Below are 56,084 nucleotides of genomic sequence, written 5' to 3'. Positions count from 1 at the left end.
TTCAGAGAAGCTTTACGGCAGCGTGATGTGGTTCGCGAAATTTCACCTGACACGGGGATAAGTCGTCGCGCGACGCTCATGCGACCGGCCGCGCGGCGACCGATTTCCGGCCCGCGAGATATCCCCACTTGAAATTGAAATTCGCCGGAATGGAATCCGGCCCCGGCGCGCAAGCGCCGACATATTATGAGAGCCGCTCCGAACGCGCTTTCACGTCGTCGCTCAGATGCCGCACGATCTCGGTCGCCTTGCGAATGTCCGCATCGCCGAGAGGGGCGCCCAGGGTCGATGCAATAGAAAGCAGCCGGGCATCGAGTTCGCGATAGAGCGCATCGCCCTTGCGCGTCAGCCGCACAAGCTTCGAGCGCCGATGCTTCGGATTGTCGATAAATTCGACCAGCCCCTCGGCCGCAAGCTCGTCGGCCAGCCGCTGCATGCGTTGACGGCTGGTGGGCCGCATCTGGGCGATCTGCGGCACGGTCAGCGGACCGAGCAGCACAAGGCTGCGCATGAAGCCGAAGGCGCCGCCGCCCCAACTCGTGATGAGCCCCGTCTTCTGGCCGAGCGCCCTTATTCTGAAGAAACACTGAGCGACTTCGAGCATCAGCTCGGCCACCACCTCGCCCTTGGCTTCGGCAGCAGTGTGCGCTGCCGTCCTTCTTCCTGTCTCTGTCCTTCGTCGTGCCGATGCCATTGCGTCCATTCCTCGCATTTCCGCCAATCTCCTCAATTGACAACCAGATTGTCAATCGTCAAGATGACACCTTGGTTGTCAATCAGAGGCACACAGCTTCGCCGCCTCCCGCATCTTGGGGAAAGACATGGCAATGGATCCGGACCCGGCCGCGCAACAGCCAACCGACAGTGAAACCGCCGGCGCCGTCGCGCGCCCGCCTCTTGTCTTTGCCGCCGCTCTTCTGCTCGGCTTCGCTGTCGATCACCTGCTGCCCCTGACCTTTCCGATTGCGGGGACCGGCCTCGCCCACGATATCAGCGCCGTCATCGCCGGCGCCCTGATCCTCTGCGGCGCTGCGGTTTTTGCCGCCAGCATCCGCAATTTCTCCGGTGCGGCAACGCCGGTCCAGGGAACCAGGCCCACCACCGCACTGGTGACGACCGGCATTCACGGGCTGAGCCGCAATCCGATCTATCTCGGCATGTTCATGACCTATTGCGGCATCGGCCTGGCCGTGCGCAGCCCGTGGATATTGATCCTCGTGCCGCCGCTTGCCGTCCTGATCCGCTACGGCGTCGTCGCCCGCGAGGAAGCGTATCTGGAGCGGCGCTTTGGCGACGCCTATCGCGACTACAAGGCCCGCGTGCGCCGCTGGCTGTAACCATCGGCGCCGGCGCGCCGTCGTCTCATCCGGCTGCGAGCATGGCAAGAAATGTCGATACGGATCATCCTTCGCCGCACGCTCGCCCTGCTGACTTTTCTCATCCTGTTGAGTTTCGTCGTTCCGCTTCAGCGGTGGTCGACCGGCGAGCAGGCCGCGCTACCCCTGCCGGTCGTCAGCGGCGGACCGCTTGTCGAGATGCCGCGCCGGGTCTGGGTGGATACGGACGCGGCCTGCGGCCATGCCTTCGACGCCGATGCCGACGATTGTTTCGCGCTTCTCATCCTGCTGCGCGCTCCCGAAATCGAGGTCGTCGGAATTTCAGCAGTGGACGGGAACGCGCCGGCTGTCGCGGTGGAACGAATTACGCGCGTTCTCGTCGCCGAGCTGGCACTTGCGCCGGCACCGCCGGTCTATCGCGGTCCCGCCGCGCACATGGCGCTCCAGGCGGCGCTGGCGGAAGGCCCACTTGCGATCGTAGCGCTGGGTCCGTTGACCAACATCGCAGAGGGCTTGCGCGGCCGCCCAGACCTCATACGCAATGTGGGACGGCTTGTCGCCGTGATGGGCCGCCGGCCGGGCCATCTCTTCCACCCGACCGAGGGGCGCGGCACCGGGATTCTGTTCGGGCACGGACCGGTGTTCCGGGATTTCAACTTCGACAAGGATCGCGCCGCCGCGCGCGAAATCGTGGCGATGAAGCTCCCTGTCACACTCATTCCCTACGAAGCGGCGCGGCATGTGCGCCTTGCGGCCGCCGATCTGGCGGCGCTTGAAGAAGCGGGAGGCGCCGCAGCATGGGTCGCGCAGCGTGCGCGCGGCTGGCTGAGCTATTGGGCCAATATTGTGGGCCTCGACGGCTTCTACCCTTTCGACGCACTGGCCGCCGTCTACGCGATCGAGCCGGAGCTGTTCGACTGCGCGGACGCAGGCGTCTGGATCGCCAAAGACGCGAGGCGCGGCCGCGGCCGGTTCGGTCCCGAGAGCCTCCTTGCCGGGCTCGAGAGCGAGCGCGCCGAAAAGCCGCTGGCGAGCGGATCGGCCTACTACTGCTCCCGCATGTCACCCGTGATGCATGGCTGGCTCATGGCACGATTCATCGGCGGCTAGCGTGCCCGGAATGGATTCACGGGGAAGGCCGCCAACAGAAGCGGGTCGCGCGGTTCACCTCAGGCCGGCAACTTCCGCACCAGCATCACGCCGTCGCCGATGGTGAGGAGCGTGGCGTCGACGCGGGCATCGCCCGCGATCTTTAGGTTGAGCGCCTTCAGGGCCTCGGTGTCGGCATCGCCTTTTTTCGCCTCGGCGACGGCGCCCGACCAGAGCATATTGTCGAGGGCGATGAGGCCGCCGGGGCGCAGCAGTTCGAGACAGGCTTCGTAATAGGCGTCGTAGCCTGTCTTGTCGGCGTCGATGAAGGCAAAGTCGAACGTGCCCGCCCCGCCCTTGTCGAGCAGATCGTTCAGCGTGTCGATGGCGGGCGCGAGGCGGAGCTCGATGCGGGAGGCGAGCCCGGCCTCCTCCCAGTAACGCTTCGCGACGGAGGTCCACTCCTCGCTGACATCGCAGCAGATGAGCTTGCCGTCCTCCGGCAAGGCGGCCGCGATGGAGATGGCACTGTAACCCGTGAAGGTGCCGATCTCGATGGCGCGCTCCGCGCCGATGGCGGAAACGAGGAGCGAAAGAAACGCGCCCTGGTCGGCACCGATCTGCATGCCGGCCATGGGAAGCCGGGCCGTTTCCGCGCGAAGCCGGGCCTGCGCCTCGCTCTCATGCGCGAGTGAAGCGACATATCTCTCGACATTCTCCGGCAGCAGCGAACGGGACATGGCGGCCCTCCAGATCTAGCCGGCGATTTCGAGCATCAGCCGGTCGAAGAACGACTTGCCGCTCATGACATCCCAGTGTTCGGCAATCTGCCCATTCTCGACGCGGAAACGATCCATGGCAACGATCGTGAGACTGAAAAGGCGTGAGCGAACCTTCTGCTCCACATGGATCACAACCATATCGCCCTCGGCGACCACGCTCAGAATATCGACATCGATCCTGAAGCGCGCATGTATGGCGCTGAAATACTGCTTGAAGCCGTCGCGCCCGCCGGGAACGTTCGGATTGTGCTGAATATAACCGGGCGCGAGAAGCCTGTCGGCAAGGGCGATATCGCCCTCGCCGATCACTCGTTCGTATAGTTCGACGACGAGCGCCTTGTTGGCGTCGGTATTCATGTGCGCGTCATCCCGCAAAGACCGGCGCGTATTTGTCCGCCCACGGACGAGCCTGTTCGAGCTCGAAGGCAAGTTCGAGGAGCACCTTTTCCTGACCCGGGGACGCCGCGAATTGCGCGCCGATGGGCAAGCCCGCTGCATTCCACGACAGCGGCACGGACATGGCGGGCGTGCCGACCACATTGTGAAGCGGCGTGTAGGTCACATAGTTGAAGACACGTTCATAAAGCGTGTCGAAAGGCACGGTGGGCGCCTGCTCGCCCGTCTTCGGCGGCGCGGCGGCGAGCACCGGCGTCAGCCAGACGTCGTAATCCTTCATAAAGGTCGTGGTCTCGGCCGTGACCTTCGCGAAATGCGCCAGCGACTTTTCCAGCGTGTCCGCGGGCTTGGCATTGAAGAGAGCGGCAAGACCGAGCGTCCAGGGTTCAAGCACGGCTTGCGGATCGAGGCCCATCTGCTTCGTCAAAGCGACGAGTTCCGCCGGGCCCGACGCCCAGGCGGCGAGAAAGGCATTCTCGAAGGCCTCGCCGGCAATCGGGTTCTTCACCGGGACGATCTCGTGGCCGAGACCGGCGCAGAGCTTCGCCACATCCTCGATGGCAGCCTTCACATCCGGCGCGGGCTCCCTGCCCTTGTAGTCCATAGTGCCGAAGGCGATCCGGAGACGCTTCCTGCCCGGCCCCTCGACGCGGCCGATGGGGGGCAGCACGGCGGCGGCGCCCGTGCGCTCCGTGGCGGCGAGAAGCGTGGCGCTGTCGCGCACGCTGCGGCTCACGCAATGCTGAAATCCGATATCGCCCGGCAGTTGCCGCTCGCCAAGTTCGATGCGGCCGCGGCTCGGCTTCAACCCGAAGACACCGCAGCACGACGCCGGAATGCGGATCGAACCGCCGCCATCCGTTGCGTGCGCGACCGGTACCATGCCCGAGGCGACCGCCGCCGCCGCGCCGCCGGACGAGCCGCCCGGCGAATGCGCGAGGTTCCACGGATTGTTGCAAGCGCCGAGCAGCAGAGATTCCGTCGTGCCGAGCAGGCCGAATTCCGGCGTGTTGCTCTTGCCGACCATGATGAAGCCGGCATTCTCCTTGGCCGCGATGATCGGGTCCGTCTCGGCCGAGATGTTCTCGGCGAGGAAGCGCGAGCCGGAGGTGGCGCGTGTGCCCTTCAGATTGTCGAGATCCTTCACGAGGTTCGGAACGCCAGTGAAGGGGCCTTGCGGCAGCTTGCCCTTCGCGGCCTCGCGCGCCCTGTCGTAGAAGGTGGCGACGACGGCGTTGACCTGTGGGTTGACCTGCTCGATGCGCGAAATGCCGGCCTCGACGAGTTCGAGCGCCGTCAGCTCGCCCTTGCGCACCAGTTCGGCCTGCGCCGTTGCATCGAGTTTCGCGAGTTCCGGCATGACCGAAGCCGGCTTTTTCGCGGAAAGATTGGTGTCCATGGCCCGTTCCCCCTGTTTTTTGTTTGCTGCGGGAAAGGCTAACCTAACGGCGAGCGAAGCGGGAAGCGATTCAGCGCCCTCAAGGCCGTTTCGAGCGAGAAAAGCACCCTACTTGAGGGGCGGGCCCCCCGGTGCTAAACCCTGCCCATTCCTTCACGCCTGCCCCGCCAACCCTTTGAGAGGCGCCGATGATCCCCCGCTATTCGCGGCCCGAAATGGTCGCCATCTGGGAACCCGACACGAAGTTCCGCATCTGGTTCGAGATCGAGGCGCATGCCTGCACGGCGCTGGCGGAACTGGGCGTGATCCCGAAGGAAGCAGCAGGGAATATCCGGGCGCGCGGTGACAAGGCGGTGTTCGATGTCGCGAAGATCGACGCGATCGAACGCGAGGTGAAGCACGATGTCATCGCCTTCCTGACGCATCTGGCCGAATTCATCGGCGAGGATGCCCGCTTCGTCCATCAGGGCATGACCTCGTCAGACGTGCTCGACACCTGTTTCAACGTGCAGCTGGTGCGCGCCACCGACATTCTGCTTGCCGACATGGACGCGCTGCTCGCCGCGCTGAAGCGCCGCGCCTTCGAACACAAGGATACGGTCTGCATCGGCCGCAGCCACGGCATCCATGCCGAGCCGGTGACTTTCGGTTTGAAGATGGCGCAGGCCTATGCCGAGTTCGAGCGCTGCCGCGAGCGGCTTGTGGCGGCGCGCAAGGAAGTGGCGACCTGCGCGATTTCAGGCGCGGTGGGCACCTTCGCCAATATCGACCCGCGCGTCGAGGAACATGTCGCGAAGGCCTTGGGGCTCGAGCCCGAGCCCGTGTCGACGCAGGTGATCCCGCGCGACCGGCATGCGATGTATTTCGCGACACTCGGCGTCGTCGCCTCGTCGATCGAGCGGCTCGCCACCGAAATCCGCCATCTGCAGCGCACCGAAGTTCTGGAAGCCGAGGAGTTCTTCTCCGAAGGCCAGAAGGGCTCGTCGGCGATGCCGCACAAGCGCAACCCGGTGCTGACCGAAAACCTGACGGGGCTCGCCCGCCTCGTGCGCGGCATGGCGCTGCCGGCGATGGAAAACGTGGCGCTCTGGCACGAACGCGACATCTCGCACTCGTCCGTCGAACGCATGATCGGCCCGGACGCAACCGTGACGCTCGACTTCGCGCTGGCGCGCCTCACCGGCGTCATCGACAAGCTGCTGGTCTATCCCGAGCAGATGCAGAAGAACCTCGACAGGCTCGGCGGCCTCATCCATTCGCAGCGCGTGCTGCTGGCGCTGACGCAGAAGGGCGCGAGCCGCGAGGACGCCTACCGTCTCGTGCAGCGAAACGCCATGCCGGTCTGGCGCGGCGAAGGCAATTTCCTCGAACTGCTGAAGGCGGACAAGGACGTGTCGGCGAAACTCTCAGCCACCGAACTCGAAGCCCTGTTCGACCTCGGCTACCACACCAAGCACGTGGACACGATCTTCGCGCGGGTATTCGGCAAGGAAGCGATGGCCAAACAGGGCAAGGCGGCGGAGTAAAAGCCTCTGGCGCCCCTAAAAAGGTCGAGATCAACCTAGGTTCAGAACGGAATATCGTCGTCCTCACGTTCTGTGAAGACCATACGAATGTCCACATCTGCGCTGGACTGGTACTGCTGCACCAGCCCACGAATTGCTCGCCGAGCAATCCAAGCCACTGAAACCTCTAGTCTTTCAGCCATTTTTTCCAGCGCTTCGATATCCTCTGTGTCGAGGGTCACAGTGATGCGCTGATTTTTTCTTTCGACCATTGGATCATCAATCTGCGTCGAGATGCTCTGAACACCAAACAGATGCATAGTGCTGCCTTGTGCATCTAATAGATGCATGATACATAATAAAACTTCCAAAGCAAGCATATAGCCGCAGGTTGCATAATGGACGAACCCGAGGGCTTTTCGTTTGAAACAGGTTGGCGTGGCTTTAAGGGCTCCGCGAGAGGACGCACTGCCATCTTCTGCTTGGCTGGATTGGCTGCCTTGGCGATTGTTGCCACCACCGTAGTAATGGTGAGCCTTTCCCGTGGTAGTTGGATTCAACACACTGTTGCGATGGTTTCCGACCGCATGAACTAAGTAGAAGTCCACTTCTAAATCGAACGTTGTTGATCTGTTCGTTGGAACTCCCCCCTTTCACTTCTCCGTCACAAATCCGCCTATACTGCCCGGCAAACGACATTCGTTACCGAGGGGCTCCCATGCTTCGTACTGCTTTCGACGGCGCGCGCCGCCGCCGCATCTATCTGTTTCGCCATGGCGACGTCTCCTATGTGGACGACCAGGGCCACCGGGTCGCCGATCCTGCGGTGGTACCACTGACGGACTGGGGCCGCGAACAAGCGAGCCTGACCGGCAAGGCGCTTCAGAAAATTCCGTTCGACCGGGCGGTGACGTCGAGCTTTCCGCGCTCGGTCGAGACGGCGCGGCTGATCCTCGAAGGGCGCGGGCTCGAGATCGAGCCGCTCGAGCATTTTGTCGAACTGCGCGGCGATCCCGCATTCCGCAATGCCATCACGGACCTCAACGACATCGCCTATTCCTTCCGCAACGCGCATCAACCGGGCGCCCGCTACAATGGCGGCGACAGCTTCGAGGAGGTGAACACGCGCGTCATCTCCGCGCTCGAAACGCTGATCGCCGAACCGGAATGGGAGACGCTCGCCCTGGTCGCGCATGGCGGCATCAACCGCCTGGTGATCGGCTGGGCGCTCGGCTCCGGGCTCTCAACCTTCTCGGCCATCGACCAGAACACGGCCTGCGTCAACGTGATCGATTTCGACGAACACCCGGAAACGAGACAGATCGTCCGCAAGACGCTGCGTGCGCTCAACGTCACGGTCTATGACGTCGTGAAGGAAGGCAACCACCTCTTCTCGCTCGAGCAGATCGCGGCACGGCTGAAGGTGCGCGAAGTCGCCTGAGCCGGACGCCGCGGGGGAAATGATGACAGCACGGAAAATCCGTCTCGGCATGGTCGGCGGCGGCATGGGCTCGATGATCGGCGACATGCACCGGCTCGCCTCGGCCCATGCGGGCTTCGAGCTTGTGGCGGGTGCGCTTTCATCGACAAAGGCGCGCGCCGACGAGAGCGCGGCGAAAGCCGGCATCGCGCCTGAGCGAAGCTACGCGACCTTCGCGGAAATGGCGGAGCGGGAAGCCGCGCGCGCCGACGGCATCGAAGCCGTCGCCATCCTGACCCCGAACCATCTCCATGCGCCGGCCGCCCGCGCCTTCATGGAAAAGGGCGTGCATGTCGTCTGCGAGAAGCCGATGACGGCGACGCGCGCCGAAGCGGAGGAACTGGTGGCGCTGGCCGCGGCGCGCGACATCGCCTTCATCGTCACGCACAGCTATACCGGCTTTCCGATGGTGCGCCGCGCGAGGGAGATCGTCGCGGCGGGTACCATCGGCGCCATCCGCTCAATCCGCACGACCTATCTGCAGGGCTGGATGGGCCCGCTGGAAGCGGCGGGCGCGACGCCGCCATCGAACTGGCATTTCGATCCGGCGCGCAGCGGCATCGCCGGCACGCTGGCCGATGTCGGCAGCCATGCCTATTTCATGGGCGCCTATGTCACCGGGCTCGAACTGGCCGAGGTCGCGGCGGAGCTGACAAGCTTCGGCACTTTCTCCGGCCTCGACAACGACGCGACAGTGTTGCTGCGCTATGCGGGCGGCGCGCGAGGCGCGCTCGCCTGCTCGCAGATCGCGGCCGGACACGACAATGGCTTCGGCTTCGACATCGCGGGCGAGAAAGGTGCGCTTCGCTGGACGGTGGAGCGGCCGCAGGAATTGCAGCTCGCACTTGTCGGACAACGGCCCGAGACCCTGACGCCCCACGAGAAGGACATGGCGGCGATGGCGCATTGGACGGCGCAAGGCTTCGGCGGCTTCGAAAGCTATTTCGCCGCCTTCTCGCGCCTCTATGCCGACATGGCGGAGCTGATCGCCGCAAAAGGCGAGCGCCGCGCGCCGGCCGAATGGGCGCTGCTCGCACCATCCGTGAAGGACGGCTGCGAGGTGATGCGCTTCATCGACGCCGCCGTGCGCTCTTCCGCCGCCAACGCGGCATGGACGAAGCCCGCCTGAAATCAGCGCCCCTTCACGAACTTGTCGCTTTCCTCCTGCGCCGAACGGAAATTGGTCGAGAGCTGGCTCTGGTCGGCATCGGCATAGGCGCTCACCTTGTGAAGCGCATTGGCCGTCGCGTTGACCGCTTCCTTGACCATGCGGACGGCGGGCGCCGGCATCGACGCGGCGGCAGACGCAAGCGCCATCGCCTTCTCGACCACATGCCCGTCCTCGGCAACTTCCTCGACGAGCCCCCAGTCGAGCGCGTGATCCGCACTCATGCGCTCGCAAAGAATGCAGATGCGCTTTGCCCGCGCCGGCCCGACCAGCGTAATGAGGCGCGGCAGCGCGCCCCATTGCAGATTGATGCCGATCTTCACCTCCGGCACGTAAAGAAAGGCACCCTTCCCCATCACGCGCCAGTCGAGCGCCAGCGGCAGCGCGACGCCGGCGCCCACCGCCATGCCTTCGATGGCGGCGACGGTGATCTGCGGCATGTCCTCCCAGGCCTGGCAGAGCTTCACGCCGCGATAATAGGTCTGGCGCAATTCGAGATCGCTGCCGGCGGTGACGGCGCGGCTCGCCCGCTCCTTGAGGTCGATGCCGCCGGAGAAAGCCTCCCGCGTGCCCGTGAGCACCACGGCCTGGGTTTCAAGGTCGTCCTGGAAACGGCGGGCGACATCGGTGAGTTCGAGAATGGTTTCCTGATTGAAGGCGTTGCGCGCGCCCTTGCGGTCGAAGCGCACCAGCGCGACCGCGCCCTTTTTCTCGATGGTGACGTTGTTATAGGCGGTCATGGTCCGCGTCTCCCCTGTTTTGCTTGTTGCTTCTCGATTGTGGGGGGAGACGGCCGCCAAACTCAAGCGGTCCGGCCAACGCCCGCCCAGCGGAAGGCGCGGCGAAGCTCGGCCGCCGCATTGCCTTCGTAGCAGCGGCCATGCGCGAGGACGATACGCGCGGGCGCCCAGCCGATCATCTTTTCAACGGCACGTTTCACCTCCGTCTCATGGCCGCGGAAGGTGGCACGCAAATCCCTGGGCATGGACCCATGGGGATGCGCGACGCCGCCAAGCCGGAGCAGAAGGCGGCCGAAGCGCCCCTGCACCTTGTCCATTTCGAAATTCTCGATGAGATCGGTGAGGATGAGCGTGCGCGAGGCGCGGTGGAAGAAGACGGCTTCGGTAAGATAGCGGCCGGGCACGAGCACTTGAGCTATTTCACCCGCCCATTCGGGCTCCGCCTCATCCGTCAGTCTACGGTCGAATGAAATGCCGTGCGGGCCGGCTTTCTCGTCGACGCGCGGCGCGGCAAGCGACAGCGCACCGGGATAAGCCTTCTGCCAGTCGCCCACCCACCAATAGTGAATCTTGTTGGGCGCGACGAGAAAGCGGACAGGCCCGAGCGCGGCAAGCTCCGTCTTGAGCGCATCGGACAAGGCAACCGGCGAATGCAGCCACAATCCGCCATCGGCGAGCCGAACCACCGTCATGCGCGTCGGGAACGGCAGCGCTGTCCAGAGCCACTTCATGCCGATGACCGGACCGTCGACGATCCAGATGTTCTCGGCGAGCGGCTTTAGTATGCCGATCGGCTCATAGGGGTCGACATGGAACATGCCCCCACTATTTCGCGGTCGGCGGTGCATAGGCAACCCTGAAATGCCCGGATTGTCGTGTCGGACGGTGGCCCTTGCGCTAAGCTGCATGAATGCGACAGCCGCAGATTGACCGCTTGCATATGGCGACGCTGACCGCCCCGCCGGGACATCCGGCGTCGGGTTCGGACATCGAGGTTTTCGCCTATCTCGTGCGACATGGCGGAACGACGATACTGGTCGATACCGGCATGGGTGCGGACAATGCCTTTCTCGACGATCTTTATCGCGCGAACCGGATCGGTCTCGATGCCGCTCTCGCCGGGGCAGGAGCCTCACGCGCGGATATCGGTATCGTCGTGAACTCGCATTTGCATTTCGATCACTGCGGCAACAACCGCTTGTTCCCCGGCATCCCCCTCTATATGCAATCCCGCGAGCGCAAGGCGGCACGGATGCCGCGCTACACGGTCGAAAGCTGGATTGCACCGGAAGGTGCCCTCATCCATGAGGTCGACGGCGACTGCGAAATTGCGCCCGGTATCACGCTTCTCTTCACACCGGGTCATACGCCGGGCCATCAGTCGTTCGCCGTCGAAACGCCGTCCGGTCCCACAATCGTCGGCGCGCAAGTCGCCTATACCGCCGCCGAATTCGAAGCGGGCGGCGATCCGGCGGAGGCGCATGACGGCATGGCCGACAATTATTACGCGTCGATCCGTCGTCTCAAATCGCTCCGGCCCATGCGTGTTTTCTTCTCGCACGATCGGAACGAATGGCGATCTTCTGCCTGACCCTACTCCGGCAGCGCGAAGGCGACGACGGTATCGCCGAGCTTCGTCGTCGCACGCGCGTGCCCGCCCGCCGCGATGACGACATATTGGCGGCCTTCCCATTCATAGGTCATGGGGGTCGCCTGCCCGCCGGCGGGGAGACGGCCCTTCCAGAGCTCCTCGCCGCTTGCCGCATCGAAGGCGCGCAGGTAATTGTCCATCGCCGCACCGATGAAGACGACGCCGCCCGCCGTGACGATGGGTCCGCCGAAATTGGGCGTACCCCATTTGATCGGCAGCGGCACTGGCGCGAGATCGCGCACCGTGCCGAGGACGCTTTCCCATTTGATCGTGCCGTCAGAAAGATCGACCGCCGTCAGCATGCCCCAGGGTGGCGGATTGCAGGGAAGGTCGAGCGGCGACAACAGCAACTCGCGCTTCACCGCCCAGCGCGCCGGCGCCTGCGGCGAGATTTCCTCGTTCGGTTCGGCCGCCTTTGCCGCCGCGTAGTTTTCGGACGGGATCAGTGTGATGAGATGCGCCGCGCGGCTCGTATTGATGTAGAGCGTCTGCGTCGCCGCATCGTAAGCCGCGCCGCCCCAATTGGCGCCGCCGCCCGTGAAGGGAAATTCGATCGTCCCTTGCGGGCTTGGCGGCGTGTAGAGACCTTCGGAACGCGCGGCTTCGATCTTCTCGCGGCAGGCATTGGTGTCGAACCAGGCGACACCCCATGCGTCTTCGGGCTTGAGATGCTGCGGCACCAGCGGCGGCGGCGCGACGGGAAAAGGCTGCGTCGGCGACAGGAACTCGCCCGCTGCGCCACCTTGCGGCACCGCGCGCTCTTCCACCTCGAAGATCGGCTTGCCGGTGTCCCGGTCGAGCACGAAGACGAAGCCCGTCTTCGTCACCTGCACCACGGCATCGAGCGGCTTGCCGCCGCGCGTCAGCGTGACGAGGCTCGGCTGCGCGGGAAGATCGTAGTCCCAGACATCGTGATGTACGGTCTGGAAATACCAGCGGACATCGCCTGTCGCCGCCTCAAGCGCCACGACCGAATTCGCATAACGGTTGTCGCCCGAACGCAAGCCGCCGAAGAAGTCCGGGCTCGGCGAGGAGGTTGGCAGGAAGACGAGCCCGCGCGCCTCGTCCGCCGACATCGGCGCCCAGACATTGGCGTGGCCCGTATGTTCCGCGACGCCGCGCGGCCAGTCTTCCGGGAAATCCTCGGCACCGCGCGTCACCGGATTGAAGTCCCAGAGCGGCTTGCCCGTGCGCGCATCGAAGGCACGGACCGTACCCTTGGGCGCATCGGCGCGGCGGTTGTCGCTGATCGCGGAGCCGATAACGACGACGCCTTTTGCCACGGCGGGCGGCGAGGTGATCTGGAATTCGCCGGGCCATTGAAGATCCATGCCGGGATCGATGCGGACCTCGCCGTCGACGCCGAAGCCAAGACAGGGCTGGCCGGTCGGCGCGTCGAGCGCGATGAGCCGCGAGTCAACTGTGCCCATGAAGAGCCGCGTGGCGCAGAGATCGCCCTCCCCGGCCGCCGCGTCGGTCCAGGGCGTCACGCCCCGGCAGATGAACTGATTGCCAGGCCGGTAGCCGGTCGCGACCTTCGGGTCGTAGCGCCACTTCTCCGCGCCGGTGCCGGGATCGAGCGCGATCACCTCGTTGAAGGGCGAACAAAAGACGAGCGAGCCGGCAACCAGTACCGGCGTCCCCTCAAAGGCCGAATGCTTCATGTCGTCGGCATGGACGGTCATGTCGCCGGTCGAATAGGTCCAGGCGGGCGCGAGATCGCCAACATTGGCCGGCGTGATCCCGGCCGCCGCCGAATGGCGCTGGCCGCCGGCATCGCCGCCATATTGTGGCCAGCCGGCCTCCGCCGATGCCTGCCCCGCTCCGGGCCCCAGAAGCCCCAGCAGAACGATCGCTCGCAGCCACATATCGCGGATCATGCCTGTCTCCCTGACAAATTAATTGACTGAATGATTCATTCATTTATTTTGAGAGTCAAGGCGATTCGACAGGAGAGCAAAATCCGCATGGCGCGAAAGAGATCCAGACAGAACATCGAAGACATTGCCGAAGCCGCCATCGCCTGCTTCATCGAGACCGGCTATCGGCGCACACAGATGTCGGACGTGGCGCGGCGCCTCGGGATCGCGGCTGGGACGCTTTATCTCTATGTGACCAGCAAGGAAGCCCTGCTGCATCTGGCGGCGCTGCAAATCGCAGAGCAGTTGCCGAAGTCCGATGAGGTGCCGGTTTCCTTTTCCAGCATGGCCGAAACGGCGGCGGTGCTTTCAACCGCGATCGGCGAGGGCGCCCACTGGCCTGTGCTGAAGGCCGCGGTGACCGGCGGCGCGAAACCCGATGAAAAGCTGTGCCGGGACATCGGCGACGAGATTTACGATCTGCTCACGCGCGCGCGCCGGCTTGTCTGGCTGCTGGACGGCTGCGCCCGGGACATCCCCGAAATGGAGAAGATTCGTTCAGACGCCATGCGCGGGCGCTATCTCGCCGATCTCCTGACCCTGCTCAGGCGCGGCGCCGACCGGACCGATTGGCCGGATGAGAGGATATTTATCGCTGCCCGCGGTGCGATCGAGCTGATGGCGTGGTCGGCCATGCACCGGCACCGCGACCCCTCGCCCCTGCCGCGACTGCCGGAAGAGGACATCCGCCGGATCGCGGCGGGCGCCTTTGCGGCCGCCCTGTTGTCGACGCAGCAGCCCTGAAATCGGGTACGCGATTATTTACACGATATTATCGCTTTACGGGCGACAGTACCGGAATTGCCATCAATACAGGCGCCCCCGGGCCATGTTTGCCAGTCTTCGAAAGCACAGCGACTCGCGGCATTCGCCGACCGACGACGTCCGCATTGAAACGGATGTGACGCCGATTGCGGCACCGCAGCACCCACAATCGCTGGCATTGCTCGACTTCTGGACGCGCCACCGCCAGGGCAACCGCCTGCTCAGCCGCGCCGCCCTGCCCTGCCGGGAAATGAGCACGCTGCTGCCAAGCGTCTTCGTGCTCGAACCGCTGGGCCCCGATGGCGCGGACTGGCGCCTGCGACTGATCGGCACGCAGCTGACGGGCTGGCTCGGCTTCGACCCGACCGGCAAGGCAATTTCGGAGCTTTATCAGCCCGATTGTGTGGCCGACAATGCGGAGGTCTACCGCCAGGTCACGTCCGAACGCATCGTCCATGCGACGCAAGGGCGGCTCTGCGGCATCAATCGCGATTTTCTGGCCCTCGAAATCCTGCATCTGCCGATGGAAGGCGCAACGCCGCAGGACCTCCTGCTGCTTGGCAGCATTTCGATCTTTCCGGAAGAAAATGAAAGCAAGGACGGGCGTCAGCTCTGAAGCTGGCGAATGGCCTCGTCCATCAGCTCGTCCATCGTGCGGCGAAGCTGATGGTCGGACTGCTCAACCCCGGCCGCGTTGAAATCGGCCCGAATCTTGTCGAATACGTCCTGGTCGCCCGCTGCCTTGAAATCGGAGGCGATCACGTCCTGCGCATAGGCGTCCGCCTCCGCGCCCGACTTGCCAAGCAGGCCGGCGGCCCAGAGCCCCAGAAGCTTGTTGCGGCGCGCATTGGCCTTGAAGCGCAACTCTTCATCGTGAACGAACTTCTTCTCGAAACCGTCTTCGCGCTTGTCGAAGGTGGACATGGGACCGGGTCACTCCGTTCAAAGGTCAAATACCAGCGGCGCCGGGCCGCGGCAGCGTACAAACTGGCCTTAGGCATAGCCGCCCGGCCCCGCCAAATCAACCGCGATCGGGGCCTTGGACGGGCCTTGCGACGAAATAGCTAAGGCGCTGATTTTCCGGGCATTTCACGGCAATGTGCGTTGCGGCAAAACAGCACCATACGCTCATTGTAACGCCCCGGCCCTTGAGTTAACTTGCGCACGCCGAAGGGCCGATTCCATAACCGCCCTTCGCGCTTCCTCCGCTCAGCTTTCCGGGCCAACCGATTGGAATCACGACATGAGCCGGCGCAGACGCGTTTATGAAGGCAAGGCAAAGGTGCTGTATGAAGGCCCGGAACCCGGCACCCTTGTCCAGCATTTCAAGGATGATGCCACCGCTTTCAACAATCAGAAGCGCGCCGTCATCGAGGGCAAGGGCGTCCTCAACAACCGGATTTCTGAATTCATCTTCACGCGCCTGAACGAGATCGGTGTGCCGACGCATTTCATCCGCTCGATCAACATGCGCGAGCAGCTGATCCGCGAAGTCGAGATCATCCCCTGCGAAGTCGTGGTGCGGAACGTCGCCGCCGGATCGCTGTCGAAGCGCCTCGGCATCGAGGAGGGTACGGCCCTGCCGCGTTCGATCATCGAGTTCTATTACAAGAACGACGAACTCGGCGATCCGATGGTGTCGGAAGAGCATATCACCGCTTTCGGCTGGGCGACGCCGCAGGAAATCGACGACATGATGGCGCTGGCGCTCAGGATCAACGATTTCATGACCGGGCTCTTTCTCGGCATCGGAATTCGTCTCGTCGACTTCAAAGTCGAGTTCGGACGCCTATATGAAGGCGACATGGTGCGCGTGGTGCTGGCCGACGAGATCAGCCCGGATTCCTGCCGCCTCTGGGACATCCGCTCCAACGACAAGCTCGACAAGGATCGGTTTCGCCGCGACATGGGCGGCCTGATCGAGGCCTATCAGGAAGTGGCGCGCCGCCTCGGCATTCTTTTCGAAAACGAACCGAAGCGCAGCGGCCCCAAGCTGGTGAAGTGAGGAACGACGACGCATGAAGGCCCGCATCAAAGTCACGCTGAAAAACGGCGTTCTCGATCCGCAGGGAAAGGCAATCGAAGGTGCCCTGGGTACGCTCGGTTTTTCCGGCGTCGAAAGCGTGCGTCAGGGCAAATATATCGAGGTCGAGCTGGCCGAAAAGGATCGCGCCAAGGCCGCTGCAGCCATCGACGAGATGTGCAGGAAGCTGCTCGCCAACACCGTCATCGAAAACTACGCGGTGGAGCTCGACGAGAAGTGAGCATGAAGTCTGCCGTTGTCGTTTTCCCCGGATCGAACCGCGAGCGCGACATGCTCTACGCGCTCGAACTCATCACCGGCACAAGGCCCCATACTGTCTGGCACACCGAACGCGAGCTGCCCGACGTCGACCTCGTCGTGCTTCCGGGCGGATTTTCCTATGGCGATTATCTCAGAACCGGCGCGATCGCGGCGCGCGGCAACATCATGCCGGCCGTCGCGAAAGCCGCCGACCGTGGCGTCCGCGTACTGGGCGTCTGCAACGGCTTCCAGATTCTCTGCGAGGCGGGGCTCCTGCCCGGCGTGTTGATGCGCAATGCCGGCCTCAAATTCGTCTGCCGCCATGTGAAGCTGCAGGTCGTCAATGCCGAGACCGACTTCACCCGCAAATATGAGCGCGGCCAGGTCTGGAACTGTCCGGTCGCGCACGGCGACGGCAATTATTTCACCGATCCCGACACATTGGCGCGCCTTGAAGGCGAAGGTCGCGTGGGTCTCCGTTACGCAGAGGGCACCAACCCCAACGGTTCGCTCAACAATATTGCCGGCATCCTCAACGAACGCGGCAATGTGTTCGGCCTGATGCCGCATCCCGAAAACATGATCGAACCGCTGAACGGCGCGACCGACGGACGGGCACTTTTCGAAAGCGTGCTGGAGGCTGTGGCGTGATCCCGAATGTCATTCCCATCACGCCGGAGCTTATCGCCGAGCACGGCCTCAAGCCCGATGAATACCAACGCATTCTTGATCTGATTGGCCGCGAACCGACACTGACGGAGCTCGGCATCTTCTCGGCGATGTGGAACGAGCACTGCTCGTACAAATCGTCGAAGAAATGGCTGCGCACGCTGCCGACGACGGGACCGCGCGTCATCTGCGGTCCAGGCGAGAACGCCGGCGTCGTCGATATCGGCGACGGACAGGCGATCATCTTCAAGATGGAGAGCCACAACCATCCCTCCTATATCGAGCCACATGAAGGCGCCGCGACGGGCGTCGGCGGCATTCTGCGTGACGTCTTCACCATGGGCGCGCGCCCCGTGGCGGCGCTCAACGCGCTGCGCTTCGGTGCGCCGGACCATGCGCGCACGCGCCATATCGTATCGGGCGTCGTCGCCGGCATCGGCGGCTACGGCAATTCCTTCGGCGTGCCGACCATCGGCGGCGAGGTGAATTTCGATCCAAGCTATAACGGCAACTGCCTTGTGAACGCCTTCGCGGCGGGCCTCGCGGACGCCGACAAGATTTTCTATTCGGAAGCGAAAGGCGTCGGCCTCCCCATTGTCTATCTCGGCTCCAAGACCGGGCGCGACGGCATTCATGGCGCGACGATGGCCTCGGCCGAATTCGGCGAGAACTCCGAAGAGAAACGCCCGACCGTGCAGATCGGCGATCCCTTCTCGGAGAAGCTTCTGCTCGAAGCCTGTCTCGAACTGATGGCGACCGGCGCGGTGATCGCCATTCAGGACATGGGCGCGGCCGGCCTCACCTGCTCAGCGGTCGAAATGGGCGCCAAGGGCGATCTCGGTGTCGAACTCGATCTCGACAAGGTGCCCTGCCGCGAAGAAGGCATGAGCGCCTACGAAATGATGCTGTCGGAAAGCCAGGAGCGCATGCTCATGGTGCTCGACCCCGTACGCGAGAAGGACGCGGAAGCCGTCTTCATCAAGTGGGGTCTCGATTTCGCGATCATCGGCAAGACGACCGACGATTTGCGCTTTCGCGTCAGCCGCCATGGCGAAGTGATGGCCGACCTGCCGATCAAGGAGCTTGGCGACCAGGCGCCGGAATATGACCGGCCATGGGTCGCAAGCCCCAAGCCCGAAATGCTGGCGCCATCCGACGTTGCCGCGCCCAACGATGTCGGCGAAGCGCTGGCACGTCTGATCGGCCTGCCCGACATGTGCTCGCGCCGTTGGGTCTGGGAACAATACGACCACCTGATCCAGGGCAACACGGCCGTCGGCCCCGGCGGCGATGCCGCCGTGATCCGCGTCGAGCGGCAGAAAAAGGGCCTCGCCTTCACGCTCGACGTGACGCCGCGCTATTGCGCCGCCGATCCGCAAGAGGGCGGCAAGCAGGCTGTCGCCGAATGCTGGCGCAACCTCACCGCAGTCGGCGCCGAGCCGCTCGCCATCACCGACAATCTCAATTTCGGCAATCCCGAAAAGCCGGAGATCATGGGTCAGCTCGTCGGCTGCATTCAGGGCATCGGCGAGGCCTGCCGCGCGCTCGACTTCCCGGTCGTCTCCGGCAACGTCTCGCTCTACAACGAGACCAACGGCAAGGGCATCCTGCCGACGCCCGCCATCGGCGGCGTCGGACTGCTGCCGGATGTGACCCAGCGCGCCACCATCCCCTTCAAGGCCGAAAGCGAGGCGATCGTTCTGGTTGGCGAAACGAAGGGCCATCTCGGCCAAAGCATCTATCTGCGCGACATCGCCGGCCGCACCAACGATCGAAGCGCCCCGCCGCCGGTCGATCTTGCCGTCGAACGCCGCAACGGCGATTTCATCCGCACCGAAATCCGCGCCGGAAACCTCACCGCCGTTCACGATGTTTCCGACGGCGGCGTGCTAGTCGCACTCGCCGAAATGGCCATCGCAAGCGGCCTCGGCGCGCGTGTGAGACCCGAAACCGACCTGCCCCTTCACGCCTGGGCCTTCGGCGAAGACCAGGCCCGCTACCTCGCCACGATGTCGGAAAAGGACGTCGAAGGCTTTGTTGCACGCGCTGCAAAGGCCGGGGTACCCGCAGCCCGGATCGGGACGACAGGCGGCAGCGAATTGACACTGGCCGGTGCCACTCCCATATCATTGGTGGAGCTTGGGGTCGCTCATGAGGGTTGGTTGCCTGCCTATATGGCCGAAGGCGCCGAGCTTTGACGGCCTCGAACCCGGAGACGCGCTGACATGGCCATGACCGCCTCGGATATCGAACGCCTGATCAAGGAAGCGCTTCCCGATGCCATTGTCGATATCCGCGATCTGGCGGGCGATGGTGATCATTATGCGGCAAACGTCATCTCGGCCGCCTTCAAGGGCAAGACGCGAGTGCAACAGCACCAGATGGTCTATAGCGCGCTGAAAGGCGGCATGGGCAACGAACTTCACGCATTGGCGCTGCAGACCAGCGCGCCGCAGGACTGAAACAGACGCCGGCGAAACGCGCCGCGAAAGGATCAAGCAGATGAACGACAATCCGGTCTTTGACCGCATCAAATCCGAAGTCGGCAGCAACGATGTGGTGCTGTTCATGAAGGGTACGCCCGTCTTTCCGCAATGCGGCTTCTCGAACGCCGTGGTGCAGGTGCTGACCTATCTCGGTGTTCCCTTCAAGGGCATCGACGTGCTGTCGGACGACGAGATCCGTCAGGGCATCAAGGAATTCTCGGACTGGCCGACCATCCCGCAACTCTATGTGAAGGGCGAATTTGTTGGCGGTTGCGACATCGTCCGCGAAATGTTCGAGCAGGGCGAACTGCGTGAATACCTCGCCGCCAAGGGCGTCGAAACGCAGGCGGCATAAGGCTTCCATCTCCGGACAACAAAAAAGGCCGCTCTTCCGAGCGGCCTTTTCGTTTGCTTGCGCGCAAGAACTAGCTGCGCGAGTAGAATTCGACCACGAGGTTCGGTTCCATACGCGCCGCATAAGGCACATCGGCGAAGGCCGGGATGCGCACGAATTTCGCGGTCATCTTGTCGTGATCGACTTCGAGATAGTCCGGCGTGTCGCGCTCGGCCGACTGCGCGGCTTCGAGCACCAGCGCAAGCTGCCGCGACTTCTCGCGCACCGACACCACATCGCCCTCGCGCACGCGGTAGCTCGGCACGTTGACGCGCTTGCCGTTGACCATCACATGGCCATGGGAAACGAACTGGCGCGAAGCGAACACGGTCGGCACGAACTTGGCGCGATAGACGACGGCGTCGAGACGGCGTTCCAGCAGCCCGATCAGAAGCTCGCCGGTATCGCCACGCAGACGGTCGGCGTCCTTGTAGATGCCGCGGAACTGCTTTTCGGAAATGTTGCCGTAGAAGCCCTTCAGCTTCTGCTTGGCGCGCAGCTGCACGCCGTAGTCCGAGAGCTTGCCCTTGCGGCGCTGGCCGTGCTGACCGGGGCCGTATTCGCGGCGGTTGACCGGGCTCTTCGGACGACCCCAGATGTTTTCGCCCATCCGGCGGTCGATCTTGTATTTGGACTCCTGGCGCTTTGTCATCGCGGTTTCCTTGGGTCAGATATTAAGGAAACGCGCCCTCCTTTGCCCTTTTCGGGCTGACAGGCGGTGGCTACAAGCGTCGCCATCCCCACGGGTGCGTATTCTAATGAAACCGGGCCCCCGCCCAATCCACAAAGAATGCCGGGAGCCCGTTTCGAGGCGGGTTTTAGCGCGCGGGGTCGGGGGTGTCAAACCGGGCTCATGCGCGTCATCCGGCCGCCGGACCATCGCCCGTCGCAACGGCGATCGCAGGCCCGAAATCGCCGGTGAGGGGCCGCCGGAAGCTCAGCACGGCATCCCCGCCCTCCCGGTGCATATCGACCGGGCAGCCATCCGCCAGAAGCCGCGCCGGGCCGTTCAAAGCCAGACCGGGAATGCGCAAGACCTGACCCGCCGGCCGTCCCAGAACGATGATGTTGACGACGCCCGGTCCCCGCGTGAACCGGACCGGCAATCCGTCCGCCGTGACCGCGGAGGCTTCCTCACCGGGCGCGCCGCCGGGCCGCGTGCCGTAGACGGCCGCGCCGTTAAGTCGGAGCCAGTCGCCGAACGCCTTGAGGCGGGCGAGCTGCGGCTCGGGAATCGTTGCGTCGTCGCCGCGCGGGCCGACATTGAGCAACAGGTTGCCACCCTTCGCGACACCGTCGATAAAATCGGCGAGCAGCGTGTCGGCCGCCTGATAGTCCTCTTCCTTGTCGTCTCGGTTGAAGCCGAAGGAATGGCTCATGCCGCGTGTCGCTTCCCACTTCTTGGCTTGCACGGTCGGGAAGCGGCGATATTCGGGCGTGCGGAAGTCGCTGTGCGGGATCTCCTGTGGCAACACGCCCTCGACGGCTTCGGGATGCTTCGCGATGTAGCGCCTGGCGAAGAAGTCGAGCAGGCGCCGCGCCGGCTTCAACCGCAGCAGCTTCGAGGAGAGCTTTGCATGCACCCAGCGGTCGTTGACGACCCCTTCGGGCACGGCGTTGTAGTAGTCGGCAAAGAGCCGCAGCATGTCGTCGAACCCCGTCGGCCAGGAAATATCGTTCCACAACACGCTCGGTTCGTAGCGCTCGATCAGCTCCCGCGCCTGCGCCAGCGCATAGGCCGGATAGTCGCCACCCGGCGTCGAACCGACGAAATCGGCGAAGGTGCGGAGCGGCTCGCGATTGAACGTCCAGTCGACGCCGCCGGAATAATAGACGCCGAAGCGCAAGCCCCGCGCGCGGACGGCGCGGGCGAGTTCGCCCACGATGTCGCGTTCCGTCGTCCAGTTGCGTTCGTGCCGGTTTGCCACGCCGCTCGGCCACAGGCAGAATCCGTCATGATGCTTCGTCACCAGCACGACATATTTCGCGCCCGCATTCGCGAAGGCATCGGCCCAGCTCTCAGGATCCCAGCTTTTCAGCCCTTCAGTGAAGGCTTCCCTGAAATCGCCATAGGACCGCCCACCATAGGTTTCGGCGTGAAAAGCGGCCGATGGCGTTCCCGGCACCTTAATCGCATTCGCATACCACTCGGTATAAGGCGTCATCGCGACGGCGCGGTCATAGTCCTTCTTGAAGGCATCCGAAATGCTGCCCAGGCGCGGCGCGAAGGCCGGAATGGAAAAGAGGCCCCAATGAATGAAGATGCCGAATTTGGCGTCATCGTACCATTGCGGCAGCGGCCGCGAATTCAACGATTTCAGCGTACCCGAATATCGTTCCAATTTTTGCCCTCCCCCCTTGGCCTGGCCCTGATCCGGTCTCGCAGTCCAGCCTGTCAGTCGGGCGGCCCCTCGCCCTTCGGATAGCGCCTCGTGAGCGCGGCGACGACACCCCGGAGCGTCCTCACCTCCTGCTCGGTGAGCCCCGCCCGCTGGAACATGTGGCGCAGGTTCCGGATCATTGAGGGCCGCTTTTCGGGTGGCTTCAGAAAGCCGAAGCGGTCGAGCTCCCCCTCAAGGTGATTGAAGAAGCCGACAAGCTCTCCCTTGTTGGCCGGCCGCGTCTGCTGGTATTCGATCCGCTCCGCCTCCGTCGCGTCCCCCGCCTTGTGCCATTCATAGGACATCAGCAATACGCATTGCGCAAGATTGAGCGAGGCAAAGGCCGGATTGACCGGCACCATCATCAGCGCATCGGCAAGCGCGAGGTCGTCGTTTTCGAGGCCCGTGCGCTCCGGTCCGAACAGGAGACCCGTCCGCCCGCCCTCGCCGATCGCCTCGCGCAGCTTCGCCGCCGCCGTCGCGGGCGTGAAAATCGGCTTCACCATGTCGCGCGCGCGCGCCGTCGTTGCGACGAGATAGTCGAGATCGGCGACCGCTTCGGCGGTTGTGCTGAAGACTTTTGCCCCTTCGACCACAATATCGGCACCCGATGCCGCTGCACAGGCGCGCTCGTTCGGCCAGCCATCGCGCGGCCTGACCAGCCTAAGGTCGGTCAGGCCGAAATTGAGCATGGCGCGCGCCGCCGTGCCGATATTTTCGCCGAGCTGGGGCGCGACCAGAATCACCGCCGGTCCCGGCTCATTCGGGGCCTCGTCTCGCCTGGTCTGGTCGGTTCCGGCCATGGGGATTGAAAGTTTCCGTTAGGGAAGTCGGCGAGCGTCAATAAGCGATTGCCCGCCTTTAATCAATCGGCGCGCAATGTTATAGGGAAGAGGCTCACAAGGCGCGGTTCTCGCGCTTTCCCGCCCCGCCCGTACACGCCTCGAAGGACCCCCCATGCCGAAGATCAAAGTTGCAAACCCCGTGGTCGATCTCGACGGCGATGAGATGACCCGGATCATCTGGCAGATGATCAAGGACAAGCTGATCTTCCCCTATCTCGATCTCGATCTCGACTATTACGATCTCGGCATGGAGCATCGCGATGAGACCGACGACAAGGTAACGGTCGAATCCGCCGAGGCAATCAAGAAGCATGGCGTCGGCGTCAAATGCGCGACCATCACGCCCGACGAGGCCCGCGTTCAGGAATTCAAGCTGAAGAAGATGTGGAAGTCGCCGAACGGCACAATCCGCAACATTCTCGGCGGCACCGTATTTCGCGAACCGATCATCTGCCGCAACATCCCGCGCCTCGTGCCCGGCTGGACCGAGCCGATCGTGATCGGCCGTCACGCCTTCGGCGACCAGTACCGCGCCACCGACATGCTGATCCCCGGCAAGGGCAAGCTGACGATGAAATGGGTGTCCGACGACGGCAAGGAAACGATCGAGGAGGAAGTGTTCAACTTTCCGTCGGGCGGCGTCGCGATGGGTATGTACAATCTCGATGACAGCATTCGCGATTTCGCCCGCGCCTGCCTGAAATTCGGTCTCGATCGCAAATATCCGGTCTATCTCTCGACCAAGAACACCATCCTTAAAACCTATGACGGCCGCTTCAAGAATCTTTTCCAGGAGATTTTCGAAAAGGAATTCAAGGCGGATTTCGACGCCGCGAAAATCACCTATGAACATCGGCTGATCGACGACATGGTCGCCTCGTCGATGAAATGGTCGGGTGGCTATGTCTGGGCCTGCAAGAACTACGATGGCGACGTACAGTCGGATTCGGTCGCGCAGGGCTTCGGCTCGCTGGGTCTGATGACCTCCGTGCTTTTGACGCCGGACGGCAAGATCATGGAAGCGGAAGCCGCCCACGGCACGGTGACGCGCCACTACCGGGCCCATCAGCGCGGCGAGGAAACCTCGACCAATTCGATCGCCTCGATCTTCGCCTGGACGCGCGGCCTCTCGCATCGCGCCAAGCTCGACGGCAACGACGCGCTGGCGAAATTCTCCGCAACTCTCGAAAAAGTCTGCGTATCGACGGTCGAAAGCGGCTACATGACGAAGGATCTGGCGCTGCTGGTCGGCTCCGAACAGTCATGGCTCTCGACTGAGGGCTTCCTCGACAAAGTGTCCGAAAACCTCAGCAAAGCACTGACGAAACAGGGGTTGATCTAGGCGGCGCCGGCAAGTTCGCCGACAGCCGCCCGCACAGCATCAAGCGCGGCTTCGGCCTTGGCGCCGTCCGGGCCACCGGCCTGCGCCATGTCGGGGCGTCCGCCGCCGCCCGCGCCTCCCATCGCCGCGGCAGCTGCCTTGACGAGTTCGACCGCATTAAAGCGCGAGGTGAGGTCTGCGGTGACGCCCGTGGCGACAGCACCCTTGCCATCCTCGCTGACGGTCACGAAGGCGACCACGCCCGAACCGATCTGCTTTTTCGCGTCGTCGACAAGCCCACGCAAATCCTTCGGATTGACGCCGTCCAGTTTGCGCGCCACGAGTTTCACCCCGCCAATTTCCTGCACAGGCGCGTCGAGCGACGGGCCGCCGCTACCGCCGCCCATGGCAAGCTTCTTCTTCACATCGGAAAGCTCGCGCTCGAGCCGCTTGCGCTCCTCCATCAGCGAGACGACGCGTGCCGGCAGATCTTCCGGCGAGATCTTCAATGCGCCGGCAGCTTCCTTCGCGATGCGCTCCTGTTCGATGAGATAGCGGCGCGCGCCCTCACCCGTCAGCGCCTCGATGCGGCGGATGCCCGACGCAACGGCGCCCTCGCTGACGATCTTGAAGATCGCAATGTCGCCGACGCGGCGCACATGCGTGCCGCCGCACAGTTCGACCGAATAGATGCCGTTATCATTGTTCTCGTCGAGACCCATCGCCAGCACGCGAACTTCGGCCCCGTATTTCTCGCCGAACAACGCCAGCGCCCCGGCTTCGATTGCCTGTTCGGGCGTCATCAGCCGTGTCGAAACTTCGGCATTCTGCCGGATGACCCGATTGACGATGGTTTCGACCTCGGCGATTTCGTCCGCCGTCATCGGTTTCGGGTGCGAAAAATCGAAGCGCAGGCGCTCCGGCCCCACCATCGAGCCCTTTTGCGTGACATGCGGCCCGAGCACGCGGCGCAGCGCCTCATGCACGAGATGGGTCGCCGAATGATTGGCGCGCGTCGCGGTTCGAAGCGCGCTATCCACCTTCATCTCGACAATATCGCCGACCTTCAGGGTGCCCCGCGCGAGCGTGCCGATATGCACATGCATGTCGCCGAGCTTTTTCGCCGTGTCCGCGACCGGAAATTCGGCGCCCGCCGGCGTGAAAAGGACACCGCTGTCGCCAACCTGTCCGCCCGACTCGGCATAGAAAGGCGTCTGGTTGGCGATGATTGCTGCCCCGGTTCCCGCCGTGATTTCCTCAACCGGCTGGCCATCGACGATGATCGCCACGATCTTGCCTTCGGCGGTCTCGGTTTCGTAACCGAGAAACTCGGTCGCCCCGTTCTTTTCGCGCAGTTCGAACCAGACGGCTTCCGTTGCTTTCTCGCCGGAACCCGACCAGGCGGCGCGCGCGTCCTGACGCTGCTTCGCCATCGCCGTGTCAAAACCCGTCTGATCGACGCTCATGCCGCGGGAGCGCAGCGCATCCTGCGTCAGATCGAGCGGGAAGCCGTAAGTGTCGTAGAGCTTGAAGGCGACGTCGCCGGGCAACACGCCCTTGCCCTGCTGCTTCTCGATTTCCTCGTCGAGCAGTTTCAGCCCGCGCGTCAACGTTTCGCGGAAGCGCGTTTCCTCAAGCTTCAGCGTCTCGGTGACAAGCGGTTCGGCACGGCGAAGCTCGGGATAGGCATCGCCCATCTGCCTGACCAGCGCCGGCACCAGACGCCACATCAGGGGCTCGGCAACGCCGACAAGCTGCGCATGCCGCATGGCGCGGCGCATGATCCGGCGCAGCACATAGCCACGCCCCTCATTGGACGGCATGACGCCGTCGGCGAGCAGGAACGAGCTCGATCGCAAATGATCCGCGATGACGCGGTGGCTGACCGCATGCGGCCCGTCGGGATCGCTTTTCGACGCTTCCGCCGAGGCGACGATGAGGGCGCGCATCAGGTCGGTCGCATAATTATCATGCGTTCCTTGCAGAACGGCGGCAATCCGCTCGAGCCCCATGCCGGTGTCGATCGAGGGCTTGGGAAGTCCCGTCCGCGAACCATCTTCGTGCTGCTCATATTGCATGAAGACGAGATTCCATATCTCGATAAACCGGTCGCCGTCTTCGTCCGGGCTGCCGGGCGGACCGCCGGGAATTTTGTCTCCGTGATCGTAGAAGATTTCGGAATTGGGGCCGCAGGGACCGGTGTCGCCCATTTGCCAGAAATTCGACTTCGCGCCCAGCCGGACGATCTTGTCGTCGGAAAGCCCCGAGATCTTCTTCCAAAGACCATGCGCTTCGTCGTCATCCTCATAGATCGTGACCATGAGGCGGCTTTCGGGGAGCGCGAATTCCTTCGTGATGAGTTGCCAGGCAAACTCGATCGCCTCGGCCTTGTAGTAATCGCCGAAGGAAAAATTGCCGAGCATCTCGAAGAAGGTGTGATGCCGCACCGTATAGCCGACATTGTCGAGATCGTTGTGCTTGCCGCCGGCCCGCACACATTTCTGGGACGAGGCCGCGCGGACGTAGGGACGCTTTTCTTGGCCCGTGAAGACATTCTTGAACGGCACCATGCCGGCATTGGTGAAGAGCAGCGTCGGATCGTTGTTCGGTACAAGCGGCCCCGAGGCGACGACCTCATGGTCCTCGGCCCGGAAGAACTCCAGGAACTTGCTTCTGATCTCGTTGAGGCCGGCCATGGTTTCGTCTGTCTCGCAATCGGGCTTCGGGGACACGGGAACACCGCACGGCCAGAGCCGCACATCCACCCGCTTGTCCCCCGATTATCCGGAAAAATACAGCGCCCCAGCTTTTACCTGCCGCCCCGCCGACTGTCCAGAAAGGGCCGAAAACGGCTCGCGGACATGAAAACGGCGCCGGAGGGTACCCGGCGCCGCTTCGGCTCTCATCAGGAAACTTGAAATACGTGGTTCAGGCGCTGGCTTCGAGATCGCCGTCGTCATCCTCGGCTTCGGGACCCGCTTCCATGATCTGCGCGGCGATCAGGCCGGCATTCTGGCGGATGGAGGCCTCGATCTCGGCGGCCATGTCGGGATTTTCCTTGAGAAACTGCTTGGCGTTCTCGCGGCCCTGCCCGATGCGCTGGCTGTTATAGGAGAACCACGAGCCGGATTTCTCGACGATGCCGGCCTTGGCGCCAAGATCGACCAGCTCGCCCATCTTCGAGATGCCTTCGCCATACATGATGTCGAATTCAACCTGCTTGAAGGGCGGCGCGACCTTGTTCTTGACGACCTTGACGCGGGTCTGGTTGCCGACCACCTCGTCGCGATCCTTGATCGCACCGATGCGGCGGATATCGAGCCGGACGGACGCGTAGAATTTGAGGGCATTGCCGCCGGTGGTGGTCTCGGGGCTGCCGAACATCACGCCGATCTTCATGCGGATCTGGTTGATGAAGATGACCATTGTGTTCGACTTGGAGATCGACGCCGTGAGCTTCCTGAGCGCCTGGCTCATCAGCCGCGCCTGAAGGCCCGGCAATGAGTCGCCCATTTCACCCTCGAGTTCGGCCTTGGGCGTCAGCGCCGCCACCGAGTCGATCACCAGCACATCGACCGCGCTGGAACGAACCAGCGTATCGGCGATTTCAAGCGCCTGCTCGCCGGTATCGGGCTGAGAAATCAGAAGCTCGTCGAGCTGCACACCGAGTTTGCGGGCATAAATGGGGTCAAGCGCATGTTCCGCGTCGACAAAGGCGCAGACACCGCCCTTCTTCTGCGCTTCGGCGATGGTCTGCAGCGCCAGCGTGGTCTTGCCCGAAGATTCGGGACCATAGATTTCGATGACCCGGCCGCGCGGCAAGCCGCCGATCCCGAGCGCGATGTCGAGGCCAAGCGAGCCCGTCGAAATCGACTCGATCTCGACCACCTGCTCGTTCTTGCCGAGCCGCATGATGGAGCCCTTGCCGAACGACCGCTCGATCTGGCTCAACGCGGCGTCCAGCGCCTTCTTCTTGTCGCTATCGTCTTTTCCCACGAGGCTCACAACATTCTTCGACATGACCGGTTTCCCCTTATTCCATTGCGCGTCGAGTCGTGCAATGCGGTTAATGTACCGGTTTTGTTCTATATGGCAATGGAATTTTTAAGTATCTGTTTTTATTATATAATTTAATATGAGTTCACAAAAAGTTCCGGAAATTTAGCGACGCATATGCTTTTCGGTCGAGCCCGACGATCAGGCAACCCGGATTCACGCGTTACCCGGCGGCGGCAAGTGGCCGAACAGCTCTGCAAGCGTTTCGGCAGGCGGTTTGCCGGCCGTGTCGATCACGATGCGCTTGTCGTCCCAGGGCATGTAGTCGCGACCCTGAACTTCCGCCCATGTCGGCTGTTTCAAACCGGCGATATCGGACACGCGCGTCTCAACACGCCTGCGGTGCTCAGCCGGATCGGAACAGATCACTTCCACCTCTACGGCTTCACATCCCGCACTTTCCGCAACCTTTCGCCAGGCCGACCGCGTAAAGCTTATCGGGTTCACGGAATCCGCGATCACCACGCGTCCGATCTGCAGATTGTCGGCGGCAAGCGCGAAGCCTGCCGCATATCCGGCGTCCTCGACCGGATCAATCTGCAAGCTCGAATTTTTCAACGCCTGCTCGATCGTGTCGATGCGCAGATAAGTCGCATCGAGACGCCGTGCGACTTCGCGGGCGAGCGTCGTTTTTCCAGTGCCGGGAAGTCCCGAAAAAATGATGAGCACACCATCTCCCGAAGCGGGTTTATTTCGCCTTCATCACTTCCTTGACCGCCGCCGCAAGCTGCTTCAGCGAGAAGGGCTTGGGCAGGAAGTGGAATTCCTGCTCGGGATCGAGGCTCTTGGCGAAAGCATCCTCCGCATAGCCTGAGACGAAGATAATCGGCGTGTCCGGAAGCTTGTGCTTCAACTCCTTGGCCATGGTCGGTCCGTCCATATTGGGCATCACGACATCGGACACCACGAGATCGATCCTCCCCTCATGGGCGTCAACAATCGCGAGCGCCGCTTCGCCGCTCTCGGCCTGCAATACCTCATAGCCGCGCGTCGCCAGCGCCCGGGCGGCAAAGGTGCGCACGGCGTCCTCGTCTTCGACCAGCAGGATCGTTCCCTTGCCGGTCAGGTCCGATGGCTCCGGCGGCGCGGCAGCGAGCGAAATCTCCTCCGCCCGACGGTCGGCGGCCGTCTCAATGTAACGCGGCAGGTAGATGCGGAAGGTCGTGCCCTTGCCGACCGTCGAATAGGGAAAGATGAAACCCCCCGTCTGCTTGACGATGCCGTAAACGGTCGAAAGGCCGAGCCCGGTCCCCTTGGAGGGGTCCTTGGTCGTGTAGAAGGGTTCGAAGATCTTGCCGAGATTTTCCTTCGGAATGCCGTGGCCCGTATCCGCGACTTCAATCAGCAGATATTCACCATGCGGCATCAGCGCGTGATCGAGCGCGCGGCTGTCGGCCTCCGACACATTGGCGGTGCGGATGGTGAGACGGCCGCCCTCATCCGGCATCGCGTCCCGCGCATTGACGGCGAGATTGATGACCACTTGTTCGAGCTGGTTCTGGTCGACCTTGACAAGGCCGAGATCGCGGCCATGTACGATCTTGAGTTCGACTTTCTCGGTAAGCAGCCGCGCCAGAAGATTCTGCAATTCGGCCAGCGCATCGGTGAGCGAAAGCACCTTGGGACGGAGCGTCTGTCGCCGCGAAAAAGCCAAAAGCTGACGCGTCAGATTGGCGGCGCGATTGGCGTTCTGCTTGATCTGCACCACGTCTGCGAAAGAAGGATCGCCCGCCTGGTGCCGCGCCAGCAACAGATCGCAAAAGCCGATAATCGCCGTCAGCAAGTTGTTGAAATCATGTGCGACACCACCCGCGAGCTGCCCGACAGCCTGCATTTTTTGCGACTGTGCGAATTGCATTTCGAGCGATTTTTGTTCGGTTGCGTCGATCAGGTAGACGACCAGCGACGCACCCTCGCCGGCATCGACACGTGCGGCATAGAGCTGACCGACGCGCTCCGCGTTACGGACAAGATGAACATCGACAGCGGCGCCCGGCTGGCCCGTGCGGGAAAGAGTCAGCAACTCCTCCACGGCAGGACGATCGTCTTCGGCCATGAGATCGGCAAGCCGCGTGCCGCGTTCCACGCCTGCCCCGACATAACCGACGAAGGCGCTGTTGGCATTGTCGATCCGACCACTCTGGTCGACGGTCGCAATGCCGATCGGCGCATTGTTGAAGAAGCGCGCAAAGCGCATCTCGGCATCCCGCGCCGTTACCTCGGCTTTGTCCCCTGTCGTCCGATTGAGCACCAGCGCGAGGACCGGCCCCGAGCGGCCGCCGACGTCCTCGAGCCGGCTCCGTATGATACGAACCGGCACCGCGCGCCCCTCGGGTCCTTTCAGATCGAGGTCGAGCGGCGACATCTCGCCATTGGTCTCACCATCGCTATCCGTCAGTGCAGGCGCCTCGCCCAACGCCAGATCTGCAAGCGTAAACCGGCGCTCTGTCACGCGTGCAGGTTCGATGCCCAGCCATTTGCCTAGTGTCGGGTTGAGATAGACGATGCGGCCGCTGCGGACATCGGCCGCGAAAAACCCGACCGGAGCGTTTTCGACATAGGATAGCGACCGCTTGTGCGTACTTTCCGCCGTTTCGGCACGGTCACGTTCGACCGTCAGGTCGCGAAACAGCCACACGGCACCGCCGTCCGCGCCGCTCAACGGGCGTACCACCACCTTGTAAAGACGATCGATTCCCCCTGGCGTCGCGATGCGGACGTCTTCATCGGCGGCAAACCCGGTTCGTGCGGCCTGAGCCAGCCTGAACGCTATCTCCGCCATGTCGCCCTGACCCGCCAGAAGCCGTTCCAATGGTACCGGCCGGTCGAGATCGAACCCGCCAGCCACCATCCGATAGGCTTCGTTGGCAAACAGCACCGTGCCGCGCCGATCGGTCGCATAACAGGGATCGGGGAGTGCGTTCAGCGCTTCGACGGCGGCGAGCGGCGAGCGGCTCAGTGCCTGCGCGCTGCTACCGGAAAAACTGTAGAGAACGGCTGCAGCAATCACGAGCAGACCGAGTGCGGTCATTGCCCCGGTCATGCCGAAGGCATGAACGCCGACCGCATCCAGGAGCGCAGTAACGACACCGACCCCCACGCTGCCAACCACAATCCAGCGCCGAGCCGGCATCGATCGGATGGCGTCACGCGCTTCCGCAGACCCGTCATTGGGCGCATTGTTTACTGCATCGACGTAATCGGCTGGCGTCTCGGCCATTTCCAATTCCCGCTCCATTCTGTCGATGTGTCTGCCGCATGACTGCCCGCCGGCTCGAATCACTTCCGACCGCGCGCACCCTTCATCTTAGCCTTAAGCCGCATCACATAGCCAATCACCTCGGCAACGGCCTTGTAGTGCTCCGGTTTGACTTCCTGATCGATCTCAACGGTCGCATGCAACGCACGCGCGAGCGGCGGATTCTCGATAACCGGCACATCATGTTCCATAGCAACCTCACGGATACGGAAGGCAACCGCGTCGACGCCCTTGGCAACGCAAACCGGCGCGCCCATGCCCTGCTCGTATTTGAGCGCCACGGCATAGTGGGTCGGGTTGGTGATGATGACGGTGGCTGTGGGCACCGCGGACATCATGCGCTTGCGGCCGCGCTCGACGCGTATCTGGCGCAGCTTCGCCTTGACGGTCGGATCACCCTCCATCTGCTTGTACTCATCCTTGATTTCCTGGATGGTCATGCGCTGCTTTTTCATCCATTGCATCCGCTCGAAGAGATAATCGAGCGCCGCCACAACGGTCAGAACGGCAATCACGCCGGCAAACATTTTCAGTGCCAGCTCGCGGACCAGCGGCAAGAGCTGGGCAATCTCCCAGGTCATCATCAGCGCGAGCCGGTCGCGCTCCGGCCACACGATCATCGTGGCGACGGCACCGACAACGCTGAGCTTGACGATGCCCTTGGCGAGGTTCATCAGGCTCTTCGGCCCGAAAAGGCGCTTCAGCCCTTCCTTGGGTGAAATTTTCGACAGCTTGGGCTTCATACGATCGGCGGTAAATACCGGCGCATGCTGGATGATGTTGCCGAGCAGCGCAGCCAGCATGAGGATCGACAGCGGTGCCAGCAGAATGCCGAATGCCGTGGTGCCGACGTCAAGCCATATCTTGCGCAGATGATCCGGATCCATCGGAATGGCGTCGGGCTGCGAAATGAATATCTTGAGCGTGCCCGACAGCGACGTCGCCGTCGACGTCCCCATCATCGCGATCGCGATGGCAGCGCCCAGCATGACGAACCAGGTGCTGATTTCCTGGCTCTTGACGACATCGCCCTTCTTCTGGGCTTCTTCCAGTTTTCGGTGGGTTGGTTCTTCTGTTTTTTCTGAATCGTCATGTTCGGACATGTGCGCTCTCCGCCTAGCCGACGAACATGGAGATGGTTTGTTCGAACTCCTGCAGGAACCACGTCATCATGGCCCCCAGCAGCAGCATCAGCAAAACCAGCCCGAGCCCGATATTGGCGGGCATCGCGATGAAGAAAATCTGTATCTGTGGCATCAGCCGCGCCAGGATGCCGATCCCGAGATAGAAGATCAGGCCAAATACGAGAAAGGGCGCGGCAAGCTGCAGCCCCAGACGGAACGCACCGGCCATGATCTTGATGATGGTCTGCGTGAAATCGCCGACAGGCAGGGGCGCACCTGGACGAAAAATTTCGTAGCTGTCGCGCATCGCCGCGATCAGCAGATGATCGAGACCGGTGGCGAAAATGAGGGTCACCGCAAGGAGTGACAGAAAATTGGCGATCATCACGCCCTGCATGCCCTGCGTCGGGTCGACATTCTGTGCAAAGGCAAGGCTCATCTGCAACGCGATGATATTGCCTGCCACATGCAGCGCGCTCATGACGAGACGGGCGGCGCTGCCGATGAACAGACCGACGACGATTTCATGAACCACCATGAAGGCAAGCCCGGGGATCGTCTCCGGCAAACTGCCATAGGTGCTTGCCACGAGCGGCATCATGATGAATGACAGCAGCAGCGCCATGATCAGACGCGCCTGGGCTGGAATACTCGCCTCGCCAAGCGCCGGCATCAGCATCAGCATCGCCGCCACACGCGAAAATACGAGCAGGAAGACGAAGGCTGTTTGCGGCAGAAAATCTATGGTGATCATGATGATGCCCCCGGCACGGTCAGCCGGAGACGATCTTTTGCGCGATCAGGCTCATGAAACCGCCAATCGACGACCCCATGAACGGCAGCGCCACCAGAAGCGTGACGAAAATGGCGAGAATCTTGGGCACGAAAACCAGCGTCATTTCCTGCACCTGCGTCAGCGCCTGCAGCAACGCGATCGCAAGACCGACCGCAAGGGCAACGAACATCATCGGCGCCGCCAGCGTCAGCAGCACGTAGATAGCCTGCCGCGCGAGATCGAGAATTTCCGGTCCGCTCATTGTTGGATTGCGCCCCTGCCCGCCCAAACCGTCGCCGATCGTCAGATCGGCATACGCATGATTTCCTGATAGGCCGTGATCACCTTGTCGCGAACGGTAACAACCGTCTGCAGCGTGGCTTCGGCTTCCGCGACAGCGGTCACGACATCGACGATGTTGCCTTCGCGGCCGGCCGTTACGGCGGCGATTTTCTGTTCACCGGATTTCGCTGTATCGACCGCCTCGTCAAGCGCCTGCTTCAGGATGTCGCCGAAACCGCCGCCATTGTCCTTGATACCGCCGGCCGGCGGTGTCGCCGCGCCGGCGCCAATGCCGGCTGCGCGGGCATAGGCGTCGAGGGCGAAAGATGCCGGTATGCTCATGGCCCGATAGCTCCCTTATTTCCGCAGAATTTCGATGGTCTGCGAGATCATGCGCCGCGACGCCTGGATGAGGTTGAGATTGGCCTCGTAGCTGCGTTGCGCTTCGCGCATGTCCATCGCTTCGACCATGCCGTTGACGTTCGGCATCTTGACGTAACCATTTTCGTCAGCACCGGGATGGCCGGGCATGTATTTGAGCTTGAATTCCGACTTGTCGAATACCGGCCGTCCGAGCGACACGACATGCGTACCGATTTCGCGGTCGAGCTTTTGCTGAAAGGTCGGAACCTGCCGCTGATAGGGATCGCCGCCGGGCACCCGGGATGCCGAATCCGCGTTGGCGATGTTCTCCGCGATGATGCGCATGCGCCCGCTCTGAGCCTTCAGGCCCGAAGCCGCAACCATCATCGATTTGATAAGGTCCATGGCGCTCATGTCGATCGTCTCCCTTCAGGCCCAAAACGCTCAGGAGCGTCCGAGGGCAATCCTTATGAGACCGAGGCTCTTGGAATAGAGCCCGGTCACCGCCTGATAATCCATCTGCGTCTCGGCAACCTTGATCATCTGCTCTTCGAGTACGACCGAATTGCCGCTGGGCGTGGTTTCGAAATCGGGCTTCTTGACGATCTGCCCGCCCGTCGCTTGCCCTGGCCGAAGACCGACGCCCGGACCCATGGCCGGGCTGCCGATATGCGCGGCCTGCGTCGCAACCGGCGCGAGCACCGGCCCGCTCCGCTTCACCATCGCGCCGAAGTCGAGCGCCTTGAGATCGCGCGCCGCGTAGCCGGGCGTGTCCGCATTGGAGACGTTCTGCGCCAGCACCTGCTGACGCTGGGTCAGCCATTGCATGCGCTGCTTCATCATCTCGATGATCGGAAGGGTGCCGATTGTCATAGCCGCGTGCCTATCGTCCGGTTTGTCGAACGCCCTGTTCTGGACGCAATCGGTATACCGGTTCCGTAGCCACGCATTCCTTGGCGGCAAATCCGAGTTTTGCCCTCGAGAGTTAAGATCATGCTAACGCGGCAAAATTGTCCTGGTGCGTTCAGAAAGAGGTAACCAGAAAGCGCCTTGAAAACCCTCGCCCTTAACCCGGCATTAAGCCTGAGGCGGCAAATTCTTCCCATGACAGGGACGGCCAAGCGGCCGCCCTCAGGTGGGGTTTGCGGGCAATGGAAATTTCCGAGATTTTGCGGTTTGTCGCCGCGCTGGTCTTCATCATCGGCCTGATCGGTCTATGCGCCTTCGTCGCGCGCCGCATGGGCTTCGCCGCGGGCGGCGTCGCAACGCCGGGCGGCCAGCGCCGCCTTGCTGTTGTCGAGGTGAAACCGGTCGACGCAAAGCATCGCCTGATGCTGATCCGCCGCGACGGCAAGGAACATCTGATCCTGCTCGGCGGCGAACAACCGCTCCTGATCGAGAGCGGCATCGACGCGCCGGCGCCCGTCGCACTCGTCGACACGGCATCGGGCACGGTGCAGACATCCACGCCCGCTCTTCAGTTCCAGCGCATCGTCGATTTCATCAAGGAGCGTCGCGCGTGATCCGTTTTCCCGATCTATCGACACGCGGCAAGCGCCTGCTGACCGGTCTCGCCGTCGCGCTCCTGTCCTTTGGTCTGGCTGACCCGGCTTTCGCCGCCAACCAGATCAGTCTTGATCTTTCCGATGGCCTCGGTCTGACCGACCATGTCGTACAGATCGTCGCGCTGGTGACGATTCTGAGCCTCGCGCCGTCGATCCTGATCATGGTCACCTCCTTCGTGCGCATCATCGTGGTGCTGTCTCTGCTCAGAACCGCAATGGGCATGCAGCAATCGCCGCCGAACGCCGTCTTGGTCAGCCTCGCGCTCTTCCTGACGGCTTTCGTGATGACGCCGACCTTTACCAAGGCCTACGACGCCGGCATCCTGCCCCTGATGAACCAGGAAATGGAAATGGGCGAGGCGTTCGAGAAATCGAGCGAACCGTTCAAGACGTTTATGCTCTCGCAAGTACGCAAGCAGGATCTGAAGCTGTTTATCGATCTGTCGGATACCGCCGAACCGGAACAGGCGACCGACATCGGCCTTCAGGTACTGGTGCCGGCTTTCATGATCAGCGAATTGCGCCGCGCCTTCGAGATCGGCTTTCTGGTCTTCCTGCCCTTCATCATTATCGACATGGTGGTCGCATCGGTCCTGATGTCGATGGGCATGATGATGCTGCCGCCGATCATTATCTCGCTGCCGTTCAAACTGATTTTCTTCGTGCTGGTCGACGGATGGTCGCTGATCGCGGGCAGCCTCGTGCAAAGCTTCGGCATCTGAAGCACGCAACCGCATAGATCATTAGTTGATCGCCGGCGACGCCTCGTCTTTCAGCGACGTGACAAACCGTTCCATCGTATCGATGGAAGCGATACGGCTGGCAAGCTCGCGGAAGGCGACACCTTGCTTGACGATCGGATCGGAAATGATGGCGAAGGCGCCGGCGTCGGGGCTGCGGTTCATCGCACCACCGAATTTGGTCCGCATGCGCGACAGTCCTTCCTCGTCCTCCGCCAGCGAATAGGCAACGGCGGCGCGCATGACATGCAGGCGTATATCCTCGGAAAGCGGTTGGTCTGTCTTCCAGCTGTCGCCGAGCAGGACCTCGAAGGCGCCGCCCGCTTCTTCCCAGCGGCCCGCGCGCCACAGCACATCGGCGCGCAATGAAACGGACAGCTCGTCCGTTCGCTCTTCGAGAAGATCGAGCGCGTGATCGTATTGCTTGACTTCGGCGAGTGCCCGCGCCTCGATCAGCAGCCGGCGCTCGGCCAGTGCGTTGGGCAGCAGGTTCTGCCTGGTCGCCCGCAGCGCCGCAAGCGCGTTTTCCGGCTTCTCGTCGAGCAACAGAATGGCGGCCAGTCGCGCCGCGACCTGCGCCTTGGCGACACCGCCATGCAATCTGTTGGCAACCTGATAATCGAGAAGATGCGCCGCCTGGGGCAGAAGATCGGCCTCCACGAGGCGCTCGGCAAGGTGCCGGATCATCTCATCGCCCCTCTGGCCGATCGGTGTCAGATCCCTGAAACTCTCGAAGAACGCCAGCGCCTGCAGCGGCGACAGGCCCGCAGCTTCCTCGCCGAGGAAAAAATCGGCGAACAGATCGGACATCTGCATGTTCATTCGATGAGCATGATCGCTGTCTGGATAGTTCGAGGTCGCAATACGCATGATCTTCAGCGCTTCGACAATTTCTCCAGCCTCAAGATGAAGCATTGCAAGGTGACTCAACACCTCAAGCTCCAGCGCGTCGCCGCGCCAGGCATAGCGCAGGCTTTCGAGCGCCTGCGCCAGCTCTTCGTTGTCGATCTTGCCGGTTTTGTTGAGCAGCATCGCCTTGCCGAAACGCGCTCGCGCGGCAATGGGCGGATATCCGTTCTCGATCGCGCGATCGTATCGAATAAGTGCCTCGTCGGCGCGGCCGATACGGTCGGCGATCAAGGCATCGAGAAGAAGCTTCTCGCCACGCGATCTGCGGTGCGGCGGATCTTCGGGAAAGCTTGCCGCATGACGTTTCGCATCTTCGATATCGTCGTTTGCCAATGCGGCCTCGGCCGCGCGGGCCCGGAACGTCGTCCGCCAATCGTCGTCAAACGAGTCCATAACGGCGCCGGCCAGCACAAACTGGTCGCGCGCCGCGTCCCAATGTCCGAGTTGTGCCCGCGCCAGACCGCGCCAGACCGCGGCGCGTGGATTGTTGTCCAATCCGTTGCCGCTGAGACTGCTGATCGCGTCGACATAACGGCCGCTCATGGTTTCGGATACGCCTTTGATGCTGCGAAAGGAGGCCTCCTTGGCAAGGGCCGCATCGTCGTTCGCAGCGGCGTTCAACGCGGTCAGCGCTTCATGCGCCAGTCCATAACCCAGCAGAAATTTCGCATAGTCGAAGCGCACGGCGCCCCGTTCCTGAGTTGTCGTCGTGGCCAGGCGATCCAGATAGTATTGGCGCCGCTCAATGAAGTTCTTGCCGGGCGCCTGGCGCCAGCCGGCAAAATCCATTACCGCCGGAAGTGCTGTGGTGCTGGCGAGAATGCCGCCGCCGGACACGGCACCGCCTGCGTCGCCCGAAAGCATCAATCCGCCCATGCGTGACACCACCACATTGTCGGGCGCTGCGGCGACATTGAGATCGTCGGCGATCGGCACGACGGCAATACCCTGCGAGGTTTGAAGCGCCTGAAACTCGACAAAGCTTTGAGCGGCCTGCATGGACTGTGACGGTCCGCGCGCTGTCGCAACAATCAGCATATCACCGACAAGTCGATCCTCGAACTTGAGCACGTTACGCGTGCCATTGAGATTGAACATCACGCTGCCGCGTCCGTCGTCCCGCCAGTTGCGTGAAATGGTAATGGGACGGCCGGTCGTCTGAAGCGCTTCACCCGCGGAGATGCGCCAGTCGGCACCCTCTTCGACAACGCTGACAAGCACACGCTCAAGCAACGGCAAGACCAGCGCAACGCCTCCGTCGAACCCAACCACTTCCGGCGTTCCGAACGGGGTCGGCGACCCGGCGTCGGGCTCGCCCGCGAAGTTGGCCACATCGATCGGCAACGGCGCGTCGAAGACCATCCACAGGCGATTCGCGCGCTCGAACACAGCAGCGCCAACGGGCTCAGGCCATGAAACGACAATGTCCGCACTGCCGCGCCCGGCCCGGACACTGGCAACTGCCTTGCCGACGGGCCGTGCGCCAAGCGGCATCGGTCCGACGGCGGCGTCGGATGAGGCATTCACCTCTGAAGGGTCGAGGGCATCGTCGGCAGGGGCATCGTTGGTATACGTGTCGCGATCTGCGTCGAGCGCGGCCGTTTCGGCAGGTACAGCTTCTTCCACCGCCGGTTCGGTGCGCGCGGCCTCCGGGCGAATATCCTTCGGCCCCGCCGCGACCTCCTCGGAAACGTCGCCCCGTGCATTCCCTGGCTTGAGGTCGAGAACCACCGCCATGTCCTCGCGGAAATCGTTGATGCGGATACCGGGTTTGAGCGTCAACACCACAGCGAGCCGTCCGTCATGTGCGATGGCAGTCGCATGGCTGAGATAGGGCGGTGGATCGACGCGCAGCGATGCCAGGTCGATCTGGGCCGTCCGGTCGAAGGTGATGGTGGCAAGCCCCTGCCGTTGCACGAGTGAGTACAGCACCGGCTGATTCCAGTCGAAAACGAGGCGCGTAATCCCCTCATGGCGGACGACGCGTACGGCCAGATCGGGCAGCGGCACCTCCGGATCGACGATGCCCTGCGCCTTGGCGATGGAGACGGCTTCCTCGGCTTTCCTTTTTGCATCGGCGGCGGCGGCGATACGCGCCAAAACCTCCTCCGGCAGCGGCGGCGCGGCGCCGGCCCATTGCGGTGGCATCAGATCGACGTAAAGCGCATTTTCAGCCTGCTTTGTGTCGACCCGAAAATCGGTCTTGAGCGCGAAACGCAAAGCCTTGCCATCGGCGTCCTGACGGGCGGTCGCGATATAGCGCGGCAATTGGCGCGCGAACTCGTCGAGATTGACGGTAACGGCCTTGTCGAAGGCGAGTACGAGAACGCCGGCATTCGCCTCGACCCGGTGCTTGGGAACCGCGCCCGCAAATGTAAACACCATACGCGCGTAGCCGTCCTTCTCCGTCAGATCGAGACGCTCCGGCGCCGCCTGCGCCCAAGCCGGCGCGAGCAGAAAAATCAGGGCAAACGCTATCGCGCTCGCGAGATTGCGATGCCTTGTGCCGCCCGTCATATGTTGATGGATTTCGCTCACACCCGGCGCGCGCCCCTGCAGCTTCTGCCAATATCATCCGGCATTCTGCCGGCCTATCGGTCAGTTTACGGGTCGGTCGGTTAAGTGGCTCTTAAGGGACGATGGTTTTTCGCGGATTAGCTGGCGTTTTTGTCGATGGAAAGACCCGCTTCCGGAGCCGGCTCTCCGAGTGAATCCTGCAGTGGCGGCGTGTCTATCAAGCGGTCGCCGGTCGCAAGTTCCACAGTCAGGTCCTGCGCGACCACCGGATCCATCGCCGCGAGCACGGCCGACATTTTGCGCGGCTGCATCCGCTTGACGACATCAAGCAGCACGCCCATGTCGAGCCGCTCGAAAATCCGGGCGGCATCCTTGGGTTTCATCCCTTCATACATCGACACCAGACCCGCCATTTTCTCTTCCTGAGCCTCGTCGATCTCGGTAATCCGGGCATTGATCTTCTGCTCGATCGCCTTGAGTTCGGCGATACGGTCTTCGACCCGCTTCTCGGCTGCCACCAGAATTTGCTCGCGCATATCCAGCGTTTCAGCCCTTTTTTGTAGTTCCACACGCCGTGCCGCCAGGCTTTCAAGCACGGACAGCTCGGCCTTGCTGAGCCGAGGATCGTCGGGAGCGGCGGAATCTTCCGGCTGTGCGCCCTCCGCGGCGGTCGTCGTTTCGTCGCCTTCTTCCGATGCCGGCGCGCCGGTGTCGGGCGTCTCGGTTTCGGATGTCTCGGTCTCGGATGTCTCGGTCTCAGGCGTTTCAGTCTCGGGTGTCTCGGCCTGCGCGACGGCGATCGCCGCGAACGACCGCGTACCTGCCCCGCCCGTCGCCAGGTCGGCAAGTTTCAGGCCCAGCAGCAACGAAGCGCAGAGTATAACGATCGGCAGCAGGCGAAGACGGTCCAGCATGATTTCAGTTGCCTCAGCGGGCCCGTTTCAGCGCATCGAGAAGAGGATGCGTTGCACGGGACGGATTGGAATCACGAGGAGCATTCGTTGGCGCCTGACGCGGCCCTGCCGCCGGTTGCGCTGCAGGTCTTGCGGCAGCCGGCCGGACGACCGGAGGTTTGTCGTTCCGGCCGAGCCGATCGGCGATACGGTCGCCGGCATCCAGCATCAACGCCAGTTCGTCGGCCAGCGCGCGGGCACGTTGAACCCGCTCGCCAAGGTCCTCCCCGGTCGCAGCGCTCGCATTCTTGAGGCTGTCGATGGCTGATACGGCCTGTGTGGTCGCTGCGTTGAGATCGCGAACGAGATCGCGCAGCCCGTCCTGGCCGGTTCGCATCGCCCGCAGGCGGCGGTCCAGCATCGCGCAATAGACAATGGTTGCAATCAGAAACAGGCAGACGATGCCCTCGAGAAGAACACCGAACGGCAACTCCGTGAAAATCGTCATTTGAATGCCCCCGTTATTCGGGTCTCAAGCGCCTTCTGTTCGGGCTCGGCGATAGATACGCGCTTGTGCTTGCGCATCGCCTGTTCGACGCGCACGGCGACGTGATTGCCGACGCGACCCATCCGGCCCTTGGCCACGTGCACCCCGCCGCAACGCATGTCGATCATGCCGTCGGGCGTGTTGTTGAACATCAACGTCTGCCCGACCTGGAAATCCATGACGTCGCGCAGCGCGAGTTGTTGTTGGTCGAGCACCGCCTCAAGCGGAACCCGCGTGGACCAGAGTTCGGTGGCGAGATGCTCTTCCCAGATCGAGTCGCGGCCGAATTTCTCGCCCATGAACATCTGCAACAGCAATTCGCGGATCGGCTCCAGCGTCGCATAGGGCAGCATCAGCTCGATGCGCCCGCCGCGATCTTCCATGTCGACGCGCAACTTGACGAGAATGGCGGCATTCGCAGGGCGCGCAATGGCCGCAAAGCGTGGGTTGGTCTCCATGCGATCGAGCTCAAGCGTCACCGGCGACAATGGCTCAAACGCTGCCTGCACATCCTGGAGCACAACTTCGATCATGCGCTGCACAAGATTGAGTTCGATCGTGGTATAGGGCCGGCCTTCGATACGCATGGCCGCCGTGCCGCGCCGCCCGCCGAGCAACACATCGACAATCGAATAAATGAGATTCGAGTCGACCGTGAACATGCCGTAATTATCCCACTGCTTCGCACGGAAAACCGCGAGAATGGCAGGCAGCGGGATTGAATTGAGATAGTCGCCAAACCGGATCGACGAGACGTTGTCGAGCGAGACTTCGACATTGTCGGATGTGAAGTTCCTGAGCGATACGGTCATCAACCGGACCAGCCTGTCGAACACGATTTCGAGCATCGGCAAGCGCTCGTAGGAAACGAGAGCCGAATTGACGATGGCATCGATGCCGTGTCGATCGGATACTTGCCCCTCTTCGATTTCGAAGCCGAGCAGGCTGTCGATTTCGTCCTGGTTGAGTACGCGTTCAGGCGCTTTCGCCGCCGCATGCGCAGCAGCGACCAGTGCGTCCGCGTCGCCTTCCTTGACGTCTGTGGTGGCCATAAATCGGTCCCCGAACCCTTACTGAACGATAATTTCCCGGAACAGGATGTCTGTCACCAGCGGCTGCTGGGTGGCGAGCGTCATGCGACGCATCAGTTCTTCCTTGAGGCTGAGCATCCCTTGCGAGCCTTCGAGATCTTCCGGTCTGAGGTCGCGCAGAAATGTCTGGAACCCATCGAGCACGCGCGGCATCTCGATCTCGAGACGCTTCACAGCCTCGGCGTCGACAACCTGCAGCGATACACGCATTTTGAGATAGTGCGCCGGCGGCGGTCCGCTGAGATTTACGAGGAAGTCGGGCAGATCGTAGAAAACGGGATCGGCGACAACTTCGACCTCGGGTTCTTCCTCGGTCGACCCGCCGAGAATACCTGACATATAGAGGCCAACCCCGGCACCGATAAGAACCAGCAACGGCAACGCGACGTAGAGAACAAGCACTTTGCCGGCAAGCCGGCGTCGCGCCGGCTCTTCGGCGGCTTCATCTTCCTCATCGGCGACTTCGGTGTCGACTGCAGCCATCTTGAAATGTCCCACCTCGTGGAAGTCACAGATCTTTCGTCCGCGACATCTATTGCCTCGCAATCATTGCATCGCGGCTTCTTCGCGGCACAAAGCGATGCTCTCTTACTTTGGTTAATGAAGCGTTGTCCCGTCCGCGTTCCCGCGCTTTCTTTCTGACAACTTGCGAACACGGCGATATCCGCTGCCCGGAGCGGCAGAAACTGCCTGGCATTCCCTGCCGCCAAAGAGGGGCCGGCTCCGCCGTCAGACCACTATCTATTTGATTTCAATAAAGTTTTACTTTGGCACAGGGCCTGCACATCTGTCGGCGGGACGCCAGTGCCCGCGGCCCGCCCATTGGATCGGACGAACGACCACGTCATGGAAAACGCACTTCTCATAGGTCTCTCCCGTCAGATGGCGATGACGCGCGAGATGTCGACCATCGCGAACAACCTCGCGAACATGAATACGTCCGGCTTCAAGTCGGAAGCGATGCTGTTCGACCAGTTTTTGATGAAGGACGCCTCGGAAGGCAGCCAGGCGTCGAAAATCACCTTCGTTCAGGACTTCGGCCAGCACCGCAATCTGCGCGACGGCACGCTGCAGATGACCGCCAATCCCTTCGATGTGGCGATTACGGGCGACGGTTTTTTCAGAGTCCAGACCGAAAACGATGTTCTCTATACCCGCAACGGTCACTTTCGCCTTGATGAGGCCGGCCAGCTCGTGACAGCCGGCGGAGAGCCGGTGCTGACCGACGCCGACGCACCCATGCGCTTCGCCCAGGACGAAACCGATATCACGATCGCGCGCGACGGCACGGTCTCTTCAAGCCTCGGTCTGCGCGGCAAGATTTCCGTCGTGACCTTTGAAAATCTGCAAAACATGCGGAACGTGGGTGGCACGCTCCTGAGCACATTGCAGGACGAACAGCCGATCGACGAGCCGCGCGTCGTGCAGGGCGCTCTCGAAGGATCGAACGTGCAGCCGATCGTCGAGATGACAAACATGATCGAGGTAACGCGATCATACGCAAGCGCGCAGAAACTTATCGATCAATCGGATCAAATGCGTCGCAAGGCTATTCAGGAACTCGGAAGCCCGGCCTGAGGCCAGCCTTCGATATGACACAAGAGTAAGGAAAAAGTCCCATGCAGTCGCTCAGCATCGCCGCTACCGGCATGATGGCCCAGCAGCTCAATGTCGAGGTGATCTCCAACAACATCGCCAACATGAGCACATCCGGCTTCAAGCGCCAGCGCGCGGAGTTTCAGGACTTGCTCTACCAGAACCTTCGCCGCGTTGGCACCAACTCGTCGGACGCTGGCACCATCGTGCCCGCCGGCGTGCAGATCGGCCTCGGTGTCAAGACGAGCTCGGTCTATCGCGTGATGACGCAGGGCAACATGGACAATACCGAAAACAAGCTCGATATCGCCATTCAGGGGCGTGGTTATTTCCGCATCGAGTTGCCGAGTGGCGAAGATGCCTACACCCGCGCCGGTTCGTTTCAGATCAGCGGCGATGGCCAGCTCGTAACCTCCGACGGATACACCGTGGCGCCGGGTATCTCCATCCCGGCGGAAGCGACGGACATCACCGTCAGCCGCGACGGTCAGGTCCAGGTCATGATCCCCGGCCAGACGGCCGCGCAGGTCGTCGGTCAGATCGAACTCGCGAACTTCGCCAACGAAGCGGGTCTCGATCCGCAGGGCGACAATCTTTTCCTCGAAACGACAGCCAGCGGCGCGCCGCTCATCGGCACGCCCAACAACGCCGGTTTTGGCGGCGTTCTACAAGGCTTTCTCGAAACTTCGAACGTGAACGCGGTCGGCGAAATCACCTCGCTCATTTCGGCCCAGCGGGCGTACGAGATGAACGCCAAGGTCATCACCGCGTCAGACGAAATGATGTCCGTCGCCACAAACGTCAAATAAGCGGTGAAAGAAATGTATGTGCGTATCGCCTGTCTGACTGGAATACTCGCCGCCGCATTCTTTGCGGGCGCCGTCGCCGCCGCAGAACTGCGGCCGGCAATCACCGTTACGGGCGAAACGGTAACGCTTGGCGACCTCTTCGACGACGCGGGCCGTGCTGCCCATGTCATTGTCGCCAACGCACCGGCCCCTGGCCTCAAAAGCGAGATTACCGTCTCTCGCATTTCGCTCGCCGCTCGTCGCAACGGCATCGAGTGGCGCAATAATGCCGGCCTGACACACATTGTTGTCGGCCGCAGTGGCCTGCCGGTACCCGAACACGAAGTCGCTGCGGCAATCGCCAGCGCCATCGAAACGCAATCCTCATCGCTTCCGTCGGCGGCTACCCTGCAGATCGATTTTGTCAACGGTACTGCCGGTATCCAGGTCGCCGAAAATGCCGAACAGAGCGTTCGCGTCGAACAACTCTCTTTCAATCCGCGCAACGGTGCTTTCAACGCAATTGTTCGCGCGCCCGCTAACGACATGATGAGCCCGCTGCGTCGTGTCGCCGGCCGCGCCTATCCGGTCATCGACGTGCCCGTGCTGACCCGGGATGTCATGCCGGGCGATGTCGTGCGCCGAAACGATATCGATTGGATTCGTCTGCCCTCCACGCGCGTCAGTCAGAACATTGTCACCTCGCTGGCCCAGCTTGTTGGCATGTCGCCGCGCAATCCGACCCGTGCAGGCGAGCCGCTGCGCATTTCCGACATGCATCCGCCGCTCGTCGTCGAAAAAGGTGCACAGATCGACATGAGCTTCGTTTCCGGCTCACTGACATTGACCGCGCGCGGACGCGCACTTGATAGCGGTGCAGTCGGCGACGTCGTAAACGTACTCAACAGCCGCTCCAACCGGACCGTCCAGGGCATTATCGAAGGCCCGAACATGGTCCGTATCGACGCGCCGGGTGCCGCGCGTGCAGCGGCGGCACTTGACGCCGCCGCCGGCAATTCCTGATCGCGATACCGGAAGATTTGACCGAAAAGGCCTGGAAAAAATGTTTGTCAGTACCGCTTATCGCCTTGTCGCCGTCGCTCTGGTCGCCGCAACGCTGGCCGGCTGCAACACCGCCGACCGCATCGGCAACATCGGCAAGGCGCCCGATATGGCACCGGTCGGCACGATCGAGCCGCGCGTCTCGATGCCAATGCCCGCACCCGAAGAGATTGTCTATCAGCCGAATTCGCTCTGGCGTTCGGGCTCGCGTGCTTTCTTCCGCGACCAGCGCGCCGCCCGTGTCGGCGACATTCTGACGGTCCTCATCGACATCGCCGACAGCGCCAAGGTCGACAATTCGACCAAACGCACCCGCGCCAATTCGGAAGATGCCGGTATCGACAACCTGCTCGGATATGAAAGTTATCTCGGCAAAATCTTTCCCGATGCGGTTGACAACGCCAATCTCGCCCGCCTCGGCACCAACAGCTCCAGCGCCGGCGCCGGCTCGGTCGACCGCGAGGAAAAGATCGAACTCACGGTCGCCGCCGTCGTGACCCAGGTTTTGCCGAACGGCAATCTCGTCATCTCCGGCCGCCAGCAGGTCCGCGTCAACTTCGAAGTGCGCGAGCTCGATGTCACCGGCATCGTCCGGCCCGAAGACATCTCGAACGTCAACACGATCCAGCACACCCAGATCGCCGAAGCACGCATCGCCTATGGCGGCCAGGGTCAGATCTCCGACGTGCAGCAGGCGCGCTACGGCCAGCAGCTCTTCGACATTCTGATGCCATTCTGATTTTCCGGCCGGCACCTCGCATGAAAAACGCGGCTCCTGCGAGCCGCGTTTTTTCCGTATCCGGACCGGATGAGCCTCAGTCGTCGCGATAGACTTTCTCGCGGCGCTCGTGGCGCTCCTGCGCTTCGATCGAAAGCGTCGCGATCGGCCGCGCATCGAGGCGCTTCAGGCTGATCGGCTCGCCGGTTTCTTCGCAATAGCCGTAGGTACCGTCATCGATCCGCCGCAGCGCCGCATCGATCTTGGCGACGAGCTTGCGCTGCCGGTCGCGGGTGCGAAGTTCGAGGGAACGTTCGGTTTCGGAAGAAGCGCGGTCGGTAATGTCGGGATGCTGCACATTGTCGTCCTGCAGGTGCTGCAGCGTCTCGCGATTTTCCTTGAGGATGTCTTCTTTCCACTTCTCGAGCTTGCGGCGGAAATATTCCTTCTGCCGCTTGTTCATGAACGGCTCGTCGTCCGACGGCATGTAGCCCTTTGGTAAACGCACAGCCATTCGCGGCAATCTTCCTTCGACACAAGCCCTTGCGGAAACGGGCCGGACTATAGCGACCGGCCCCACGATTCTCAACAGCGATAGGCCTGCCAAACCGGTGAAATATCTGTGAAATCAGGAAGCGGGAGGAGACGTCCCGCCGCCTCGGAAAACCTAGATTTTACTATAGGTTCCGAACTTGGCCAGTTCGACCCGTGCCCTGAGTTCGATCTGGTCGAGAATCTCGCGCAACATCGGATCGGCAACGCCGCCCAGCTGCCGCTCGACCACGGAAAGAAGACGGGAAAGCTTGGATTTCGGCACCTGGCCCATCAGCAGCGCCAGCTTGATGTCGTCGAGAATATCGAGCATTTCCTCGGCCCGGGCGACCGCCTTGCGGCGGGGCGCGTGGAGCGCGTCGTCGGCCGCGCCCGTCTCCTGAAGTGCCAACAGCGCATCGACCGCCCCGAGCGAGGCAGGCCCCGAAAGGCCGGCCGCTCCCCGCGTGGCTCCGGCACCGGCAGGGGCAAAGCCGCTGCCGCCGCTGCGAACCCCGCCGCCACGCGCCGCGCTGCCCTGGGATGCCGCTCTGGTATTGCCGATCTTCATCTCGGTCCCCATCCCCCGATCCGGCACCACCGCGCCGGGTTTCAGTGCCTCCAAAATGGACCGGAGGTCTTAAAGCGGCGTTAAACTTAATCATTGCTACAAGGGAGTGGCGGCAGGAATTGCCGCCAGGTGGCAGGAGCTGCCCGCGCGTCGCCCCCGAACGCCCGTTTCTCAACGCCAGGAAAAAGAAAACGCAATATAAATCAAAGGCTTGGAAAGACGCTTCCGATGGCATGCCTTTCGCTAGAAGAACGCCGTATCGCCAGCGATTGATCGGTCGTTCCATGTCCCGGCTTGTTGCCCATCGTCTCCGCTCCCTCCTGTCGCTCGTGCTCGCCGTTGCTCTTCTGGCCGCCATCATGCCGGTCGAGACGCAGGCCAGCTCGCGCATCAAGGACATCGTCGATGTCGAGGGCATCCGCGACAACATGCTGGTCGGCTACGGCCTCGTGGTCGGCCTCAACGGCACGGGCGACACGCTCCGCAACGCCCCCTTCACCCAGCAGAGCCTGATCGGCATGCTCGAACGCCTCGGCGTCAACACGCGCGGCACGACGCTGAAAACCGCCAACGTCGCCGCCGTCATGGTCTCGGCCAATCTGCCGGCCTTCGCAGCCCAGGGTACCCGCATCGACGTGACGGTCTCGGCACTGGGCGACGCCACCAATCTGCAGGGCGGCGTCCTGCTGGTGACGCCGCTGATGGGCGCCGACGGTCAGGTCTATGCGGTGGCGCAGGGCTCAGTCGCCACCGGCGGCTTCGCGGCCAAGGGCGAAGGCGCCTCCGTCGTTCGAGGGGTGCCCACCAACGCCCGCATCGCCAACGGCGCCATCGTCGAACGCGAGCTCGAATTTCAACTGGCCGATCTGCGCGCGCTGCGCCTCTCGCTGCGCAATCCCGACCTGACGACCGCCCAGCGCGTCGCCGCCGCCATCAATGCCTATCTGGGCGTCGGCACGGCGGCTGCCGACAACCCGACCACCGTCCAGCTCACCGTTCCCGCGGGCTACGCGGGCGGCGTCGTTGGCCTTCTCACCGACATCGAACAATTGCGCGTCCAGCCCGATCTCGCCGCCCGCGTCGTTATCGACGAGGCCTCCGGCGTCATCGTCATGGGCCAGGACGTCCGCGTCAGCCAGGTTGCGATCGCGCAAGGCAACCTCACCATTTCCGTCAACGAAACGCCGCAGGTCAGCCAGCCCTCGCCCTTCTCGACGCAAGGCGACACGGTCGTCGTGCCGCGCACCGACGTCGAGGTCGATGAGGAAGAAGGCAAGCAGCTCGGCATTATCGACGGCAGCATCAGCCTCAAGGAACTGGTCGACGGCCTCAATGCGCTGGGCGTCAGCCCGCGCGACATGATCACCATCCTGCAGGCGATCAAGTCCGCCGGCGCGCTGCAGGCCGAAATCGAGGTGATGTAATGGATATCGCCGCCCTGCCCCTGCCTCAAACGGCCTTTGCCCGCGCCCCGGCGCCGAGCCCGGCCGCCGGCGACCGCAACATGGGCGCCTGGGAAACCGCACGCGACTTCGAGGCCCAGTTCATGTCGGTTCTGATGCAGCCGATGTTCGAGGGAAGCGGCGAGGAGAGCGCCTTCGGCGGCGGCCCCGGCGAAAGCATGTTCCGCTCGCTGCTGGTCGAGCAATATGGCCGCGAAATGGCCAAAAGCGGCGGCATTGGCCTGGCCGACGCCGTCTACCGCGAAATACTCAAGATGCAGGAGGAGCCCCGATGACCGCCCCCGCCCGTCGCATCGCCGCCGAAAGCCTGGCGCCCGCCGATCTCGTCGAGCGCATGCTCGAGCAGACACTGGCCCTGACCGGCATCGTCCGCCGCGAAACCGGCCTGCTGCGCGACCGGGCCCAGCCCCAGGTCGCCGCCTTGCAGCCCGAGAAAATCCGCATCGCCAACGATTACGCGATGGATGCCCAGGCGATCCACGGCCGCAAGGATCTGATCGACCGCGCCCCGTCCGAGCGCGTCTCGAAGCTGAAATCGGCCATGATCGAGCTCGACCGCGCGCTGGCCGAAAACGTCGAGGCGCTGACCGCCGCCCGCTCGGTATCGGAAGGGCTGATCCGCATGGTCGCCAACGCCATGACCGAACGTGCGGCACCGACGCTGGGCTATGGCCGCGACGCGGCGCCCGCCGTCCGCCGTCCCGGCAATCCCTCGACGCCGGCCTCGCTGACCCTCGACGCGCGGTATTGAGCGCCGTCGCGGCCGCCGTTAACCCGGTGGTAACCACGATGACCCGCAGATAGACAATCAAACCGCCGATATGGCAGGGCACGGGGAGCGGCATCCGGCATGTCTGCATTGAAGAAGCAGCGCCTCGCGGCAGGCGACGGTGAAATCGAGAAGAGGTTCGCGCAAGGCCAGCGGCTGCAGGCCCGCGACCGCTTCGCCGAAGCCGAACAGCGCTTCCGCAAGGTCCTGGCGCTCGATCCCCGGCATCTGGGCGCCCTGACCGGCCTCACCCAATGCCTGATTGCACAAAAGAACCAGCAGGAAGCGATCGACACGCTCGACCGCGCCGCGGCCGATGCGCCGGAAGGCGACGAAATCTGGCTCTTCGATCTCGCCGGTCTCTGCACCACGGTGAAATATCTTCAGCAGGCCCGGACGCTTTACGAACGCGCGCTGGCAATCGCGCCCGACATGCCGTCATCCCTGATCAATCTCGCCAATGTCGTCGAGGAACAGGGCGACATCCAGAAGGCCATCGACCTGCTCTCGCGCGCCATCGAGATCGATCCGACCTCCGCCAGGGCCTATGGCAATCTCGGCAAGGTGCTGACGGCGACGCGGCTGCGCGACGAGGCGCTCGCCTGCTACCGCCGCGCGATCGAACTCAATCCCAACCTCTCCCAGACCTGGACCAATCTCGCCGCCCTGTTCGAAATCATGGGCCGGCATCGCGAAGCCTTGCCGGCGCTGCAACGGGCGCTGAACCTCGACCCGGAATCCGATGCGGCCCGCTGGAACCTCGCGCGTACCTTGCTGACCGTCGGAGAAATCGAGGCCGGCTGGGACATGTACGGCTTCGGCTTCTCCTGCGGTCAACGCCTGCCCTACCGTCCCTTTCCGGGTTTGATCTGGGAAGGCCAGGATCTCGCGGACAAGACCATCATGGTCTGGCGCGAACAGGGCCTCGGCGACGATCTGATCTTCTCAACCTGCTACACGGACCTGATCGCTCGTGCCGGCCATGTCATCATCGAAACCGAGCGGCGTCTTGTCTCTCTTTACCAGCGGACATGGCCGCAAGCGACGGTGCGCGCCGAGACATGGACCTCGACGGGCCTTGAAAACTACGGCGAGGTCGATTTCGACTACACCGCCCCGGCCGGCCTCGTCGCCGCGCAGTTGCGCCGCAAGCTGACGGATTTCGCCGCGCCGCGCCCGACGCTTCGGCCCGACCCCGCGCGCGTCGCCGAATGCCGCGCCTGGCTCGATTCGCTTGGGCCGGGACCGAAAATCGGCATCTCCTGGACGTCCGGCAAGATCGACGACGTCCGGGGACGCGCCTACACGAAGCTTGCCGACTGGAAAGACCTCTTTGCCATCGGGGACGCCGCTATCGTCAATCTTCAATATACCGACGTTTCGGAAGAGGCGGAGGCGCTGCGGCGGGAGCATGGGCTGACATTGCACCGCATGCCCGGCCTCGATCTCCGCGGCGATCTCGAAGGCGTTGCCGCCCTGACGGCTTGCATGGATGCCGTGGTCGCGCCCGCGAGCTTCCCGGCCGTGATGACCGGCGCCCTCGACCGCCCCTGCTTCCACTACACATGCAAGGGCTGGACGATGCTGGGCACCGACCACCTGCCCTGGTTCCCGCAAATGCGCTGCTATCTAATGAACGATGCCGGCGCCCCCTCCGATTTCGTGAAACGCATCGTGACGGACCTCGGCGCCTTCCTGCGCGCCTGACGGCCCCTGCCCGGCAAAACTTTCCCGTTCGCGGCATTTCCTGCCAGCACCCCCGGGACCCCGCCCAAGACAAGCCCTTGATTTCATTCAACTTTCAAACTGGCCCGGCCCTTGCGAAGAAGAGGGCAGATGAAATCGCGGGTGCGGAACGGCCAGAAAGATTGCCTCATGCCCCCGGTTCGACGGTGAAGAGACGGACAGCTTCCAATCGGTGGATCGTCGGTCAAATCGAAAAGCAGTTCGGACTGTTTACGTCGAATTAATGATTAATGCCGAGTGTAGTGCCCGTGCCGCCATGAGACGGCCGAGCCAAACCCTGGAGGGTAGAGACAATGGCTGATGTGGTCCTTTCCGGCGCGATCCGGTCGAATCTGCTCAGCATGCAGAATACCGCGAGGCTGCTCGATGAATCGCAGCTGCGCCTCGCAACAGGTCTGAAGGTCCGCAGCGCGGTCGACAGCCCGATTTCCTTTTTCACGGCGCAGGGCCTCAACAACCGCGCTTCCGATCTGAACAGCCTGCTCGACTCGATGGGTCAGGCGGTGCAGACGCTGGAAGCGGCGGATCAGGGCATCAAGTCGATCCTGAAGCTCGTCGACAGCATGAAGGCTGTCGCCAACCAGGCGCTCGAAACCAAGATCAAGTCGACGGTCCTCACCAGCAATCAGGACGCGGGCCCGCTGACCGGCGGCGTCACCCTTTCCTCGCTCGGTGCTCTCGCCACCGGCAACACGATCACCCTCACGGTCGGCGATGTCACCGAGAACGTCGTCATCGGCACGGGCGTCGGCGAGGTTGAGACAATCACCGATCTGATGAACTGGGTCGGCGCGACCTTCACGGGCGACGAAGTGGTCACCGCCGCGCTCACAAGCGACGGCCAGTTGCAGATTACCGCCGCATCGGGCCGCGACATCGCCATCTCGGCCGCCAACGGCGGCGCGCCGGTCAGCCTCGACGGGCTGATGGGCAGCCGTGTCACGGCGACCGACGGCGTCAATCGCGACAAGTTCGAGACCGATTTCAACAGCCTGCGCGAACAGATCGACCAGTTGGCCGGCGACGCCAGCTACAAGGGCGTCAACCTGCTGAAGGGCAACGACGTCCTGAGCGTCTTCTTCAACACCGAGCAGACGAGCCAGCTCGAAATCGTGGGCGTCGCGCTGACGCCGGAAGGAGAGCTCAACATCGCGGAGGTCGGCTACGTTTCCGGCGATCACGGCTTCACCGCCGATTCCGAAATCAAGGCCTTCGTCGAAACCCTGAACGCCGCCACCAACGTGCTGCGCCAGCAGGCCTCGACCTTCGGTGCCAATCTCGGCGTCGTGCAGATCCGCCAGGACTTCACGAAGTCGCTGATCAACACGCTGGAAACCGGCGCCTCGAACCTCACCGTCGCCGACACCAACGAGGAAGGCGCCAAGATGCTGGCCCTGCAGACGCGCCAGCAATTGGGCACCACGGCGCTCTCGCTGGCGAACCAGGCCGAACAGGGCGTTCTCCGTCTCTTCGGTTAACCGCCGCTAACGATAATCTTCGACGGCAGAGGCGGGTCCGCGGGACCCGCCTTTTTCGTTTGTCAGGTGCCGGCGAATGCCGAGGTCCTCTCTTCTCCGTCATTGCTTCGCCTTTGGCTCGCAATGACGGAGAAGGCAAAGACACGAACAGTCCGGCCCCAACGGCTTCGTATCGAACCTCCATCCCGCAACCCAAAACATTCGAACCGTCCCGTACCGGGGCATTGCGAACATTTTTCTTCGAATGATCGGAAAAATTCTTCGAATGATTAGAAAAAAAACGATCCGTTTTACGGCCTCTTAACGGAACCCGCCGCATGATCCCGCCATGGCTCAGAAAGAGCCGACGAACTAGGTCCTAGGAAAGGAACTGAACTATGGGTGATATCACCATTTCCAGCGCCGTGCGCACCAACCTGCTGACGCTGCAGAGCACGGCTCAGCTGATGGCGCAGACGCAGAACCGCCTCGCCACCGGCTTGAAGGTTTCGAGCGCTCTCGACAATCCGCAATCCTTCTTCACCGCCGCCGGCCTTTCGAGCCGCGCGACGGACATGAGCGCCCTGCTCGACTCGATGAGCCTCGGCGTGCAGACGCTGAAAGCCGCCGACGAAGGCATCAAGTCGATCCAGAAGATCGTCGACCAGGCGAAGTCGGTTGCCAACCAGGCTCTCCAGGCCGTGGCAACGGCAACGACCGTCAGCGAGACGGCCATCGCCTTCGACGCCCAGGACTCGGCGTCCGTCCGCACGATCTCCTTCCAGATCGGCACGGCGACAGCGCAAACCATCGTGCTTGCCTCGGCGGACTTCGTCACCGCGGCCTCTTCGGCCACGGCCATCGAAAGCGGCCTTGCGGGCCTCGTCTCGTCGACCGGTACGCTGGCCGGCCTGACGGTCGAACGTACCGGCGCCGTCCTGAGCTTCTCCGTCGCTGCGGGTGAAGACCTGACGATCTCCGGCGCGGGTGCCACCAACTTCGGCATCGACGCTGCAGGCACGAACGGCGAGACGCTGACGGAAGCCCGCGCCACTTTCGCCACCGACTACAACAACCTGCTCGCACAGATCGACCAGTTGTCGCTCGATACGAGCTTCAACGGCATCAACCTGCTCGCCGGCGACGATCTCTCGGTGCTCTTCAACGAGTCGAGCACCTCGAAGCTCGACATCACGGGCGTGACCTTCAACGCCGCCGGTCTCGCGCTGACGGAGACGACCTTCTCCGACATCGACGCCGATGTCACGCTGCTGAACACGGCGACGGCGACGCTCCGCGGACAGTCCTCGACCTTCGGTGCGAACCTCTCGGTCGTGCAGAACCGTCAGGACTTCACCGGCAACATGATCAACGTGTTGGAACAGGGCGCCGGCAACCTGACACTGGCCGACACCAACGTCGAAGCGGCGAACCTGCTCGCCCTGCAGACGCGCCAGTCGCTGGCCTCGACCTCGCTGTCGCTGGCCAACCAGTCGGAACAGAGCGTTCTCTCGCTCCTCCGCTAAACGGGTCCGCCTTCGGGCGAAACCGTACTCGGCAAAAACGGCGGGGGCCCTGGCCCCCGCCGTTACTTTTTGGGCACTGGCCGATAGGCCTGCCAACCGGCGGCGATTCGCGCTAAACTCCGCGTGATTCCAAAGCGCACATCATGGGAACGAAACGGCATGGCCCTCAAAGTCGAACTCAAACCGGGCGAGCGCTTCATTCTCGGCGACAGCGTCATCACCAATGACGACCAGCGCACCCGCCTTTTCATCGAGGGCGACGCGCCGATCCTGCGCGAAAAGGACATTCTCAGGGCCGCCGACGCCGACACCCCTTGCAAGCGCGTCTACCTGCTGGTCCAGATGATGTATCTCTCGCCCGATCCGCGCCCGCATCACGAAATGTATTTCCAGATTGTTAAGGATGTGGCCGAAGCCGCCCCCTCGACCATGCCGTATCTGGACGCCATCAACAGCAAAATCTTAACCGGCGAAATGTATAAAGCTCTCAAGGAAGCTCGAAAGTTGATTGAGTACGAACGGGGGCTGCTGGAGAATGTCAAGACCGCATGAGGCCTATGCCACTGCGTCGCGGATGACGATTTCGGATCCGCGTGAATTCGAAGCATCGATTCTGACCCGCGCCGCCGGCCAGCTCCAGCGCATTCGCGACAACTGGGCGCAGGAAACCGCCGGCGCATTGCGCGATGCCCTCCTCTACAATCGCCGCATCTGGACCGTCTTCGCCGCCTCGGCCGCCGAGCTCGAGCACCCGCTGCCCCGCGAGATCAAGCAGAACATCGCCAACCTCGCCATCTTCATCTTCAAGCGCACCGCCGAGATCGAAGCGACCCGCGAGCCCGAGCCGCAGCTCCTCGACACGCTGATCATGATCAACCGCGAAATCGCCGCCGGCCTCTACCGGAAGCCCTGAGGCGCCGGCGGGACCGGCAACGCGGCATCCGCCTCTCCCCCACACGCGTCATTGCCGGACTTGATCCACTGCTGTCCGGTTTGGCTTTCAAATCCATATTTGGCCGTCATGACCCGGCCCTCCTTTGTAATAAAGGTGGCGGGTCATCCACGTCTTTCTTTCTTCCTTTCGGCTTTTCCATGCCGCAAAGACGTGGATGGCCCGCCTAAAGC

The 56,084-nt window shown here is 62.7% G+C and carries 58 protein-coding genes; 29 read left to right on the top strand and 29 right to left on the bottom strand.

Annotated features, from left to right (window positions below; translation table 11 throughout):
- Positions 1-184: 184 nt before the first annotated feature.
- Positions 185-703, bottom strand: a complete 519-nt coding sequence (locus tag WEB61_RS14295; protein WP_368065011.1) for a MarR family winged helix-turn-helix transcriptional regulator — start codon at positions 701-703, stop codon at positions 185-187.
- Between the two features lie 118 nt (positions 704-821).
- Here WEB61_RS14295 and WEB61_RS14290 point away from each other — a divergent pair, with 118 nt between their 5' ends.
- Complete coding sequence (locus tag WEB61_RS14290; RefSeq protein ID WP_368065010.1) at positions 822-1,337, top strand: isoprenylcysteine carboxylmethyltransferase family protein; 516 nt, start codon at positions 822-824, stop codon at positions 1,335-1,337.
- 51 nt (positions 1,338-1,388) lie between these two features.
- On the top strand, positions 1,389-2,447 hold the full coding sequence (locus tag WEB61_RS14285) for a nucleoside hydrolase (protein ID WP_368065009.1): 1,059 nt from the start codon (positions 1,389-1,391) through the stop codon (positions 2,445-2,447).
- 59 nt (positions 2,448-2,506) lie between these two features.
- Here the strand turns inward: WEB61_RS14285 and WEB61_RS14280 are convergent, their stop codons facing one another.
- The 3 genes from WEB61_RS14280 to WEB61_RS14270 are packed head-to-tail and all read right to left on the bottom strand — an operon-like array spanning position 2,507 to position 5,003.
- Positions 2,507-3,166, bottom strand: coding sequence for an O-methyltransferase (locus WEB61_RS14280; RefSeq protein WP_368065008.1), 660 nt, complete (start codon positions 3,164-3,166; stop codon positions 2,507-2,509).
- 15 nt (positions 3,167-3,181) lie between these two features.
- On the bottom strand, positions 3,182-3,565 hold the full coding sequence (locus WEB61_RS14275) for a nuclear transport factor 2 family protein (protein WP_368065007.1): 384 nt from the start codon (positions 3,563-3,565) through the stop codon (positions 3,182-3,184).
- A 7-nt stretch (positions 3,566-3,572) separates the two neighbouring features.
- Positions 3,573-5,003 (bottom strand): amidase, encoded by a 1,431-nt coding sequence (locus WEB61_RS14270; protein WP_368065006.1) that lies wholly within the window; start codon positions 5,001-5,003, stop codon positions 3,573-3,575.
- A gap of 188 nt (positions 5,004-5,191) precedes the next feature.
- Here WEB61_RS14270 and purB point away from each other — a divergent pair, with 188 nt between their 5' ends.
- Positions 5,192-6,529 carry an adenylosuccinate lyase gene (gene purB, locus WEB61_RS14265; protein ID WP_368065005.1) on the top strand — a complete coding sequence of 446 codons (1,338 nt, stop codon included), beginning with the start codon at positions 5,192-5,194 and terminating at the stop codon, positions 6,527-6,529.
- Positions 6,530-6,570: 41 nt separating this feature from the next.
- On the opposite strand, the gene WEB61_RS14260 is transcribed toward purB, so the two are convergent.
- Positions 6,571-7,116: a ribbon-helix-helix domain-containing protein gene (locus WEB61_RS14260; RefSeq protein WP_368065004.1), complete on the bottom strand. Its 546-nt coding sequence runs from the start codon at positions 7,114-7,116 to the stop codon at positions 6,571-6,573.
- Positions 7,117-7,226: 110 nt separating this feature from the next.
- Here WEB61_RS14260 and WEB61_RS14255 point away from each other — a divergent pair, with 110 nt between their 5' ends.
- The gene (locus WEB61_RS14255) at positions 7,227-7,949 is read left to right on the top strand and encodes a histidine phosphatase family protein (RefSeq protein WP_368065003.1); all 723 of its coding nucleotides are present in this window, start codon (positions 7,227-7,229) and stop codon (positions 7,947-7,949) included.
- A 22-nt stretch (positions 7,950-7,971) separates the two neighbouring features.
- The gene (locus WEB61_RS14250) at positions 7,972-9,117 is read left to right on the top strand and encodes a Gfo/Idh/MocA family protein (protein WP_368065002.1); all 1,146 of its coding nucleotides are present in this window, start codon (positions 7,972-7,974) and stop codon (positions 9,115-9,117) included.
- A 2-nt stretch (positions 9,118-9,119) separates the two neighbouring features.
- Here the strand turns inward: WEB61_RS14250 and WEB61_RS14245 are convergent, their stop codons facing one another.
- Both WEB61_RS14245 and WEB61_RS14240 read right to left on the bottom strand, forming a co-directional pair.
- Positions 9,120-9,896, bottom strand: coding sequence for an enoyl-CoA hydratase/isomerase family protein (locus tag WEB61_RS14245; protein ID WP_368065001.1), 777 nt, complete (start codon positions 9,894-9,896; stop codon positions 9,120-9,122).
- A 62-nt stretch (positions 9,897-9,958) separates the two neighbouring features.
- Positions 9,959-10,714, bottom strand: coding sequence for a DUF4336 domain-containing protein (locus WEB61_RS14240; RefSeq protein ID WP_368065000.1), 756 nt, complete (start codon positions 10,712-10,714; stop codon positions 9,959-9,961).
- A gap of 92 nt (positions 10,715-10,806) precedes the next feature.
- Here WEB61_RS14240 and WEB61_RS14235 point away from each other — a divergent pair, with 92 nt between their 5' ends.
- Positions 10,807-11,487 carry an N-acyl homoserine lactonase family protein gene (locus tag WEB61_RS14235; protein ID WP_368064999.1) on the top strand — a complete coding sequence of 227 codons (681 nt, stop codon included), beginning with the start codon at positions 10,807-10,809 and terminating at the stop codon, positions 11,485-11,487.
- A 2-nt stretch (positions 11,488-11,489) separates the two neighbouring features.
- Here WEB61_RS14235 and WEB61_RS14230 read toward each other — a convergent pair whose 3' ends face one another.
- The gene (locus tag WEB61_RS14230) at positions 11,490-13,427 is read right to left on the bottom strand and encodes a pyrroloquinoline quinone-dependent dehydrogenase (protein WP_368064998.1); all 1,938 of its coding nucleotides are present in this window, start codon (positions 13,425-13,427) and stop codon (positions 11,490-11,492) included.
- A gap of 87 nt (positions 13,428-13,514) precedes the next feature.
- Here WEB61_RS14230 and WEB61_RS14225 point away from each other — a divergent pair, with 87 nt between their 5' ends.
- Positions 13,515-14,210, top strand: coding sequence for a helix-turn-helix domain-containing protein (locus WEB61_RS14225; RefSeq protein WP_368064997.1), 696 nt, complete (start codon positions 13,515-13,517; stop codon positions 14,208-14,210).
- Between the two features lie 85 nt (positions 14,211-14,295).
- On the top strand, positions 14,296-14,847 hold the full coding sequence (locus tag WEB61_RS14220; protein ID WP_368064996.1) for a PAS domain-containing protein: 552 nt from the start codon (positions 14,296-14,298) through the stop codon (positions 14,845-14,847).
- Here the strand turns inward: WEB61_RS14220 and WEB61_RS14215 are convergent.
- Positions 14,838-15,155, bottom strand: coding sequence for a DUF1476 domain-containing protein (locus WEB61_RS14215; protein ID WP_368064995.1), 318 nt, complete (start codon positions 15,153-15,155; stop codon positions 14,838-14,840). The two genes, WEB61_RS14220 and WEB61_RS14215, sit on opposite strands and share 10 nt — an antisense overlap.
- Before the next feature lie 319 nt (positions 15,156-15,474).
- Here WEB61_RS14215 and purC point away from each other — a divergent pair, with 319 nt between their 5' ends.
- From purC to grxD, 6 genes are read left to right on the top strand one after another with little or no spacing between them, the layout of a single operon-like run.
- A complete protein-coding gene (gene purC, locus WEB61_RS14210; protein ID WP_368064994.1) occupies positions 15,475-16,236 on the top strand; it encodes a phosphoribosylaminoimidazolesuccinocarboxamide synthase in 762 nt (253 codons plus the stop codon).
- A 13-nt stretch (positions 16,237-16,249) separates the two neighbouring features.
- Complete coding sequence (gene purS, locus WEB61_RS14205) at positions 16,250-16,495, top strand: phosphoribosylformylglycinamidine synthase subunit PurS (protein ID WP_368064993.1); 246 nt, start codon at positions 16,250-16,252, stop codon at positions 16,493-16,495.
- A 2-nt stretch (positions 16,496-16,497) separates the two neighbouring features.
- A complete protein-coding gene (purQ, locus tag WEB61_RS14200; protein ID WP_368064992.1) occupies positions 16,498-17,166 on the top strand; it encodes a phosphoribosylformylglycinamidine synthase subunit PurQ in 669 nt (222 codons plus the stop codon).
- Positions 17,163-19,382, top strand: a complete 2,220-nt coding sequence (gene purL, locus WEB61_RS14195) for a phosphoribosylformylglycinamidine synthase subunit PurL (protein WP_368064991.1) — start codon at positions 17,163-17,165, stop codon at positions 19,380-19,382. Before purQ ends, purL begins: the two co-directional genes overlap by 4 nt.
- 27 nt (positions 19,383-19,409) lie before the next feature.
- Entirely contained in the window at positions 19,410-19,646 is a 237-nt protein-coding gene (locus tag WEB61_RS14190; RefSeq protein WP_304734743.1) for a BolA family protein, read from the top strand.
- Positions 19,647-19,686: 40 nt separating this feature from the next.
- Positions 19,687-20,025, top strand: a complete 339-nt coding sequence (gene grxD, locus WEB61_RS14185; protein ID WP_368064990.1) for a Grx4 family monothiol glutaredoxin — start codon at positions 19,687-19,689, stop codon at positions 20,023-20,025.
- Between the two features lie 70 nt (positions 20,026-20,095).
- Here grxD and rpsD read toward each other — a convergent pair whose 3' ends face one another.
- From rpsD to WEB61_RS14170, 3 genes are all read right to left on the bottom strand, one after another.
- Complete coding sequence (gene rpsD, locus WEB61_RS14180) at positions 20,096-20,716, bottom strand: 30S ribosomal protein S4 (protein WP_368064989.1); 621 nt, start codon at positions 20,714-20,716, stop codon at positions 20,096-20,098.
- 208 nt (positions 20,717-20,924) lie between these two features.
- A complete protein-coding gene (locus WEB61_RS14175) occupies positions 20,925-22,406 on the bottom strand; it encodes an alpha-L-fucosidase (protein WP_368064988.1) in 1,482 nt (493 codons plus the stop codon).
- A 53-nt stretch (positions 22,407-22,459) separates the two neighbouring features.
- A complete protein-coding gene (locus WEB61_RS14170) occupies positions 22,460-23,248 on the bottom strand; it encodes an RNA methyltransferase (protein ID WP_368064987.1) in 789 nt (262 codons plus the stop codon).
- A gap of 154 nt (positions 23,249-23,402) precedes the next feature.
- Here WEB61_RS14170 and WEB61_RS14165 point away from each other — a divergent pair, with 154 nt between their 5' ends.
- Complete coding sequence (locus tag WEB61_RS14165; protein ID WP_368064986.1) at positions 23,403-24,632, top strand: NADP-dependent isocitrate dehydrogenase; 1,230 nt, start codon at positions 23,403-23,405, stop codon at positions 24,630-24,632.
- Here the strand turns inward: WEB61_RS14165 and alaS are convergent.
- From alaS to WEB61_RS14115, 10 genes are all read right to left on the bottom strand, one after another.
- Positions 24,629-27,307, bottom strand: a complete 2,679-nt coding sequence (alaS, locus tag WEB61_RS14160; protein ID WP_368065017.1) for an alanine--tRNA ligase — start codon at positions 27,305-27,307, stop codon at positions 24,629-24,631. The two genes, WEB61_RS14165 and alaS, sit on opposite strands and share 4 nt — an antisense overlap.
- A gap of 232 nt (positions 27,308-27,539) precedes the next feature.
- Positions 27,540-28,631 carry a recombinase RecA gene (gene recA / locus WEB61_RS14155; protein WP_368064985.1) on the bottom strand — a complete coding sequence of 364 codons (1,092 nt, stop codon included), beginning with the start codon at positions 28,629-28,631 and terminating at the stop codon, positions 27,540-27,542.
- A gap of 192 nt (positions 28,632-28,823) precedes the next feature.
- Entirely contained in the window at positions 28,824-29,336 is a 513-nt protein-coding gene (locus WEB61_RS14150) for an AAA family ATPase (RefSeq protein ID WP_368064984.1), read from the bottom strand.
- Positions 29,337-29,355: 19 nt separating this feature from the next.
- Positions 29,356-31,887: a response regulator gene (locus tag WEB61_RS14145; protein WP_368064983.1), complete on the bottom strand. Its 2,532-nt coding sequence runs from the start codon at positions 31,885-31,887 to the stop codon at positions 29,356-29,358.
- Positions 31,888-31,946: 59 nt separating this feature from the next.
- Positions 31,947-33,029 (bottom strand): flagellar biosynthesis protein FlhB, encoded by a 1,083-nt coding sequence (gene flhB, locus WEB61_RS14140; RefSeq protein ID WP_368064982.1) that lies wholly within the window; start codon positions 33,027-33,029, stop codon positions 31,947-31,949.
- Positions 33,030-33,042: 13 nt separating this feature from the next.
- Positions 33,043-33,804 carry a flagellar biosynthetic protein FliR gene (fliR, locus tag WEB61_RS14135; RefSeq protein WP_368064981.1) on the bottom strand — a complete coding sequence of 254 codons (762 nt, stop codon included), beginning with the start codon at positions 33,802-33,804 and terminating at the stop codon, positions 33,043-33,045.
- 19 nt (positions 33,805-33,823) lie between these two features.
- Positions 33,824-34,087: a flagellar biosynthesis protein FliQ gene (gene fliQ / locus WEB61_RS14130; RefSeq protein ID WP_368064980.1), complete on the bottom strand. Its 264-nt coding sequence runs from the start codon at positions 34,085-34,087 to the stop codon at positions 33,824-33,826.
- 41 nt (positions 34,088-34,128) lie between these two features.
- Complete coding sequence (gene fliE / locus WEB61_RS14125) at positions 34,129-34,449, bottom strand: flagellar hook-basal body complex protein FliE (RefSeq protein ID WP_368064979.1); 321 nt, start codon at positions 34,447-34,449, stop codon at positions 34,129-34,131.
- A 15-nt stretch (positions 34,450-34,464) separates the two neighbouring features.
- Complete coding sequence (flgC, locus tag WEB61_RS14120) at positions 34,465-34,875, bottom strand: flagellar basal body rod protein FlgC (protein WP_368065016.1); 411 nt, start codon at positions 34,873-34,875, stop codon at positions 34,465-34,467.
- A 39-nt stretch (positions 34,876-34,914) separates the two neighbouring features.
- Positions 34,915-35,343 carry a flagellar basal body protein gene (locus WEB61_RS14115; protein ID WP_368064978.1) on the bottom strand — a complete coding sequence of 143 codons (429 nt, stop codon included), beginning with the start codon at positions 35,341-35,343 and terminating at the stop codon, positions 34,915-34,917.
- A gap of 278 nt (positions 35,344-35,621) precedes the next feature.
- Here WEB61_RS14115 and WEB61_RS14110 point away from each other — a divergent pair, with 278 nt between their 5' ends.
- Together WEB61_RS14110 and fliP are read left to right on the top strand one after the other, a co-directional pair.
- Positions 35,622-35,993: a FliO/MopB family protein gene (locus tag WEB61_RS14110; protein ID WP_368064977.1), complete on the top strand. Its 372-nt coding sequence runs from the start codon at positions 35,622-35,624 to the stop codon at positions 35,991-35,993.
- On the top strand, positions 35,990-36,757 hold the full coding sequence (fliP, locus tag WEB61_RS14105; RefSeq protein WP_368064976.1) for a flagellar type III secretion system pore protein FliP: 768 nt from the start codon (positions 35,990-35,992) through the stop codon (positions 36,755-36,757). The genes WEB61_RS14110 and fliP overlap by 4 nt, the downstream gene beginning before the upstream one ends.
- A gap of 21 nt (positions 36,758-36,778) precedes the next feature.
- On the opposite strand, the gene WEB61_RS14100 is transcribed toward fliP, so the two are convergent.
- The 5 genes from WEB61_RS14100 to WEB61_RS14080 form a co-directional block, all read right to left on the bottom strand.
- Positions 36,779-40,201: a hypothetical protein gene (locus WEB61_RS14100; protein WP_368064975.1), complete on the bottom strand. Its 3,423-nt coding sequence runs from the start codon at positions 40,199-40,201 to the stop codon at positions 36,779-36,781.
- A 137-nt stretch (positions 40,202-40,338) separates the two neighbouring features.
- Positions 40,339-41,115, bottom strand: a complete 777-nt coding sequence (locus WEB61_RS14095; RefSeq protein ID WP_368064974.1) for a MotE family protein — start codon at positions 41,113-41,115, stop codon at positions 40,339-40,341.
- 13 nt (positions 41,116-41,128) lie between these two features.
- Positions 41,129-41,602: a DUF6468 domain-containing protein gene (locus WEB61_RS14090; protein ID WP_368064973.1), complete on the bottom strand. Its 474-nt coding sequence runs from the start codon at positions 41,600-41,602 to the stop codon at positions 41,129-41,131.
- On the bottom strand, positions 41,599-42,693 hold the full coding sequence (gene fliM / locus WEB61_RS14085; RefSeq protein ID WP_368064972.1) for a flagellar motor switch protein FliM: 1,095 nt from the start codon (positions 42,691-42,693) through the stop codon (positions 41,599-41,601). The genes WEB61_RS14090 and fliM overlap by 4 nt, the downstream gene beginning before the upstream one ends.
- Before the next feature lie 18 nt (positions 42,694-42,711).
- Positions 42,712-43,215, bottom strand: coding sequence for a flagellar basal body-associated FliL family protein (locus WEB61_RS14080; protein WP_368064971.1), 504 nt, complete (start codon positions 43,213-43,215; stop codon positions 42,712-42,714).
- A 363-nt stretch (positions 43,216-43,578) separates the two neighbouring features.
- Between WEB61_RS14080 and flgF the strand changes: the two genes are divergently transcribed.
- Genes flgF through flgH form a run of 4 tightly spaced genes read left to right on the top strand, consistent with a single transcriptional unit; the run spans position 43,579 to position 46,917 of the window.
- A complete protein-coding gene (flgF, locus tag WEB61_RS14075; RefSeq protein WP_368064970.1) occupies positions 43,579-44,310 on the top strand; it encodes a flagellar basal-body rod protein FlgF in 732 nt (243 codons plus the stop codon).
- Between the two features lie 41 nt (positions 44,311-44,351).
- A complete protein-coding gene (gene flgG / locus WEB61_RS14070; RefSeq protein ID WP_368064969.1) occupies positions 44,352-45,137 on the top strand; it encodes a flagellar basal-body rod protein FlgG in 786 nt (261 codons plus the stop codon).
- Positions 45,138-45,155: 18 nt separating this feature from the next.
- Positions 45,156-46,139, top strand: a complete 984-nt coding sequence (gene flgA / locus WEB61_RS14065; protein ID WP_368064968.1) for a flagellar basal body P-ring formation chaperone FlgA — start codon at positions 45,156-45,158, stop codon at positions 46,137-46,139.
- Between the two features lie 40 nt (positions 46,140-46,179).
- Positions 46,180-46,917, top strand: coding sequence for a flagellar basal body L-ring protein FlgH (flgH, locus tag WEB61_RS14060; protein ID WP_368064967.1), 738 nt, complete (start codon positions 46,180-46,182; stop codon positions 46,915-46,917).
- A 76-nt stretch (positions 46,918-46,993) separates the two neighbouring features.
- Here the strand turns inward: flgH and dksA are convergent, their stop codons facing one another.
- Positions 46,994-47,410 carry an RNA polymerase-binding protein DksA gene (dksA, locus tag WEB61_RS14055; RefSeq protein ID WP_368064966.1) on the bottom strand — a complete coding sequence of 139 codons (417 nt, stop codon included), beginning with the start codon at positions 47,408-47,410 and terminating at the stop codon, positions 46,994-46,996.
- A 153-nt stretch (positions 47,411-47,563) separates the two neighbouring features.
- Positions 47,564-48,010 (bottom strand): flagellar assembly protein FliX, encoded by a 447-nt coding sequence (locus WEB61_RS14050; protein ID WP_368064965.1) that lies wholly within the window; start codon positions 48,008-48,010, stop codon positions 47,564-47,566.
- Positions 48,011-48,282: 272 nt separating this feature from the next.
- Here WEB61_RS14050 and WEB61_RS14045 point away from each other — a divergent pair, with 272 nt between their 5' ends.
- From WEB61_RS14045 to flaF, 8 genes are all read left to right on the top strand, one after another.
- Positions 48,283-49,422, top strand: a complete 1,140-nt coding sequence (locus WEB61_RS14045) for a flagellar basal body P-ring protein FlgI (RefSeq protein ID WP_368064964.1) — start codon at positions 48,283-48,285, stop codon at positions 49,420-49,422.
- Complete coding sequence (locus WEB61_RS14040; RefSeq protein ID WP_368064963.1) at positions 49,422-49,736, top strand: rod-binding protein; 315 nt, start codon at positions 49,422-49,424, stop codon at positions 49,734-49,736. The genes WEB61_RS14045 and WEB61_RS14040 overlap by 1 nt, the downstream gene beginning before the upstream one ends.
- Positions 49,733-50,212: a hypothetical protein gene (locus WEB61_RS14035; RefSeq protein WP_368064962.1), complete on the top strand. Its 480-nt coding sequence runs from the start codon at positions 49,733-49,735 to the stop codon at positions 50,210-50,212. Before WEB61_RS14040 ends, WEB61_RS14035 begins: the two co-directional genes overlap by 4 nt.
- A gap of 99 nt (positions 50,213-50,311) precedes the next feature.
- Positions 50,312-51,937: a tetratricopeptide repeat protein gene (locus WEB61_RS14030; protein WP_368064961.1), complete on the top strand. Its 1,626-nt coding sequence runs from the start codon at positions 50,312-50,314 to the stop codon at positions 51,935-51,937.
- 332 nt (positions 51,938-52,269) lie between these two features.
- Positions 52,270-53,454: a flagellin gene (locus tag WEB61_RS14025; RefSeq protein ID WP_368064960.1), complete on the top strand. Its 1,185-nt coding sequence runs from the start codon at positions 52,270-52,272 to the stop codon at positions 53,452-53,454.
- Positions 53,455-53,831: 377 nt separating this feature from the next.
- A complete protein-coding gene (locus WEB61_RS14020) occupies positions 53,832-54,959 on the top strand; it encodes a flagellin (protein ID WP_368064959.1) in 1,128 nt (375 codons plus the stop codon).
- Positions 54,960-55,118: 159 nt separating this feature from the next.
- Positions 55,119-55,511: a flagellar biosynthesis repressor FlbT gene (gene flbT, locus WEB61_RS14015; protein ID WP_368064958.1), complete on the top strand. Its 393-nt coding sequence runs from the start codon at positions 55,119-55,121 to the stop codon at positions 55,509-55,511.
- Positions 55,495-55,872 (top strand): flagellar biosynthesis regulator FlaF, encoded by a 378-nt coding sequence (flaF, locus tag WEB61_RS14010; RefSeq protein WP_368064957.1) that lies wholly within the window; start codon positions 55,495-55,497, stop codon positions 55,870-55,872. Before flbT ends, flaF begins: the two co-directional genes overlap by 17 nt.
- Positions 55,873-56,084: the final 212 nt, after the last annotated feature.

Source organism: Parvibaculum sp. (assembly GCF_040882025.1).
Classification (GTDB): domain Bacteria; phylum Pseudomonadota; class Alphaproteobacteria; order Parvibaculales; family Parvibaculaceae; genus Parvibaculum.
Note: the sequence above shows the minus strand (reverse complement) of the source record. Positions and strands in the feature narration are given on the sequence as shown.

Coding starts and splice junctions, on each gene's coding strand:
- WEB61_RS14295 (WP_368065011.1), bottom strand. CDS start 703: ATGGACGCAATGGCATCGGCACGACGAAGGACAGAGACAGGAAGAAGG.
- WEB61_RS14290 (WP_368065010.1), top strand. CDS start 822: ATGGCAATGGATCCGGACCCGGCCGCGCAACAGCCAACCGACAGTGAA.
- WEB61_RS14285 (WP_368065009.1), top strand. CDS start 1,389: ATGTCGATACGGATCATCCTTCGCCGCACGCTCGCCCTGCTGACTTTT.
- WEB61_RS14280 (WP_368065008.1), bottom strand. CDS start 3,166: ATGTCCCGTTCGCTGCTGCCGGAGAATGTCGAGAGATATGTCGCTTCA.
- WEB61_RS14275 (WP_368065007.1), bottom strand. CDS start 3,565: ATGAATACCGACGCCAACAAGGCGCTCGTCGTCGAACTATACGAACGA.
- WEB61_RS14270 (WP_368065006.1), bottom strand. CDS start 5,003: ATGGACACCAATCTTTCCGCGAAAAAGCCGGCTTCGGTCATGCCGGAA.
- purB (WP_368065005.1), top strand. CDS start 5,192: ATGATCCCCCGCTATTCGCGGCCCGAAATGGTCGCCATCTGGGAACCC.
- WEB61_RS14255 (WP_368065003.1), top strand. CDS start 7,227: ATGCTTCGTACTGCTTTCGACGGCGCGCGCCGCCGCCGCATCTATCTG.
- WEB61_RS14250 (WP_368065002.1), top strand. CDS start 7,972: ATGACAGCACGGAAAATCCGTCTCGGCATGGTCGGCGGCGGCATGGGC.
- WEB61_RS14245 (WP_368065001.1), bottom strand. CDS start 9,896: ATGACCGCCTATAACAACGTCACCATCGAGAAAAAGGGCGCGGTCGCG.
- WEB61_RS14240 (WP_368065000.1), bottom strand. CDS start 10,714: ATGTTCCATGTCGACCCCTATGAGCCGATCGGCATACTAAAGCCGCTC.
- WEB61_RS14235 (WP_368064999.1), top strand. CDS start 10,807: ATGCGACAGCCGCAGATTGACCGCTTGCATATGGCGACGCTGACCGCC.
- WEB61_RS14230 (WP_368064998.1), bottom strand. CDS start 13,427: ATGATCCGCGATATGTGGCTGCGAGCGATCGTTCTGCTGGGGCTTCTG.
- WEB61_RS14225 (WP_368064997.1), top strand. CDS start 13,515: ATGGCGCGAAAGAGATCCAGACAGAACATCGAAGACATTGCCGAAGCC.
- WEB61_RS14220 (WP_368064996.1), top strand. CDS start 14,296: ATGTTTGCCAGTCTTCGAAAGCACAGCGACTCGCGGCATTCGCCGACC.
- WEB61_RS14215 (WP_368064995.1), bottom strand. CDS start 15,155: ATGTCCACCTTCGACAAGCGCGAAGACGGTTTCGAGAAGAAGTTCGTT.
- purC (WP_368064994.1), top strand. CDS start 15,475: ATGAGCCGGCGCAGACGCGTTTATGAAGGCAAGGCAAAGGTGCTGTAT.
- purS (WP_368064993.1), top strand. CDS start 16,250: ATGAAGGCCCGCATCAAAGTCACGCTGAAAAACGGCGTTCTCGATCCG.
- purQ (WP_368064992.1), top strand. CDS start 16,498: ATGAAGTCTGCCGTTGTCGTTTTCCCCGGATCGAACCGCGAGCGCGAC.
- WEB61_RS14190 (WP_304734743.1), top strand. CDS start 19,410: ATGGCCATGACCGCCTCGGATATCGAACGCCTGATCAAGGAAGCGCTT.
- grxD (WP_368064990.1), top strand. CDS start 19,687: ATGAACGACAATCCGGTCTTTGACCGCATCAAATCCGAAGTCGGCAGC.
- rpsD (WP_368064989.1), bottom strand. CDS start 20,716: ATGACAAAGCGCCAGGAGTCCAAATACAAGATCGACCGCCGGATGGGC.
- WEB61_RS14170 (WP_368064987.1), bottom strand. CDS start 23,248: ATGGCCGGAACCGACCAGACCAGGCGAGACGAGGCCCCGAATGAGCCG.
- WEB61_RS14165 (WP_368064986.1), top strand. CDS start 23,403: ATGCCGAAGATCAAAGTTGCAAACCCCGTGGTCGATCTCGACGGCGAT.
- alaS (WP_368065017.1), bottom strand. CDS start 27,307: ATGGCCGGCCTCAACGAGATCAGAAGCAAGTTCCTGGAGTTCTTCCGG.
- recA (WP_368064985.1), bottom strand. CDS start 28,631: ATGTCGAAGAATGTTGTGAGCCTCGTGGGAAAAGACGATAGCGACAAG.
- WEB61_RS14145 (WP_368064983.1), bottom strand. CDS start 31,887: ATGGCCGAGACGCCAGCCGATTACGTCGATGCAGTAAACAATGCGCCC.
- flhB (WP_368064982.1), bottom strand. CDS start 33,029: ATGTCCGAACATGACGATTCAGAAAAAACAGAAGAACCAACCCACCGA.
- fliR (WP_368064981.1), bottom strand. CDS start 33,804: ATGATCACCATAGATTTTCTGCCGCAAACAGCCTTCGTCTTCCTGCTC.
- fliQ (WP_368064980.1), bottom strand. CDS start 34,087: ATGAGCGGACCGGAAATTCTCGATCTCGCGCGGCAGGCTATCTACGTG.
- fliE (WP_368064979.1), bottom strand. CDS start 34,449: ATGAGCATACCGGCATCTTTCGCCCTCGACGCCTATGCCCGCGCAGCC.
- flgC (WP_368065016.1), bottom strand. CDS start 34,875: ATGGACCTTATCAAATCGATGATGGTTGCGGCTTCGGGCCTGAAGGCT.
- WEB61_RS14115 (WP_368064978.1), bottom strand. CDS start 35,343: ATGACAATCGGCACCCTTCCGATCATCGAGATGATGAAGCAGCGCATG.
- WEB61_RS14110 (WP_368064977.1), top strand. CDS start 35,622: ATGGAAATTTCCGAGATTTTGCGGTTTGTCGCCGCGCTGGTCTTCATC.
- WEB61_RS14100 (WP_368064975.1), bottom strand. CDS start 40,201: ATGACGGGCGGCACAAGGCATCGCAATCTCGCGAGCGCGATAGCGTTT.
- WEB61_RS14095 (WP_368064974.1), bottom strand. CDS start 41,115: ATGCTGGACCGTCTTCGCCTGCTGCCGATCGTTATACTCTGCGCTTCG.
- WEB61_RS14090 (WP_368064973.1), bottom strand. CDS start 41,602: ATGACGATTTTCACGGAGTTGCCGTTCGGTGTTCTTCTCGAGGGCATC.
- fliM (WP_368064972.1), bottom strand. CDS start 42,693: ATGGCCACCACAGACGTCAAGGAAGGCGACGCGGACGCACTGGTCGCT.
- WEB61_RS14080 (WP_368064971.1), bottom strand. CDS start 43,215: ATGGCTGCAGTCGACACCGAAGTCGCCGATGAGGAAGATGAAGCCGCC.
- flgF (WP_368064970.1), top strand. CDS start 43,579: ATGGAAAACGCACTTCTCATAGGTCTCTCCCGTCAGATGGCGATGACG.
- flgG (WP_368064969.1), top strand. CDS start 44,352: ATGCAGTCGCTCAGCATCGCCGCTACCGGCATGATGGCCCAGCAGCTC.
- flgH (WP_368064967.1), top strand. CDS start 46,180: ATGTTTGTCAGTACCGCTTATCGCCTTGTCGCCGTCGCTCTGGTCGCC.
- dksA (WP_368064966.1), bottom strand. CDS start 47,410: ATGGCTGTGCGTTTACCAAAGGGCTACATGCCGTCGGACGACGAGCCG.
- WEB61_RS14050 (WP_368064965.1), bottom strand. CDS start 48,010: ATGGGGACCGAGATGAAGATCGGCAATACCAGAGCGGCATCCCAGGGC.
- WEB61_RS14045 (WP_368064964.1), top strand. CDS start 48,283: ATGTCCCGGCTTGTTGCCCATCGTCTCCGCTCCCTCCTGTCGCTCGTG.
- WEB61_RS14040 (WP_368064963.1), top strand. CDS start 49,422: ATGGATATCGCCGCCCTGCCCCTGCCTCAAACGGCCTTTGCCCGCGCC.
- WEB61_RS14035 (WP_368064962.1), top strand. CDS start 49,733: ATGACCGCCCCCGCCCGTCGCATCGCCGCCGAAAGCCTGGCGCCCGCC.
- WEB61_RS14030 (WP_368064961.1), top strand. CDS start 50,312: ATGTCTGCATTGAAGAAGCAGCGCCTCGCGGCAGGCGACGGTGAAATC.
- WEB61_RS14025 (WP_368064960.1), top strand. CDS start 52,270: ATGGCTGATGTGGTCCTTTCCGGCGCGATCCGGTCGAATCTGCTCAGC.
- WEB61_RS14020 (WP_368064959.1), top strand. CDS start 53,832: ATGGGTGATATCACCATTTCCAGCGCCGTGCGCACCAACCTGCTGACG.
- flbT (WP_368064958.1), top strand. CDS start 55,119: ATGGCCCTCAAAGTCGAACTCAAACCGGGCGAGCGCTTCATTCTCGGC.
- flaF (WP_368064957.1), top strand. CDS start 55,495: ATGTCAAGACCGCATGAGGCCTATGCCACTGCGTCGCGGATGACGATT.